50 protein-coding genes (2 of these 50 cut by a window edge) are annotated in these 57,671 nt (G+C 63.7%); 22 read left to right on the plus strand and 28 right to left on the minus strand.

Annotated elements, in window-relative coordinates:
* The 7 genes from ONR57_RS10600 to ONR57_RS10630 form a co-directional block, all read right to left on the minus strand.
* Positions 1–1,160: the 5' portion of an FAD-binding oxidoreductase gene (locus tag ONR57_RS10600; protein WP_265123305.1), read on the minus strand. It extends 139 nt beyond the left edge of the window; the window shows 1,160 of its 1,299 coding nt (coding positions 1–1,160); its start codon is at positions 1,158–1,160; its stop codon lies beyond the left edge, outside the window.
* A gap of 5 nt (positions 1,161–1,165) precedes the next feature.
* Positions 1,166–1,540, minus strand: coding sequence for a hotdog domain-containing protein (locus tag ONR57_RS10605; protein ID WP_265123306.1), 375 nt, complete (start codon positions 1,538–1,540; stop codon positions 1,166–1,168).
* Positions 1,537–3,201 carry an NAD(P)/FAD-dependent oxidoreductase gene (locus ONR57_RS10610; RefSeq protein WP_265123384.1) on the minus strand — a complete coding sequence of 555 codons (1,665 nt, stop codon included), beginning with the start codon at positions 3,199–3,201 and terminating at the stop codon, positions 1,537–1,539. The genes ONR57_RS10605 and ONR57_RS10610 overlap by 4 nt, the downstream gene beginning before the upstream one ends.
* A 111-nt stretch (positions 3,202–3,312) precedes the next feature.
* Positions 3,313–4,770 carry an aldehyde dehydrogenase gene (locus ONR57_RS10615; RefSeq protein WP_265123307.1) on the minus strand — a complete coding sequence of 486 codons (1,458 nt, stop codon included), beginning with the start codon at positions 4,768–4,770 and terminating at the stop codon, positions 3,313–3,315.
* A gap of 44 nt (positions 4,771–4,814) precedes the next feature.
* Positions 4,815–5,909 carry a Zn-dependent alcohol dehydrogenase gene (locus ONR57_RS10620; protein ID WP_265123385.1) on the minus strand — a complete coding sequence of 365 codons (1,095 nt, stop codon included), beginning with the start codon at positions 5,907–5,909 and terminating at the stop codon, positions 4,815–4,817.
* 14 nt (positions 5,910–5,923) lie between these two features.
* Entirely contained in the window at positions 5,924–6,718 is a 795-nt protein-coding gene (locus tag ONR57_RS10625; protein WP_265123309.1) for an enoyl-CoA hydratase/isomerase family protein, read from the minus strand.
* Between the two features lie 10 nt (positions 6,719–6,728).
* Complete coding sequence (locus tag ONR57_RS10630; RefSeq protein WP_265123310.1) at positions 6,729–8,336, minus strand: class I adenylate-forming enzyme family protein; 1,608 nt, start codon at positions 8,334–8,336, stop codon at positions 6,729–6,731.
* A gap of 246 nt (positions 8,337–8,582) precedes the next feature.
* Here ONR57_RS10630 and ONR57_RS10635 point away from each other — a divergent pair, with 246 nt between their 5' ends.
* Positions 8,583–9,284 (plus strand): TetR/AcrR family transcriptional regulator, encoded by a 702-nt coding sequence (locus ONR57_RS10635; RefSeq protein ID WP_265123311.1) that lies wholly within the window; start codon positions 8,583–8,585, stop codon positions 9,282–9,284.
* 76 nt (positions 9,285–9,360) lie between these two features.
* Here the strand turns inward: ONR57_RS10635 and ONR57_RS10640 are convergent, their stop codons facing one another.
* The 3 genes from ONR57_RS10640 to ONR57_RS10650 are packed head-to-tail and all read right to left on the minus strand — an operon-like array spanning position 9,361 to position 12,150.
* On the minus strand, positions 9,361–10,134 hold the full coding sequence (locus tag ONR57_RS10640; RefSeq protein WP_265123312.1) for a gamma-glutamyl-gamma-aminobutyrate hydrolase family protein: 774 nt from the start codon (positions 10,132–10,134) through the stop codon (positions 9,361–9,363).
* A complete protein-coding gene (locus tag ONR57_RS10645) occupies positions 10,131–11,486 on the minus strand; it encodes a glutamine synthetase family protein (protein ID WP_265123313.1) in 1,356 nt (451 codons plus the stop codon). Before ONR57_RS10645 ends, ONR57_RS10640 begins: the two co-directional genes overlap by 4 nt.
* A complete protein-coding gene (locus ONR57_RS10650; RefSeq protein ID WP_265123314.1) occupies positions 11,479–12,150 on the minus strand; it encodes a hypothetical protein in 672 nt (223 codons plus the stop codon). The genes ONR57_RS10645 and ONR57_RS10650 overlap by 8 nt, the downstream gene beginning before the upstream one ends.
* Positions 12,151–12,305: 155 nt before the next feature.
* Here ONR57_RS10650 and ONR57_RS10655 point away from each other — a divergent pair, with 155 nt between their 5' ends.
* The 3 genes from ONR57_RS10655 (at position 12,306) to ONR57_RS10665 (ending at position 17,749) form a co-directional block, all read left to right on the plus strand.
* Positions 12,306–13,271, plus strand: coding sequence for an alpha/beta hydrolase (locus ONR57_RS10655; protein ID WP_265123315.1), 966 nt, complete (start codon positions 12,306–12,308; stop codon positions 13,269–13,271).
* A 68-nt stretch (positions 13,272–13,339) separates the two neighbouring features.
* Complete coding sequence (locus ONR57_RS10660) at positions 13,340–15,814, plus strand: AAA family ATPase (protein WP_265123316.1); 2,475 nt, start codon at positions 13,340–13,342, stop codon at positions 15,812–15,814.
* Between the two features lie 186 nt (positions 15,815–16,000).
* A complete protein-coding gene (locus tag ONR57_RS10665; RefSeq protein ID WP_265123318.1) occupies positions 16,001–17,749 on the plus strand; it encodes a nitroreductase family deazaflavin-dependent oxidoreductase in 1,749 nt (582 codons plus the stop codon).
* Here ONR57_RS10665 and ONR57_RS10670 read toward each other — a convergent pair.
* Positions 17,739–18,308 carry a TetR/AcrR family transcriptional regulator gene (locus tag ONR57_RS10670; protein ID WP_265123319.1) on the minus strand — a complete coding sequence of 190 codons (570 nt, stop codon included), beginning with the start codon at positions 18,306–18,308 and terminating at the stop codon, positions 17,739–17,741. The genes ONR57_RS10665 and ONR57_RS10670 overlap by 11 nt on opposite strands.
* 206 nt (positions 18,309–18,514) lie before the next feature.
* Between ONR57_RS10670 and ONR57_RS10675 the strand changes: the two genes are divergently transcribed.
* A complete protein-coding gene (locus ONR57_RS10675) occupies positions 18,515–19,036 on the plus strand; it encodes a helix-turn-helix domain-containing protein (protein WP_265123320.1) in 522 nt (173 codons plus the stop codon).
* A complete protein-coding gene (locus tag ONR57_RS10680) occupies positions 19,030–19,473 on the plus strand; it encodes an RES family NAD+ phosphorylase (RefSeq protein WP_265123321.1) in 444 nt (147 codons plus the stop codon). The genes ONR57_RS10675 and ONR57_RS10680 overlap by 7 nt, the downstream gene beginning before the upstream one ends.
* A gap of 167 nt (positions 19,474–19,640) precedes the next feature.
* Here ONR57_RS10680 and ONR57_RS10685 read toward each other — a convergent pair whose 3' ends face one another.
* Genes ONR57_RS10685 through ONR57_RS10700 form a run of 4 tightly spaced genes read right to left on the minus strand, consistent with a single transcriptional unit; the run spans position 19,641 to position 23,760 of the window.
* A complete protein-coding gene (locus ONR57_RS10685) occupies positions 19,641–20,627 on the minus strand; it encodes a tripartite tricarboxylate transporter substrate binding protein (RefSeq protein ID WP_265123322.1) in 987 nt (328 codons plus the stop codon).
* 5 nt (positions 20,628–20,632) lie between these two features.
* Entirely contained in the window at positions 20,633–22,168 is a 1,536-nt protein-coding gene (locus ONR57_RS10690; RefSeq protein ID WP_265123323.1) for a tripartite tricarboxylate transporter permease, read from the minus strand.
* 15 nt (positions 22,169–22,183) lie between these two features.
* Entirely contained in the window at positions 22,184–22,738 is a 555-nt protein-coding gene (locus ONR57_RS10695; protein WP_265123324.1) for a tripartite tricarboxylate transporter TctB family protein, read from the minus strand.
* Entirely contained in the window at positions 22,735–23,760 is a 1,026-nt protein-coding gene (locus ONR57_RS10700; protein ID WP_265123325.1) for a tripartite tricarboxylate transporter substrate binding protein, read from the minus strand. Before ONR57_RS10700 ends, ONR57_RS10695 begins: the two co-directional genes overlap by 4 nt.
* A gap of 168 nt (positions 23,761–23,928) precedes the next feature.
* Here ONR57_RS10700 and ONR57_RS10705 point away from each other — a divergent pair, with 168 nt between their 5' ends.
* From ONR57_RS10705 to ONR57_RS10720, 4 genes are all read left to right on the plus strand, one after another.
* On the plus strand, positions 23,929–25,587 hold the full coding sequence (locus ONR57_RS10705; protein ID WP_265123326.1) for an ATP-binding protein: 1,659 nt from the start codon (positions 23,929–23,931) through the stop codon (positions 25,585–25,587).
* Positions 25,584–26,252 carry a response regulator gene (locus ONR57_RS10710; RefSeq protein WP_265123327.1) on the plus strand — a complete coding sequence of 223 codons (669 nt, stop codon included), beginning with the start codon at positions 25,584–25,586 and terminating at the stop codon, positions 26,250–26,252. The genes ONR57_RS10705 and ONR57_RS10710 overlap by 4 nt, the downstream gene beginning before the upstream one ends.
* Positions 26,253–26,316: 64 nt before the next feature.
* Complete coding sequence (locus ONR57_RS10715; protein ID WP_265123328.1) at positions 26,317–26,979, plus strand: NAD(P)H-binding protein; 663 nt, start codon at positions 26,317–26,319, stop codon at positions 26,977–26,979.
* 19 nt (positions 26,980–26,998) lie between these two features.
* The gene (locus ONR57_RS10720) at positions 26,999–27,925 is read left to right on the plus strand and encodes an LLM class F420-dependent oxidoreductase (protein WP_265123330.1); all 927 of its coding nucleotides are present in this window, start codon (positions 26,999–27,001) and stop codon (positions 27,923–27,925) included.
* A 91-nt stretch (positions 27,926–28,016) separates the two neighbouring features.
* On the opposite strand, the gene ONR57_RS10725 is transcribed toward ONR57_RS10720, so the two are convergent.
* The 9 genes from ONR57_RS10725 to ONR57_RS10765 all read right to left on the minus strand — a co-directional run bounded on the left by ONR57_RS10725 (position 28,017) and on the right by ONR57_RS10765 (position 38,310).
* Complete coding sequence (locus tag ONR57_RS10725; protein ID WP_265123332.1) at positions 28,017–29,153, minus strand: aromatic ring-hydroxylating dioxygenase subunit alpha; 1,137 nt, start codon at positions 29,151–29,153, stop codon at positions 28,017–28,019.
* A 20-nt stretch (positions 29,154–29,173) separates the two neighbouring features.
* Positions 29,174–30,055, minus strand: a complete 882-nt coding sequence (locus tag ONR57_RS10730) for a bifunctional methylenetetrahydrofolate dehydrogenase/methenyltetrahydrofolate cyclohydrolase (protein ID WP_265123335.1) — start codon at positions 30,053–30,055, stop codon at positions 29,174–29,176.
* 39 nt (positions 30,056–30,094) lie between these two features.
* Positions 30,095–32,533 (minus strand): FAD-dependent oxidoreductase, encoded by a 2,439-nt coding sequence (locus tag ONR57_RS10735; RefSeq protein ID WP_265123336.1) that lies wholly within the window; start codon positions 32,531–32,533, stop codon positions 30,095–30,097.
* A gap of 129 nt (positions 32,534–32,662) precedes the next feature.
* A complete protein-coding gene (locus ONR57_RS10740; RefSeq protein WP_265123337.1) occupies positions 32,663–34,039 on the minus strand; it encodes a folylpolyglutamate synthase/dihydrofolate synthase family protein in 1,377 nt (458 codons plus the stop codon).
* The gene (locus ONR57_RS10745; RefSeq protein ID WP_265123338.1) at positions 34,036–34,947 is read right to left on the minus strand and encodes a methylenetetrahydrofolate reductase; all 912 of its coding nucleotides are present in this window, start codon (positions 34,945–34,947) and stop codon (positions 34,036–34,038) included. Before ONR57_RS10745 ends, ONR57_RS10740 begins: the two co-directional genes overlap by 4 nt.
* The gene (folP, locus tag ONR57_RS10750; protein WP_374116432.1) at positions 34,944–35,777 is read right to left on the minus strand and encodes a dihydropteroate synthase; all 834 of its coding nucleotides are present in this window, start codon (positions 35,775–35,777) and stop codon (positions 34,944–34,946) included. Before folP ends, ONR57_RS10745 begins: the two co-directional genes overlap by 4 nt.
* Positions 35,778–35,812: 35 nt before the next feature.
* Entirely contained in the window at positions 35,813–36,739 is a 927-nt protein-coding gene (locus tag ONR57_RS10755) for a bifunctional methylenetetrahydrofolate dehydrogenase/methenyltetrahydrofolate cyclohydrolase (RefSeq protein ID WP_265123340.1), read from the minus strand.
* Between the two features lie 33 nt (positions 36,740–36,772).
* Positions 36,773–37,963, minus strand: a complete 1,191-nt coding sequence (locus ONR57_RS10760) for an NAD(P)/FAD-dependent oxidoreductase (protein WP_265123341.1) — start codon at positions 37,961–37,963, stop codon at positions 36,773–36,775.
* On the minus strand, positions 37,960–38,310 hold the full coding sequence (locus ONR57_RS10765; protein WP_265123342.1) for a bifunctional 3-phenylpropionate/cinnamic acid dioxygenase ferredoxin subunit: 351 nt from the start codon (positions 38,308–38,310) through the stop codon (positions 37,960–37,962). Before ONR57_RS10765 ends, ONR57_RS10760 begins: the two co-directional genes overlap by 4 nt.
* Before the next feature lie 150 nt (positions 38,311–38,460).
* Between ONR57_RS10765 and ONR57_RS10770 the strand changes: the two genes are divergently transcribed.
* From ONR57_RS10770 to ONR57_RS10800, 7 genes are all read left to right on the plus strand, one after another.
* Complete coding sequence (locus tag ONR57_RS10770) at positions 38,461–39,318, plus strand: IclR family transcriptional regulator (protein WP_265123344.1); 858 nt, start codon at positions 38,461–38,463, stop codon at positions 39,316–39,318.
* 110 nt (positions 39,319–39,428) lie between these two features.
* Positions 39,429–41,171: a BCCT family transporter gene (locus tag ONR57_RS10775; RefSeq protein ID WP_265123345.1), complete on the plus strand. Its 1,743-nt coding sequence runs from the start codon at positions 39,429–39,431 to the stop codon at positions 41,169–41,171.
* Positions 41,172–41,201: 30 nt separating this feature from the next.
* Positions 41,202–42,620, plus strand: a complete 1,419-nt coding sequence (gene nhaA / locus ONR57_RS10780; protein ID WP_265123346.1) for a Na+/H+ antiporter NhaA — start codon at positions 41,202–41,204, stop codon at positions 42,618–42,620.
* An 84-nt stretch (positions 42,621–42,704) separates the two neighbouring features.
* Entirely contained in the window at positions 42,705–44,699 is a 1,995-nt protein-coding gene (locus ONR57_RS10785) for an SDR family oxidoreductase (protein WP_265123347.1), read from the plus strand.
* Positions 44,700–44,747: 48 nt separating this feature from the next.
* Complete coding sequence (locus tag ONR57_RS10790; protein ID WP_265123349.1) at positions 44,748–45,971, plus strand: alpha/beta hydrolase; 1,224 nt, start codon at positions 44,748–44,750, stop codon at positions 45,969–45,971.
* A gap of 65 nt (positions 45,972–46,036) precedes the next feature.
* Complete coding sequence (locus tag ONR57_RS10795; RefSeq protein ID WP_265123350.1) at positions 46,037–46,219, plus strand: PLD nuclease N-terminal domain-containing protein; 183 nt, start codon at positions 46,037–46,039, stop codon at positions 46,217–46,219.
* Between the two features lie 26 nt (positions 46,220–46,245).
* Positions 46,246–47,145, plus strand: a complete 900-nt coding sequence (locus ONR57_RS10800) for a LysR family transcriptional regulator (protein WP_265123351.1) — start codon at positions 46,246–46,248, stop codon at positions 47,143–47,145.
* A gap of 6 nt (positions 47,146–47,151) precedes the next feature.
* Here ONR57_RS10800 and ONR57_RS10805 read toward each other — a convergent pair whose 3' ends face one another.
* Positions 47,152–47,904, minus strand: a complete 753-nt coding sequence (locus tag ONR57_RS10805) for an SDR family oxidoreductase (protein ID WP_265123353.1) — start codon at positions 47,902–47,904, stop codon at positions 47,152–47,154.
* A gap of 164 nt (positions 47,905–48,068) precedes the next feature.
* Between ONR57_RS10805 and ONR57_RS10810 the strand changes: the two genes are divergently transcribed.
* The 3 genes from ONR57_RS10810 (at position 48,069) to tnpB (ending at position 52,245) form a co-directional block, all read left to right on the plus strand.
* The gene (locus ONR57_RS10810; protein WP_265123354.1) at positions 48,069–49,028 is read left to right on the plus strand and encodes a DUF1648 domain-containing protein; all 960 of its coding nucleotides are present in this window, start codon (positions 48,069–48,071) and stop codon (positions 49,026–49,028) included.
* A 137-nt stretch (positions 49,029–49,165) separates the two neighbouring features.
* Positions 49,166–49,753 (plus strand): IS607 family transposase, encoded by a 588-nt coding sequence (locus ONR57_RS10815; protein ID WP_265123355.1) that lies wholly within the window; start codon positions 49,166–49,168, stop codon positions 49,751–49,753.
* Positions 49,753–52,245: an IS607 family element RNA-guided endonuclease TnpB gene (gene tnpB / locus ONR57_RS10820; protein ID WP_265123356.1), complete on the plus strand. Its 2,493-nt coding sequence runs from the start codon at positions 49,753–49,755 to the stop codon at positions 52,243–52,245. The genes ONR57_RS10815 and tnpB overlap by 1 nt, the downstream gene beginning before the upstream one ends.
* 5 nt (positions 52,246–52,250) lie before the next feature.
* On the opposite strand, the gene ONR57_RS10825 is transcribed toward tnpB, so the two are convergent.
* On the minus strand, positions 52,251–52,487 hold the full coding sequence (locus ONR57_RS10825; protein ID WP_265123357.1) for a zinc ribbon domain-containing protein: 237 nt from the start codon (positions 52,485–52,487) through the stop codon (positions 52,251–52,253).
* A gap of 134 nt (positions 52,488–52,621) precedes the next feature.
* On the opposite strand from ONR57_RS10825, the gene ONR57_RS10830 reads away from it, so the two are divergent.
* Complete coding sequence (locus ONR57_RS10830) at positions 52,622–54,406, plus strand: Na+/H+ antiporter NhaC family protein (protein WP_265123359.1); 1,785 nt, start codon at positions 52,622–52,624, stop codon at positions 54,404–54,406.
* A 189-nt stretch (positions 54,407–54,595) separates the two neighbouring features.
* On the opposite strand, the gene ONR57_RS10835 is transcribed toward ONR57_RS10830, so the two are convergent.
* Positions 54,596–55,126, minus strand: a complete 531-nt coding sequence (locus ONR57_RS10835; protein WP_265123360.1) for a DUF664 domain-containing protein — start codon at positions 55,124–55,126, stop codon at positions 54,596–54,598.
* Positions 55,127–55,269: 143 nt separating this feature from the next.
* Here ONR57_RS10835 and ONR57_RS10840 point away from each other — a divergent pair, with 143 nt between their 5' ends.
* A complete protein-coding gene (locus ONR57_RS10840; RefSeq protein WP_265123361.1) occupies positions 55,270–55,746 on the plus strand; it encodes an SRPBCC family protein in 477 nt (158 codons plus the stop codon).
* Between the two features lie 7 nt (positions 55,747–55,753).
* Here the strand turns inward: ONR57_RS10840 and ONR57_RS10845 are convergent, their stop codons facing one another.
* Positions 55,754–57,671: the 3' portion of an aconitate hydratase gene (locus tag ONR57_RS10845; protein WP_265123362.1), read on the minus strand. It continues 80 nt past the right edge of the window; the window shows 1,918 of its 1,998 coding nt (coding positions 81–1,998); the start codon falls outside the window, past its right edge — the gene reads right to left on this strand; it ends in the stop codon at positions 55,754–55,756.

Raw genomic sequence — 57,671 nt, forward strand, 5'->3', positions numbered from 1 at the left:
CCGCCGATCCGGTCGGCCAGCAGATGGCCCACGTACTGCGCCTGGGCGAACCCGTGGCCATTGCAGGCGAGCGAGTAGAGCACATTGTCGGAGGCCTCCCCGGCGACGGGAAGCCACGTGGAGCTCATGCCGATCCAGCCGCCCCATGCCTGCTGCGGCTTGACGTCGCGCAAGCCCGGGAAGCGCTCGCGGAATCCGCGGACGAGGTCATCGGCAACGTTTTGCGCGGGAGTGCGGTCCGGCAGTGGGTTTCGCCCGGTCTGAATACGGCGGGTGCCGAACACGATGGTGCCCCGTGGGGTGACGCGGTAGCTTTCGATGATCATGTGCAGAGTGACCATCGGGGCGCGGCTGGTCCAGCCGATTTCGTCGAGTCGCTCGGGTGCCACCGGCTCGGTCTCGACCAGGGAGGTCCAGACGGGGGTCGCGAGGTTCTTCGGCGCGATGGAAAGGTCCGCGCTGTAAGCGTTGGTGGTCAGAATCGCCTTGCGGGCCCGAACCTTGCCGCCGGGGGTTTCGACGATGACCCCTCCGGCGGTGTCGGTGACGTCGCGGGCGGGGGTGTGCTCGTAGACGCGCACACCGGCCCCGATCGTCGCGGCCCGCAGGCCGAGGACGAACTCACCCGGATTGAGCGTGCCACCGACCCCCTCGCGCACTCCGCCCAGGAATCCGTCCGGAAGCCCCGCCGCACGCCCCTCGACGAACTCGGCCGCCGATCCGGCCTCAGTCATGGCCTTTGCGTTGCGGCGCGCCCTCCGCAGTTGCCCTTTGGAGACGGCGGCCATCACAATCCCGGCCCGCTGGTAGCCGCACTCGATTCCGTGATGGGTGATGGCATCCTCGGCGAAGTGCACCGCGTTCTCCGCGTACCGGTACAGGTTGCGCAGCCGCTCGGGTTTAAGCAGGAGTGCGAGCATCTGCGGATCGGCGGCGATCGAGTTCGTGATGTATCCGGCGTTGCGGGAGGTGGCGCCCCAGCCGAGTGTCTGCGCCTCGAGGAGCACCACGTCGACGCCCTTCTCGGCGAGGCGGAGCGCCGCCGACATGCCGCCCCCGCCACCGCCGATCACGACCACGTCGCAGTCGATGTCAGCGCTAAGGGGCTGTTCGATGATCGCGGGGGGCTTGGCCCAACCGGTCTCGTGGATCAGCTTCATCGCCGCTACTCCGCATCCTCTGTAGGGATGACCGCGGTGCCACGAGCGCGCACCGCGACCAGTGGTGTTTCAAGAGTTCGCGACCGGCCGGAGTCGTCTGCTGCACGGCAGATCACGCGGAGCTCGAAGTCGACTGTCCGGCTCCGATTGCCCTTCCTCACCAAACGGGCCTCGGCCTCAACGACATCGCCTCCGCGCACCGGGGCGAGGAATTCGACGGATGAGTAGCCGGCGAACAGCCCCTCGTGACCGTCGGTCTCGATCGAAAGGTTCGTGCCGACGTCACCAAAGAGTTTCAGGGCGTAGGCGCCGTCGACCAGGTTGCCGGCATAGTGCGCGTCGGAGAAGGCGACATAGCGCCGGTGGACTGCCTTGCTCATGAGATTTCCTTATGGATGGGGCCGAGGTTGCGGGACTGCGCTTCGCCGTCGATCTCGACGCCGGGGTAACCCCGCTTGGCGATCTCGGTGCACATGCGGCGGTATTTGCCCACTCCGCCTACGTAGCCCAAGAAGGTATTTGGCTTGCCCTCGACGTTCGAGCCGCGGTACCAGGAGTCGGTGGTGGCGTACAGGGTGCCGGCGACGGTCTCCTCGGTGATGTCCACCCAGTCGTTCTGGCCCTCGGCGGTGGCCTCGACGAGCGTCGCACCGGAGTCGCGGGCGTGCTCGATGAGGTCGGCGATCCAGTCCACCGCCTGCTCGATAGTCATCACCACGTTGCTGGCGAGAGCGGGGCTCTGCGGGCCCCCCACCATGAAGAAGTTGGGGAAATCCGCGGTCATGAGCCCGAGGTAGGTGCGGACGCCGTTGTGCCAAGCGTCCTGCAGCTTCTTGCCGGACGCGCCGGTGATATTGAGCCCGTACAACGGACCGGTGAAGGCATCGAAACCGATGGCGAGTACCACGGCGTCCACCCCGTACGTTCCCTTCGATGTGACGATCGCGTTCGCGGTCATCGTCTCGATCGGCTCGTCGCGCAGTGACACCAGCGATACGTTTGGCCGATTGAAGGTCTCGTAGTAGTCCGTTCCGAAGCAGCTGCGCTTCGCGCCCATCGGGTGGTACTTGGGTACAAGCAGCTCGGCTGTAGCCGGATCCTTGACGATCTCGCGAATCTTGTTGTGGATGAATTCCGACGCGGTCCGGTTTGCCTCGGCGTCAGTGAGCAGATCGACGAACTCGGCACCGACACCATTAAAGCCACTACGTTTGTAGGCCTCCTCATAACGCCGCTGACGCTCCTCATCCGACACGTCGAAGGCCTTATCGGCCACGGGACGCTCGGGGATGCCGCCGAGAGAGTGACGGCACTCCTCACGGATTGCCGGATAGTCGTCCTTGATGCACTGGATCTGCTCCGGGGGAAGCTCGGAGTTGCGCGCTGGCATCACGTAGTTCGGGGTGCGCTGGAAAACGGTGAGCTCATCGGCGACCTCCGCGATCAGCGGGATAGCTTGCACGCCTGACGATCCTGTGCCGATCACGGCGACGCGCTTGCCAGCGAGGTCGTCAAGCGCGATATTCCAGCGGCTCGTCGACACCTGCAAGCCGGTGAAGTTCGCGAGGCCCGGCACGTCGAAGTCTTTGGGGGTGGACAGGCCGCCGGCACCGGAGATCAGGTAACGGGAGCGACGCGTCTCACCATTGTCGAGTCGCACCTCCCACAGCCGATCGGCCGCGTTCCACGTCGCACCGACCACTCGGGTATTCAAGGTGAAGTACTTGCGCAGATCGAAGCGGTCAGCGACGTGGTTGATGTAACTGAGGATTTCGGCCTGCGGCGCAAATCGCTCGCTCCACGTCCATTCCTGCTGAAGTGCGTCGTCGAACGAGTACGAGTAGTAGATGCTCTCGACGTCGCAGCGGGCGCCCGGATAAGTGTTCCAGAACCACGTGCCGCCGACGCTCGGCCCGGCCTCGAAGCCCGCGAAGGTCCACCCCGCGGTTGTGAGCCGGTGTGCGAGGTAGAGACCGGAGAAGCCGGCGCCGACGCCGATGACATCGACGACTTCGGCAGCTGAGGTGGAGGGAGAGCTCATGATGGTGTCGCTTTCGTTAAGTGGATCATACGACTGGATCATTTGACTTACTTTAAGTACAGCAGTGGTGCTGATCACAGTCAAGGGGTGGCGCGGAAGTAGTCGCTGTCGCTACATGGGAAGGTCGGGGGAATCGATGCCGACGACGCGGTCGCCGCAGAAGACCCGGACGGACTCGCCGGGGGCGTGACCGCCGATTCCAGAAGTGCCCCAGAAACTCTGTGCGGAACCATCCGCAAGATCGGCGACCTTGGCACCGTTGACGCGCACCTCGCCCGACAGCACCCGGGATCCGACCTCGATGGCGCGGTCAAGGTCGCTGCCGAACACGTACGCATCCAGACCTGACGGGTGCGCGTTGGCCACGCGCAGGGCGTCCTCATCGGACTCCACCGCGTGCAGGCTGACGATTGGACCGAACAGCTCGGCGGTCGCCACCGCCGCGTCGGCTCCCGCGGCAACGGTGGGCGACAGGAAGAATCCGTCGAGTGCGGGAAGCTTTGCGGGCTGATGGATCGTCGCGCCGTCGGTCCACAGTCTGTCGATTCGGCTCTGCAGCGTGGCGAAATGCGGTGCGTTCGAGATGGGCCCCAGCTGCGAATTCTCGTCGAGCGAGTGCCCGATCTCGATGCGGGCAATGCGATCCAGGAGGGCCTCCAGGAGCGGCTCGACGAGGCTCTTGTGCGCCAGCACCTTTCCGGGCCCCTCACACCACTGACCGTTCAGTTTGGTCATTCCTTCGAGGATCCCGTCGGCCGCCACGTCGATGTCCGCGTCGTCCAGTACGAGGGCCGGGTTGTTGCCGCCGAGCTCGAGTTGGAGCACCTTGAAGTCCTCCGCGGCCGCACGGGCGATCGCTCGCCCGGCGTTGGGGCCCCCGGTGAACGAAACGATTTTTACGCGGTGATCACCGGTGATCGCGGCGCCCACGTCACCCGCGCCGTGGACGAGTTGGAGCGCACCGTCGGGCAGCCCGGCCTTGACGAAGCACTCGACAATGATCTGTGCGCTGCTCGGTGCGTGCTCTGACGGTTTCAGAATGACGGGGCAACCGGCGGCAAGCGCGCTCGCCATCTTCGCGGCGGGGATGAAACTGGGGCCGTTCCACGGAGTCAGGATCGCGGCAGGACCCCACGGAACCTTGTACAGCCGCACGTCTCGGCCACCAGCCGCCAACGCTGTGCGCCGCGGAATGGCGCGCACCTCGGCCGCCGAGGAGCGAAGTCGGTGCGGGAGGAACTGCGCGATCATTCGCGCCTTCGCGATCGGAACGCCGCTGGTGAGGGCGTCAGTGAAGGCGATGTCCTCGATCCGGGACTCGATGATGTCGGCGGCACGCTCGATGATCGCTGCGCGTTCCTCGCTCGCAGCGTCGTCCCAGCGGTCGAAGCCGTAGGACCGCTCGGCATGGCGCAGGGCACGCTCCACATCGTCGGGACTGGTGGTGACGGCTCGGTGAACGGGTTGGCCCGTGTTGGGGTCGAGATTCCACGCGTCCGGGATCGTCCGGCACTCGGACCACTCGTCAGCGATGTAGTTGATCGGCTGGGGAAGTTGCGGACTCGGCATCTGGAGCCTCCTTCGATGCTCAGGTATAGATGGATTTGGTGTGATCACACGGTGAGGTCGGCGACGATGCGGGTCACCTCGCCTGACTTCATCGCCTCGAAACCCTCGTTGACCTCGCGGAACGGGATCACGTCGCTGACCATCTCGTCGAGCAGCAGCCGGCCCTGGAGGTAAAGGCGCGCGAACTGGGTGATGTCCTCGTGCGCTTGGCCCGAGCCCATGTAGGAGCCGATGAGGCGCTTCTCGCCGAAGAAGAAGTCCGACGCTGGGAGAGAAAGCTCGGTGCCGTCGGGTGCGATGCCGACCAGGCACGCGGTACCCTTAGCACGCAGGACGGACATCGCGGTAGCCGCGGTACGCGCGGAACCGACGGCCTCGAACGAGTAGTCCACGCCGTCACCGAGCATCTCCCGGATCTCGGCAGCGACATCGGCCGCGCCATTCACGACGTGGGTGGCACCGTACTTGCGGGCCGCCGCGAGCCGGGCATCGTCGAGATCGACGGCAACGATTGCCGAGGCACCTGCGAGCCGCGCTCCTTGAATGATGGCCGATCCCACTCCGCCGCAGCCGATTACGGCCACGGTGGCCCCGGGACGTACGTGCGCGCCGCGGAACACGGCCCCGACGCCGGTGATAATGCAGCACGAGAGCAGGCACCCGACGTGCAGACCCACCTCTTCGGGCATCTTCACCAGCGAGTTCTCACGCATCAAGGTGTGGCGGGAAAACGCGCCGACGTCGCCGAGCCGCTCAACGGACTCGCCTCCGGGCAGCTGGAAAGCAGGGCGCGGCCGCTGCCGGATCTGCGAGACGCGCTGGCACTGCGTCGAGTGTCCGGCCTGGCAGTTGCGGCACAACCCGCACGACGGTGTGAGGGCGCCGACGACGCGGTCACCCGGGCGCAACGAGGTCACGGCGGAGCCGACTGACTCGACGATCCCGGCCAATTCATGCCCGACCACCACGGGCAGGCCGGCCTGCACGGTGCCGGTCATATAGTGCAGGTCGCTGTGGCAGAGGCCCACGTTGGACACCGCGATGCGGACCTCGCTGGGCTCGGGGTTGTCGACCTGGATCTCGGTGAACTCGAGCGGCTCGTTCAGCGTGGTGAGAAGTGCTGCTTCGGTGGTGATCATCATCGTCTCCGATCTCAGTTGCATTGCACGGGCGCTGACGGCGCCACGTTCTTCGCTGCAGTGTCTTTCGAGGTCAAGAAGCCCTCGACGCCCTCGGTGAAGGCGCCGGACTCCCACGCCTGGCGGGCGGCGTGATCTTCGCGGGCGAACGCGGCCTCGATGTCGTCGGAGCGCGGCCGCAGCAGACCTAGATGCAGCGCGGTGATTCGGGGATCGGAGTTCCACTGTCTGACCACTTCGACCGCACGGTCCACCAGTGCTTCCGGGGCCACGACCTCGTCGAGCAGTCCGATTCGCAGAGCCTCATGCGCGCCGATCCGCTCGGAGCCCAGGATGATTCGCATCGCGTGATTCCGTACCAGGCGGCCCATCAGGAAGCTCGAGGCGTTGGAGATGATGATCCCGCGGTGGTTCTCCGGCTGGTAGTACTCGGCAGCGGGGGTACCGATCCGCGAGTCGCAGCACAGTGTGATCTCGGAGGCGCCGCCGACTGCGATCCCATTCAGGGCAGCGATCACCGGGACCTTCGTCTCGAGAATGGCTCGGGTGATGTCGTGGAAGGTGGCGAAGGCCTCGCAAATCTCGTCGTACGTGGTCGGTACCGTCTGCAGGTCCTCTCCGGCGGAGAAGGCGCGACCCGTGCCCGTAAGCACGATTCCGCGGACGAGATCGCCTGTCCCGAAGCGGCGGATGGTTTGAGCGAGTAGCACCCGCGTGGCCACGTTCATCACGTTCAGCTTCGCGGGGCGGTTCAGCGTGAGTACTGCGACATCGTTGTCGACGTGCACGTTTAGGTAGTTGTCGGTCATCTCAGGTTCCTCAGCCTCGTGGCGGTTGCAGGTCGTGGGTGATGCCGGGATGCTCGGCGGCGCGGGCCTTGAGTGCCGGCTTTGACACACGCTCGGACGGGGTTCTCGGGAAGTCGGCGACGAACTCCACGTAGCGCGGAACCTTGAAGCGCGCCAGCTGTTTTCCCGCGCCGGTGATGATTCGGGCCGCGGTGGCGCGGCTCTCCTCGACCCCAGGAGCCAGCTGAAGGAAGGCCTTGACCTCCTCACCGAACAGCTCGTCCGGGACACCGACCACTGCCGCCGCGACGACGGTGTCGTCGCGCTCGAGAACTCGTTCAACCTCGGCGCTCGCGATGTTCTCCCCGCCGCGACGGACCATGTCCTTGAGTCGCCCTACCAAGCGGTAGCTGCCTGCGTCGCGGACCGCGACATCGCCGGTATGCAGCCAGCCGTCGCGCAGGACCTGGGCGGTGTCTTCAGGCCGGTTCCAGTAGCCGAGCATCATCGGGCTGCCCGAAGTGATCAGCTCGCCGGACTCTCCCTCGGCGACTTCCCGCCCTTGCGGATCAACCACCCGGACCTTCTTGGTGGGAACCGGCTGCCCCAGCCGGCCGCTGCCGACGTCGGCCATGTTCGCAGGGAGGCTGACCAGGTCGACCCCGCTTTCGGTCATCCCGAAGATCTCCCGCCACGGCGCACCCCAGCGCTGTTCGAGCTGCGCATGCAGCGCGGCGGGGATCGCCGAGCAGAGCACGAGGCGCAGGTCGTTGTCGCGGTCCTGCTCAGTCGGCGGCTGCTTGTACAGCAGCGTCGGCATTGAGCCGAGCACATAGCAAAACGTGGCGCGATGCCGCCGGACGTCCGCCATGAATCCCGACGCGGAGAACCGGGGCAGCACCACCAGCGGCGCGCCGATCGTCAGGCACAGTGACGTGTTCCATTGCGGGTCCATGTAGGAAAACGGCTGCGAGGTCAAGACCACGTCGTCAGCTCCGAGACCCGCCGCGCCCGCACAGATCCACCCCAGCCTTACCCAATAGTCGTGTGTCAGCATGCACGCCTTCGGGAATCCGGTGGTCCCCGAGGTGTACTGAAGGTTCGCGAGTGTGTCGCCGGAGATGGCAACCTCCGGCCGGTCCGCCGGATAGTGCGCGAGCGCGCGACGCGACGCGACTTCCACGATCCGGATACCGGCGAGATCGCCGTTCGCGGTGCGCACCTCGTCGACAAGCCGGGTATGAGCGGCGTCCGTAAAGATCACCCGGGCACCGGAGTCACGGAGCACAAATTCAAGGTCCGCACACTGATATGACGAGTTCACCGGCACCGCGACACCGCCTGCCTTGAGGATCGCGAGCCACGCGATCGGCCACTGCACCACGTTGGGCAGCATGATCGCGACCCGGTCACCGGCGCGGACCCCATCCTCTCCGACCAGACGGTGCGCCAGGCGTGAGGTCCATTCGTCGACCTCACCGAACGTCCATGACCCTTCGGCGAACCGGAGGAACTCGCGCCCAGGGTTGCTGACGGCCTGTCTCGCCAGCAGGCCAACGAGAGTGTCGATCGGCGGGTCCATAGCCACGTGATCAAATGCGATCACGCCTTCCTGGCGAACTTCTTCGACTTCGGTCATGTCTTCCTCTACGAGGTGTCTGGGGCCCGTACGCAGCGCCGCGCAGCAGGAGCGCAGCCAAAGAACCGGACTTTGCATGTGATTGCGGTCATAACGCTAGCACTTTCTTGGTCATTTGCTCAAGACATATGACTAAGATAGTGCAGTGAAACCTAGAGGACTGACCGTTCTCACCTCTCGGGCAGGCTGATACGATCAACATTGACTTGATCAACTGTCTGTCAATGGTTCGACTGGAGGACGCCCATGGCGCGCATACCCGCTGCCGAACGCCGCGCCGAGCTTGTGGCGGCGGCTGTGCGCGTGATCGCCGTCCATGGCGTGGACGGCGCCACCACTCGCCGTATCGCCCAGGAGGCCAATGCTCCGCTCGCCACCCTGCACTACTGTTTCGCCGCGAAGGAGGAGCTGTTTGCAGAGGTTTTCGAGTACGTTTCTGGCCAGTATCGAGAAGTGTTGACGCGCAATGCCGTCCACAGCGACGTGTCAACCAGTGCGCGCGCGCTGTTACGAGGGTTGCTTGAGTGGTACCTCGAAAACCGGGACTTCGGGGCGAGCATCATCGAGTTGGTCAGCTGGGCCCAGCGTCAGGAGGGCGCGCAGGCCGAAATGGTCTACAACGAGGCCTTCGCGACTATGCGGACGATACTTGAGACCGCCAAAACCGCTGCGGACCGGTCACTCGACTCAGACACAATCGACGCACTGACCTACATCGTGTCCGCGTTGTCGGACGGATTCGCGCTTAACTGGCTGGTGTTTACTGACCGGGCAGCCGCGGAACGACAGATCGAGCTGACTGTCGGAGTGCTCGACGCTTGGATGGCCGCAAACCTCGGCACCGTTGCCGCCCCTGCGGCCGATTCTGCTCCTCACGCCCCTGAATCCCCGGAAGCTTCGTCCGAGCGAAACCTGCGATCTCTCGTCTCCTGGGTGGGCGTCGACTAATACCGTGCTGCCCCATAAGTAACTGTAGGCCGCCACCCTTCGGTGCGCGGCCTACCGTCTTTCCCGGTCAGATCAGTCAGATCAGCCGACTGGCCTCGGTAACGATCCAGCTCAACGTCGGATCGTCGCGCTCCATCCACTCAGGATGCCACTGGACACCGAGCACCGGGGACCCCGGCAGCTCGACTGCTTCGACGACGCCGTCGGCCGCGCGCCCGGTAACCACCAGGCCCGTGCCACAGCGGTCGACTGCCTGGTGGTGCCACGAGTTGGTAACCGTGCTTGCGCCGAAGAGGCGTTCCGCGATCGAACCGGGCTCAAAAGCCACCTTGTGGTCGTCGGCACCGTCGGTGAGCGGCGGTGCCGCCGACAGGTGCTCGACGGAGCCAGGCGGCAGGTCTGGCACCAGCGTGCCGCCCAGCGCGACGTTCAAGACCTGCAGGCCCCGGCACACCCCCAGCACCGGAATGTTCCGGTCGAGCGCAGCCCGCACGAGTGCAATCTCGAACGCGTCTCGCTCGGTGTCGTGGACCATCGGATCATCCCGCGGGTCCACATCACGGACCACCGACGTCTCGCCACCCCAGCACGCGGGATGGACATCCTGACCGCCAGTGATGACCACGCCGGACAGCCAGTGGCACAACGCGTCAGGGTCGGCGTCGTAAGGCAGGTTCACCGGAACGCCACCGGCCCGTGCGATCCGCTCCGAAAAGTCGGACATGAAGGTGTCAGCGAATAGATGCCCGTAGCGTTTGTCCAGACCATCGACGAGCCCCAGCCGGACCCGGCGGCCAGTTGTGCCGATCAGCGGCCGGACGGTGCCCGGCGTCACGTTGCCCGCGGTCACGGGAACTCGAAGTATCGGGCCGACTCCCACTCGGAGAGCTCGGCGAACGGATCGCCGCCGGTGGTGTGGAACTGCATCCACTCCCAGCGCCGGGTGCCGACCCAGTAGTCGACGAACTCATCGCCGAGCTGCTCGCGCAGGATCAGGTCCGTCTCGAGCGCGGTGGCTGCCTTGGTGATCGTATCCGGCAGCCGCTCGAGGTCGGGCACACACCACGCCAGGTCGCTGACTGGCTCGGGTGGCTCGATTTCGCCGTCGAGGCCGGCGATCACACCGGCGAGAATCGCCGCTACCGCGAGGTACAGGTTCGCGTCGGCGCCGGGAACGCGGTACTCGAGGCGTGAGTACGCCGGGTGCCCGCACACTGCACGCACCGCGGTGCTCTTGTTGCTGATGCCCCACGTGACGGTGGTCGGCGGGCCGCTCAAATCGACCAGGCGGCGGTACGAAGTGATCTGCGGAAGCACGATCGACGTCGCGCCGCGCATCGTCGCGAGCAGCCCACCGACCGCATGCCGCATCGCATCTGATGGCCCGTCAGGGGCGTAGAACGCGTTGACCCCGTCGCGCTGCAGGGACAGATTGACGTGCGAGGCCTGTCCGTACCCTGCCGTCGGCTTCGCCATGAAGGTGACGGTGTGTCCGCGCTCGAAGGCTACCTCGCGCATCACCTGCCGGGCGCGAGCCCATGCATCGCACACCGAGATCGGGTCCGCAGGGACCAGGTTGAGTTCAACCTGTCCTGCCGCGTCTTCGTCGCTCCACGCCTCCCATTCGATGCCGATCTCGTCGAGCCGACGCGCGACCGCCGACATGTAGTCGTTCCAGTCCTTCGACTTAGCAAGGTGATAGGCGGTGCCTGCGGAACCACCAAGCGGCGTCAGGTCACGATATCCCTTGGCCCGGGCCTCGTGAATCGACTCCTGAAATAAGGTCGCCTCGATCTCGACTGCGACAGTGGCTGTGTAACCGCGTGATGCGAGTCGATCGACCAGCTTCCGGGCAAGGTTGCGGGGACAGGTCCCCACCGGGGTGCCGTCCGCCTGCCAGTAGTCACCGATCACCGACTGCAGCCCCGGTTCCCACTGCACCAGCGTCGACATGTCGGGCCGGAACTGCAGATCCGCGAGGTGGCCACGCCAGTCGGGGTAGGCGAATCCAAAGGTCGGCGCGTTCCCGAGGTCGAGGCCGAACAGCAGATCAGCGAAGGCGAAGCCCGAGCCAGCGCTCGCGGCGAATTTTTTGGGAGCGACGTTCTTTCCGAGGAAGCAGCCCTCGTGATTAGTGGCCTCGAGCCGGACCGTGTGGATGGCGGTCTCGAAATCCGTTGTAGTAGTGCTATTTTCAAACATCGTAGCGAGCCTTCCAGGATGCAGCGACCAGCACCGACAGCTGCGAGAGTGTGCCCCGCACTCCGACCTGACCGGTGGACAGGGCAGCGATCAGGTCGTCGGTGCCCGTGAAGATTCCGGCCAACAGGTCCGGTGGGCCGGCGATCACATAGTGCGTCTCGCCGTCGCCGATCACCTGCTGGGCCAACCCGTCGGGGCCGTCTGCAATTGCAACGAGCACGTCGGGAACTCCCGGTATCGTGCGAGCTGCGGCCCAGAATCTTTCCGCAGCGACCTGCCAGTCTGGCAGCGGCGGTGACAGCAGAGCCAGCACCGCTGTGGCGAGATGATCAGCACCAGCGCCGACTGGCTCCCCGACGAGGGCGAGCCGACCGTTCAGGTCGACGGTCAGGGTGAGGTCGGGCTCTACAAATACACCGCTCGACACCGCGATAACACCGTTCGCGATGCTAATTGTCGCAGCTTGCGGGGTGTCGTGGGAGCGGACAGCGACGGTTCCTTCCACTCCCTCCAGGCCGGAGTCTGCACTGTTCGCGCGGACGGAGTCCCGAATCGTCCGGCCGAGCAGCCGGACGATTGGACTCGCATCGTCCTCGATCCGAACGCCGACCCCGCCGGGCGCGTCAGCCTCGCATGTCGCGGGACCGATCGTCGTTTCGGTCATCCTTCTATCCTTTCGATTTCGGCGAGATCGTGTGCGCGGTACACCGTGAGCAGATCCCGGAATGGAACGGGAATTATGTGGTCATTCGTCTTGGTCATGTGACTATGATGGTGAGGCACAGATCACTTCTTGTCAACGACTCGTGAGGTCCTGAGATGAACGACGACGCTCCCGCTTGGCGAAACCTGCTGGACGACAACGCGAAAGCCGTGGCCCAGATGATCAACCGGGTTCTGCGGAAACCCATACACGAGTTGGGGGCCGAGCAGGCTCGCGCACTCCTGAACACAGGCACGACCACCGAACCCATCACCCCGCTGGACCATGTCGAACAACTGACCGTGCCGACCCGGGCTGGCTCGATCCCGGCTCGCCTCTACCGCGCGGACGGCGCCCGCGCCGACAGCGTCAGTCCTTGTCTCGTCTACCTGCATGGTGGTGGTTTCGTCCTGGGCACCCTGGACGGAGCCGACGAGCTGTGCCGAGCGATCGCCGCTGGATCCGGCTGGACGGTCGTGTCCCTGGACTACCGTCTTGCTCCTGAGAACCCCTACCCGGCAGCACTGGAAGACTGCCTCGACGCCTACGCTTGGCTGCTCAGGACTGCACAGACGCTCGGGATCGATCCCGCACAGATCGCAGTTGGGGGCGACTCCGCAGGTGGCAATCTCGCCGCCGCCCTGTGCCTGCACCGGCGCGACGAAGACAGCCCCCTGCCTGTGACGCAGGTGCTCGCCTACCCCGCCGTCGACGGAACGTTCGTCGCGCGCTCATGGTCGGAATTCGCCGACGCGCCGCTGCTGAGCACTGCGGATGCGCGCTGGCTCTGGGATCAATATGTTGGCCCAGGGCACCGCACGGACGATCACCTCGCGGCGCCCATGCGCGCCGAGTCGCTGCGCGGCCTGCCGCCTGCCCTGATTCTGACGGCGGCGGTCGATCCCATCCGAGACGACGCCGAGGCGTACGCGGCACGCCTGCGGCACGACGGCGTCGACGTCTCGCTGACCAGGTACGCCGGCGTCTTCCACGGCTTCCTCACCGAGGTCGGTGTATTCGCGCAGACGAAGCAGGCGATCGACGAGGTGTGCGCGCATCTGCGTGCGGTGGCGAATGCTTAACGACCGTTCAATCCCGGCGACTCTGCCAGTGGCGTTCGGCTCGACCTGCTTTGAAAGTAGAATCGAGCATGACCGCCCGTGATCGGGAGAAAGAGACTCGCCGCGGCCTGCAGGATGGCGGTGATGACATGACGCTGCGCAGCCCCCGGGGTGGCTACTCGCCATCAACTGCGACTCGCCGCAAACTCGGGCCGCCGACTGCCACGACGAAGTTCCGGCCGCCGACAGCGCGCCGGACTCTTGTCGACCGCAGCAGGCTTCTTCACAGTCCCGGCGACCAGTGGCGCCGGCTCATCCTGATCCATGCGCCCGCCGGCTTCGGCAAGACCACGCTGGCAACCCAGTGGTGCCGCACCCTCGAAGCCCGGGGCGCTGTATGGACCTGGTTAAGCGTCGATCCGGATGACAACAATCCTGTGTGGTTCCTCGCCCACCTGATTGAAGCCATACAGAAGGTGAAGCCGGCGCTGGCGATCGGCCTGGCAGAAATCCTCGAGGAGAACGGCGAAGAGGCCGAGCGGTACGTTCTGACTTCCCTCATCAACCAGATCCACGAGAACGGTGAACACCTCGCTGTCGTCCTCGACGACTGGCACGCGGTGACCTCGCCGCAGACAGTCTCCGCTGTCGAGTATCTCCTCGATTACGGTTGTCACCATCTGACGCTGATCGTGACGAGCCGGTCCCGGTCTGGTCTTCCACTTGGACGCATGCGCATGCACGACGAACTCATCGAGATCAGCGCCAGCGAGCTCCGTTTCAGTGTGGACGAAACTCAGAAGTTCCTGGCGGCCGCGGGTGCTGCGGAGTTGTCCGATAGGGACGCTGAGTCCCTATGTTCCACCACTGATGGCTGGGTTGCTGCGCTACAGCTCGCGTCGCTTTCACTGCGCGATAAGGGCGACGCCGCAGAGTTGATCAGCCATCTTTCGGGTCACCATCGCGCGATCGCGGGCTACCTGACTGAGAACGTACTCAGCAACCTAGATCGCCGCATTCTCGATTTCATGCTGGCGATTTCGATCACAGACCGGATTTGCGGCTCCCTCGCAGGAGCGTTGAGCGGCATCGCACACGGTCAGCTTTTGCTGGAGGACCTCGAGCGGAAAGATTTGTTTTTGTACGCCCTCGATGAGGAGCGGCGCTGGTTCCGCTTCCATCATCTTTTCGCGGATTTCTTGCGGCGACGCCTTGAGCGTGACTATCCAGGACGAACCACTGAATTGCATCGGCGGGCCCAGGCGTGGTTTTCGGAGAATGGGATGCTCCGTGAGGCTGTCCACCACGCACTCGCTGCAGGCGATGAAAACCACGCCGTTTCACTGGTGGAGCGATTCGGGACGGACATCATCGAACATTCACAAATGGCGACTTTACTCGGCCTTGTAAACAAGCTTCCGGCAGGTCCCGTTGCAGCGAGCCCGCGGTTGCAAATCGACCTCGCGTGGGCACACGTGCTTTTGCACCACCCCATTAAGCCGCTGGGCTCCGTATTTGACACCTTTGACGCAGCTCTTGCAAACCAACCCCTATCGAACGACGAACGGGAGGCCCTCAGCCTCGAAGCTGCGCTCGTGAAAGACATCGAAGCGGCATTCGCCGACCGCATGCCGGAGCTTGGTGAGAGTGCCGAGCGCTGCCTGGAAAAGGCAGAAAAGCTGCGGCCGTTTGTTGTCGCTGCAGCCGCAAATGTCGCGACGTTCAGAGCCTTCTACAGGTGTGACTTCACTGGCGCACGCAAGTGGCAGGATTGGGTGCAGCCGTATTTCCGGCAGATGACGGGACCATTTAGTGAGGTGTACGGGCATTGCCTCGCCGGGATGGCCGCGCAGGAACAACTCGATATCAACGCGGCTGAGTGGCATTTCCGGACCGCGCTGCGGGTTGCGCTACAGGGTCAAGGCGGCGCGACTTCCCACGCGGCGCGACTTGCGGGTGCGGTTCTTGGGGACCTTCTCTATGAGAAGGGCGAGATCGAAGAAGCCGAGAAGCTGCTCGATGACAGCTACAAGCTCGGCCCAGAAGGCGGCCTTGTGCATTTCATGCTTGCGACGTACGGCACCGGGGCGCGTATCAAGCTGCTGCACAACGATGTTGATGCTGCGCAGCGTTGCCTCGACGAGGGCGCACGGATTGCGCAAACGCTGTCCCTGCCGAGGTTAGCGGCGCGTATTGAGAACGAGGAAGTTCGGGCGCGTCTGCATGTGGGGGAGTTGCCCGCGCCAGCTGATGGTAGTGCGAATGACTCCGAGATCGCCGTTCTCACCGGGGAACTCGCACTCGACTCGGCACTCCGGAAAGCCATACAGGTGGGCTCACCTGAACAACGCGACGCGGCGTGCCGACGGGCTGCAGCGCTGGTCCGCGAACTCGAGAAAGCGCAGCGTCCACGCGCACTTCTCAAAGCTCAGCTTCTGCACGCGACATGCCTGCAGGCAGTCGGCCAGACCGCCGAAGCTGACGCTGTACTAGCTCCCGCTGCTCGGCAGTGCACTGAATTGGGGCTTGTACAGCTCCTTAGGGACGACGGGCCACCGAGCTAATAGTTCCGGCTCACTGACAGCGCCGGAAACGCTCCAGCAACAGCCCGATCTCAGCCTTCCGGCGCTAAATGCAACGATCCGTATTGGCGCTCGGCGTCACATCAACGGTCTTAGCGGGACACCTTGCGAGTACACCATTCGGTCTACTATGCTCCAGTAAACCAACCGGTATACCTGGAGGCTCGTATGGCACAGCGCCGTGCTGACACCAATTCCACCACCGCGAGCGTCGCCGTACTCGGCCACTCGCTGAGCGACCCGCTCCCGCTGCCATGTGGCCAAGTACTCTCCAACCGGCTGATGAAAGCCGCTCTCAGCGAAGGGCTGGCCAATTCGGCACACGATCCCGACCCTCGCCTCGAGCGTCTATACACCCGCTGGGGCACAGGCGGTTTCGGTCTTCTTGTCACCGGAAACGTCATGGTTGACCGCGCCCAATTGGGTGAACCTGGAAACGTCGTTGTCGACAGCCGAACCGACATTGACGCGCTCGCCCGGTGGGCGAAATCCGCACAAGATGGCGGCACTACGGTGTGGATGCAGATTAATCATCCCGGCCGCCAGGCTAATCCCCTTGCCTCGAACAGCCGCCCTGTGGCACCGTCGGCAATCGCACCAAACTTGCCAGGCGTACCGGTACCCCGCGCTTTGACGCACACTGAAATTGAAGACATCATCGAACGCTTCGCGCGCGTGGCACACATAGCCGAAACCGCCGGTTTCAACGGCGTCCAGATACACGGTGCACACGGATACCTCGTGTCCCAGTTCCTGTCGCCGCTGGCCAACCAGCGCGACGACGAGTGGGGCGGTGACACCACGCGGCGCATGCGCTTCGCGCTTGAGATTGTCCGGCATATCCGGGCCGCGGTCAGCCCGGGATTTGCTGTCGGGATCAAGCTGAATTCCGCAGATTTTCAGCGCGGCGGGTTCACCGAAGAGGAATCGAGGCTCGTCACCGAGCGGCTCGCCGCCGAAGGTACCGACCTGATCGAGATCAGCGGTGGCAGTTACGAATCCCCCGCGATGATGGGACGCCCGAGGACCGTCGCTGAAAGCACGCGGGCACGCGAAGCATACTTCCTGGAATACGCGCGCACAGTTCGCGATGTGACCGTTGGTGTGCCACTTGCCGTCACGGGCGGCTTCCGGACATTCGCGGGCATGAACGCGGCAATCAGCAGCGGAGACTGCGACGTCGTGGGCATCGGCCGTCCCGCCGCGGTCCTGCCTGACGCTGCTGCGCTTCTGCTGGAGCAGCGCAGCGACCGCCTCGACTCCCCACAAGTCACGCTTGGTGTACCCCGACGGCTCGCAACAGGGCCGTTGAAGGCTCTCGATGGCGCACTCGATCTCCAGTGGCACACCGATCAGTTACACCGACTCGGCGCGGGCTCGGATAGCGATCCGAACCGCGCAAAGTGGCGCACGGTCGTGACAATGGTGCAGCGCAATGGACTCGACGCGTTCCGTTCACGGCGTTCTGCAGCTCCGGTTGGGACCGCACGAGATAAGACGCTGCGCAAATTCAAGTTCGAGCGTGCCGTCGGGCGATACGTGGCAAACCCCGCCGTCCGCGTACTCAACAACCTCGGACTGCGTACCTCATTGGCCACCGAGATTGAAACTACTGGCCGAAAAACTGGCGCGCTACGCCGAGTGCCCGTCTCCGCAGTCTTCGATAGGGACGGGGCATGGGTCATCTCTCAGCACGGAAAGCGCTCGGGGTGGGGGCTCAACATCACGGCGAATCCAGCGGTCCGAATTCGGCAAGGCAACCGGTGGCGCACCGGCGTCGCAAAATTCCAGCCAGATGATGACGTCCGTGCGCGCGCACGAACATTCGGGCCTAAAGCGCTCGCGAACATTACGGCCGCTGGTTTTCAGGCGCTGCAGAGCACACCGATCTCGGTACGAATCACGTTTACTGATTAGCGGGCAGTTGCTGCTCGATCAGCGTGGCGATCTGACGGCTGGTGCGCTCAAGCGGTGCTGTCGATTGTGCGGCGAGCGACATTATGACCGCCCCCTCAACCGCCGCGATGATCGTGGTGGCGAGTGCCTGTGCGTCCGCGTTCGGCACGCCTTCCTGCTCCAGGCGGGTGGTGAGGATTTCCTCCCACTCGTGAAAGGCGTCCCCCGCCGCGTCCGCCGCGGCGGGGGCTTCCGAGCGGCCAAGTGTCGCGGCCACGATAGGGCAGCCCGCCGTGAACCCGCTTTCTGACAGCACGTGTTTCCAGGTGTCGATGAAGGCACCGAACGCCTCGTCGACAGTGCGCTTGCCGACGAAAGATCTGATGAGGTCAGCTGTCGCGGCACCCGCAGAACCGACTGCGTTCGTGACGAGTTCCGCCTTCCCACCGGGAAAGTTGAGGTAGATCGTACGCCGCGATCGGCCGCTGTGCTCGATGAGTTCCGCAAGCCCGGTCCCCGCGACGCCGTGGCGGCGCACCAGGTCGATGGCGGCGGCGATAAGGCTTTCACGTGCCTGCACTTGATCTCCTTCCGCCCGATCACAGCTGACCGACACGTCAAGTATACCGATCGTTCTACTATCTGTGCACTCAGCCTTCGCTCACGCTCTCGCACCATGGCGCACCCGTGTGCGAAACTGTGCCGATAGGTAGTGGAGGTGTGATCCGATGTCGGCAATTAAGGATGTGCTTGCCCGGTACAACGTGGGTTTGACGGAGCAAGTTTTTGGCGGGCGAGCTGGACGCAGCGCTGCGCTCGCTTCAGCATCCTGGCTCCGCGCCGCTCTCCGCTCACGAACTGGACTACCTCAGCAAGCAAGCTGGTGCGGGTACCGATGAGGTGCTGGCGCAATGGGATCCCGTGGACGAGCAGCATCGGCACACCGTCGCCGTCGCCAGCTCTATTAAGGATCTCGTTGCCAGTTCCCTGAGCCGGACGCAGGCAGCGCAGCAGCTAGGGGTCGACCCGTCGGGGATTTCACGCCGCATCCACGAGGATGCCCTGTGGTCGTTCAAAGTGGGTTCACGGCTCCGCATTCCAAGTTGGCAGTTCGCTGGGAACGCCTTACTTCCAGGGCTGGCTGAGATCGTTGCGGCGATCCCGGATGATGCGCACCCCCTCGATATCGCCGCGATGATGACCAGCCCGCACGAATTTATCGATGGCCACACGCCAGCGCAGTGGCTTGCTGCTGGCCGCGACCCGGGCGCCATCGTCAGCATGATTGAAGACTTCGATCGGTGGTAAAACCGAAGGTTCCTCGTGAACCGAATACGCCGCTCGCCCGCAACGACGGTGACATCGTCGAGTACGCCGATCCAGTGTGGAGAATCCACCGAACCCGCGGTGCACATGTCCTGCTGTGGAACATGTTTCGCGCATTCGGTCCGGTAGCGAGCTCGCGCTACGATCCGCACCCGCCGCAACGCGGAATTCACCCTGGTTTCGGCATCATGTACACCGCATGCAGTGTGCGCACCGCGGTGGCGGAGGTATTTCAGACCACCCGCAGGGTCAACACCATGACCGGTGCGCCCTGCTTGACTTCGTGGACGCCGGTCCGGCCGCTGAAGCTACTTGATACGCGCTCACGGCGGCCCTGCGGTCGACTTGCCGGGCTTGGTCTCGTGCCATTCACCAACAGTGGGAAGACCTTGATGGACTGTGGGCGCCGTCCACAATGACAGGTGAGTCGATGCCGGTGCTGTACGACGGGACCGCAGCAGCGATCCCGTCCGCATCTGATTTTCGAGGCCTCTGTCGCATCCGCTGGTGTGGTCACTGATTGAACGAGCCGCCAAAACACTCGGCTACGGTGCGTACTAAGCGATAACGCCGCGTCCCATCACCGTCACTCCACCGTGACCGGAAACCGCGCCAGCAGCTCCTGAATGCGCACGATTTCAGCTGCGATTCGCTCCTCGAACTCGGCACCGGCGATGAAGTCACCAGTCCACATCGTCTCACTGACCAGTGCGTTCCAATAGTCGGCACCGTTGAGTGCTGAAAACATATCCACGAGTGCCGCGCGCTGAGTTTCCGAGATACGCGGTGCCATAAGCCCGCGCCAGTTGTGAAATTCGACGTCGTAGCCGTGCTCGCGGAGTGTTGAGGCGTCAAGACCAGGGAGGCGCTCCGCACCCGTCACCGCAAGGATATGCACCTCGCCGGCCCGGATCTCGTAGAGGTGCTCGGCTACACCGGTGAACGCGACATCCACCTCACCTGACACCAGCGCACCGAGCATGTCGCCGCCGCCCTCGTAAGCACGGTATTTGACATGCGCCGTGTCCATCCCGATGGCGTCCAGGAAAAGCATCGCAGCGAGATAGTCGGGGCCGCCTGGCTGTGAGCCGCCCCCGATATCGAGAGCTTCCGGGTTATCGCGGAGCGCTCCGGCGAGTTCGTCGATCGTCTGATAATCCGAGTCACGGCGAACGAGAATCGCGCCGGGTTCTTCAACAAGCTGCGCGATAGGGGTGAGCTTCTCGAGGAGGTCTTCCTGACCAGCAACCACGATATTCGAAATGGTGGCGAGGCCGGCTTGCAGGAGCATCGATGCGTCTCCCTCCGCCAGGCGAACTCGGTGGATCGCCGCAAGCCCGCCATCCCCGGGGATGTTGATCACCGAAGCCTGCTCCGCTAATTTCTCCTGCTCAAGTCCAATGGCGGTCAGCCTGGCCGTCTGGTCGAAGCCGCCGCCGGGCGGAGTGGGCACGACGAACCGCAGCGACGACGGCTCCGTCCCGCCGCCGACGGCGCAGCCAGCGATGAGGGTCGTCAGCGCGACCATCATGATGACTAGCTGCCCTGGCAGGGAACGGAGCCGTCTTCCCACGTGCGTCAGATCCTTTCAGACACCTTTACTTCCGTATTCTCCCCTTCGAGCTCGTCCTGGTGGCTGCGGCGCTTGCGGAAGGCGCCAATCACCGCCGGGAGGAGTGACATTACCGCGAGAGCCAGCAAGATCGCGGGGATGGGCTTCGTTGCGAATACTGTCCAGTCACCGCCAGAGATCTGCAAAGCCTGGCGCATCGACCGCTCCATCAGGCCACCGAGAATGAGCCCGAGGATCAGCGGTGCTGCCGGGAAGCCGTTCGCGCGCATCAAGAAACCGATGGCACCGAAGGCGATGAGCAGCCACAGGTCGAACGTAGAGAAGCTCAGTCCGTACACGCCGACGACGCAGAAAACCACGACCAGTGGAAGCAACAGCGTTTTCGGAGTGTCCAGGATTTTTGCGAACAGCGGGATCAGCGGCAGGTTGAGCACGAGCAGCACGACGGTGCCGATGTACATGCTCGCGATCACGCCCCAGAACACCTCTGGGCGGTCTGTCATCATCATCGGACCGGGCTGAACATCCAAAACAAGCAGCGCGCCCAGCAGGATTGCGGTGGTCCCGGATCCGGGGACGCCCAGCGTCATCATGGGGACGAAGGAGCCTACCGCTGCGGCGTTGTTCGCCGCCTCGGGTGCCGCGACACCTTTGACGTTTCCTTTGCCGAATGTCTTGCCGTCTTTCGCGATCTTCTTCTCAAATGAATACGAAAGGAAGGACGCGACCGTCGCCCCCGCACCGGGGAGAACACCCGTGAAAAAGCCGAGTACGGAGCTGCGCGCAACCGGCGGCGTGATCGCTTTCGCTTCCTTACGGGTAAGGCGCAGTGACGTGACTTTACGCGATTCGCCTTCTTTGCCCCGTTTGGTAAGTAGCACGAGAACTTCAGCGAGAGCGAATATTCCGAGTGCGACGATGAGGAAGTCGATCCCCTCGAGCAGGTCAGGAAGCCCAAAAGTGAAGCGCTGGTTTGCGGTTTGAGTGTCGATGCCGACTAGCGCGATCATCACGCCCACGACCGCCGCAATTAAGCCCTTGGTGATGTTCTTGCCCGCGAGCGTAACGACTGCGGTGAGGCCGAGAACCATTAGTGCGAAGTACTCCGCGGGACCGAAGCTGACAGCGACACTGGCCAGTGCTGGCGCGATCGCCATCAGTCCGATAATGCCGATTGTGCCACCAACGAATGAGGAGATCGCAGCAATCGCCAGCGCCTTCCCCGCTTTCCCTTGCTTCGCCATCGGGTAGCCATCGAACGATGTCGCCACGGTGCCCGCGACGCCTGGCGCGTTCAGCAAGATCGACGACGTTGAGCCACCGAATATCGCGCCATAGTAGACGCCCGCGAGCATGATGATGGCGGTGGTCGGCTCCATACCGAACGCCACCGGGATCATCAGTGCAATCGCACTCATCGGCCCCAGTCCGGGCAGCGTGCCGATAATCGTGCCGGCGAGGACGCCGATGAACACAAACAGCAGGTTTTGCGGGGTGAAAGCGACGCTGAACCCCTGCATCAACAGGTCGAACGTATCCATGAGTATGTCCTGTTCTCAGAAGGGCAGCGGAATAAGCCCGTTTGGCAGCGCCACCCCTAGACCCGCGGTGATGCTGAAGTAGAGAATGAGCGGAACCGTGATGCTCACGATCGCGGTGACGAGGTGCCGCTTGTAGCCGAGATACCAGGTGACACCGAAGATATATGCGGCGGTCGCGAGGATAAATCCCAGCCGTTCGAACGCGAACGCGTACACGCACATTGACGCGACGAAGATGGCGACCTCGTAAGCGGGGTTCCCGGTGCGACCGAGCCGCGGACTCTGTGGGTCCTCAGCCTCGGCGGCGACCGCTTGGGTTGCCGCTACTCGAGCGTCCACGACCGCGGGGACTGCGGCCTGGGCGAGCGATTTTGGTTCACCGCGCTGGAAGAACAGGACTACCGCGAGGAGCAGCAGTACGAGCCCAAGGCCTTTCGGCAGCGTCGCTGGCTGAACTGGCACGTCCACTGCCGTGAACTCGGAGATCTGGGTGGCGAGGAAAAGATAGATCAGCGCAACCACACCGATCGCGATGCCGAGGGTGCGCTGGCCGAACGTGAACGTTTTCATGATGTCGCACTCCCCCGGGCCAAGCCGACCTCCTCGAGAATTTCCGCGAATTCCGCGTTGGTTTCGTCGAGGAACGCCTGAAAGTCCTCGGCACCGAGATATGAGTCAACCCAGCCGAGGCGCGCCGACTCGGTCTGCCACGATTCGAGTTCGACAAGCTGGCTGAACAGGTTTTCGTAGTAGTCGACCTGGCTGTCCGTGAGGTCACCGGGCGCCATCACCCCGCGCCAAATATCGAATGTGAAGTCGTAGCCCAGCTCAGTGAGCGTAGGTACATCAGGCATCGACTCGATCCGCTCCGGAGCAGATACCGCAAGCGCCTTGACCTTGCCGCTTTCGATCAGTCCCGTTGCTTCGCCGCCACCGGTGACCGCCATCGAAACGTGCCCGCCAAGCAGCGCAGTCATCGCCTCGCCACCACCGTCGAACGCGACATAGTTGAGATCTGACGGCTCCGCCCCCACTGCGAGCGCGGCGCCAGCAACCGCGACGTGGTCCATGCTGCCCGGCGATGATCCACCAGCTACAGGAAATGACCCCGGCCGGGTGCGCAACTGCTCGGCCACCTCTTCGAATGACTCGATCGGCGAGTTTCCGGGGACGACGTACACCATGTAGTCCGTCGCGAGTCGCGCGATCGGCGTGAATTCTGTGTAGTCGTTCTGCGCCTGCCCAGTCATCGGGACGAGCAGCATCGGCGGGCTTGTCACGAAGAGCTTGTGCGGGTCACCGGAGTTGGCGGCGATGTATGCCCAGCCGATCGCCCCGCCCGCGCCAGGTTTGTTGATGACCCGGAACTGCTTGTCATTGAGCCCGGCTTCGTCAAGCAGCCGGGTACTGGTTCGCGCCAGCGTGTCCCAGCCTCCGCCCGTCGCAGCGGGAGCGATCATCTCGATCGGGCGCGAAGGCGACCATGCCCCGTCTTCGGCCACATCCGTCCCTGTGCATGCTGTCGCCGAGAATCCTGTGATCAGCGCGAATGCAGCTATCGCACATTTGGGAAAGGCCAGGCGTGTCTTCATCTCGAACTCCCAACATTTCTTGTGATGTGCTTCACAGGAAATCGCAGTGATGGGCATCACGTGAATGTTGTGTAAGTAGTTCAGGACACTGTTCGTAACGAAAATTGTGGTCGTATTGTTCACGCGAGATGCTCGCCTGCGACAGCTGAAGTGTGAGACTCTCGGCTCGTGCGCCCCAGGCTTACGCTCGCCGGGCAGTTCCTCGCCCTCCAGCTGACGATCATCGTGATCGTGCTGATCGTTGTCACTGGGGTCGCGCTCGCACAGTTCGACGCTGCGTTCCGGCACACGGAATCCCAGCGGATGAGTGCGATAGCGGAGACCGGCGCCGCGACCGAAACCATCCGGATCGGCCTCAGCGACCCTGGTCAGCGCGGTCTGCTTGCGCCCGCTGGGGAGAGTCTCCGCAGCCTCTCGGGAGCGGACTTCGTCATCATCGCAGACCGCGGGTTGCGCATCTTTGCATCGCCCGATCCGAGCGACCTCGAGCGCGAGCTCAGCGTCGGGCCAAGTCCAGTGCTGTCTGGTCGCTCCTGGTCCGGACCGATCGAACACAACGGCGCTCCGTACATCGCCGCACACGTGCCGGTAATTGCGAACGGCACTGTCGTGGGGCTGGTCGCTGCCGGGCGGGCGCTGCCCACGGTGGGGCAGCGACTGCTCGCCGCGGCACCCGGCATCCTGACTTACCTTGCTATCGCCGCAGCAATTGGGCTTGCCGGTTCGCTGCTGCTCGCTCGCCGGGTGAAACGTCAGACGCTCGGCCTCGAACCCGACGCGATCACCCGCCTCGTCAGACACCGCGAAGCCATGCTCCATGGAATCAAAGAGGGCGTACTGGGGCTTGACGCGTCCGGGCGCGTGACACTCATCAGCGAGTCCGCGCAGGCGTTACTCGGGCTTCCCGCAGATGCGACGGGACGCCACCTCGCAGAACTTGGGCTCGACGCGGACCTGCTTGCTGCACTCACGTCCGACAACGCGCATGGCGAACAGGTCGTCGCCGTGCGTGACCGGGTAATCATCCTGAATCAGATGCCGCTCAGTCAGACACGCGCCGCCGCGGGCTCGGTGACAACGATGCGTGACCGCACCGACCTGCTCGCGCTGCAAAGCGAACTCGCGGTATCGAAGACAACAACGGATGCATTGCGCGCCCAGGCACACGAGTTCAGCAATCAGCTCCACGTCATTTCGGGCCTCCTCGAACTCGAGGAGTACGACGAACTCGGATCCTACGTACGCCAGGTGGGCGGCACCCGCGCCCAGCTGACCGAAAGTATCCGCACGCTCATTGCGGATCCGGCAGTTGCGGCCCTACTCATTGCGAAGACAAGTCTCGCGACTGAGCAGGGAAGCACGTTGCGGGTGTCAGAGGCGTCCAGGCTGGCGCACCTTCCCGACCGCCTCACCGCGGATGTGGTGACGGTCGTTGGCAATCTCATCGACAATGCGCTCGAAGCGCTCGCACAGCTCAGCACGACCGGTTCCCCGCAAACTCCCGAGTCCAGCCAGCAAGCTAGCATCGTCGAGGTCACTCTCGTGGAGGACTCCGGAGTCGTGGTGATTCAGGTGCGCGACACCGGCCCGGGCGTGCCTGAACATGAGCGCGCACGAATATTTGAGCGCGGATACTCCACGAAAGACCCGCATGGCCGCTCACGCGGGTATGGTCTCGCGCTGACACAGGTGATTTGCGCGCGCCGCGGAGGCACCGTCCATGTTCGCAGCGGTCCGGAGAAATGGGGCGCCGAGTTCGTCGCGACCCTGCCCCGTATCGCCGACGACGACCGCCCAGCCCTACCGGAGGATGGTGACAGCGCGTGATCCGCGTTCTCGTTGTGGACGACGATTTCATGGTGGCGCGGGTGCACCGCGGAATGGTGGAGCGCGTTCCGGGCTTCAGCGTGGTGGGCGTGGCCCACACCGGCACCGCTGCGCTTTCCATGGTGGACGAGCTCAAGCCCGACCTCGTCCTGCTCGATGTGTACATGCCAGACCTCAGCGGAATCGAGGTATTGCGGCGCCTCCGCGGCGGTGATAATCCGGTCGACGTATTGCTGATAACTGCCGCCCGCGACGCTGAAACCATTCGTACTGCCTTGCGCGGCGGGGTGGCGCACTACATCATCAAGCCCTTCGAGTGGTCGACCCTGCGCGAGCGTCTGCTGCATTATCAGCAACAGCACAAGGATTTGCAGCACATCGGGACGGCAGACCAGGCGGACATCGACCGGGTTTTCGGCGCTCCCAGCGCGCCCGACGCGGTGCCGAAAGGCATGAGTGTGCAGACCGCTGAGCTGGTGCGTGACGCGCTGCGAACCGCCGATGACGGCCTGTCTGCAACTGATTGCGCGGAAAGCACTGGACTTTCCCGCGTGAGCGCGCGGCGGTATCTCGAGTATTTCGCGGAGACAGGTGCCGCCGAAGTCCGCTTGAAATACGGCACCGCGGGCCGGCCCGAGCGGCGCTACCACTGGATCAGCGATTGATTCACCGGCGTTTTCGCGGGGTCACTAGTGTGGAGGGCGGACCGTCAATGAAAGGTGGACCGGCATGCAACGTGTGGTTATCGCTGGAGGCCACGGTCAGATCGCTCTGCATTTGACCCGAATCCTGCACGCTCGCGGAATCAGTGCGGTCGGGCTTATCCGAAACCCTGACCACGCTGATGACGTACGTGAAGCGGGTGGTGAACCAGTCGTGGCAGATCTCGAATCTGCGGCCGTTGAGGAAATTGCGAGTGTACTGCGCGGAGCGGACGCAGCGGTCTTCGCTGCGGGCGCGGGCCCAGGCAGCGGAGTCGCCCGGAAAGAAACCGTTGACCACGCAGCGTCTGTGCTAATGGCTGACGCTGCGGAATCTGCGGGTGTCAGGCGGTTTATCCAGATCTCCTCGTTCGGTGCTGGCGAGCCCATTCCAGATGGCATGGACGAGGTGTTCGCGGCCTACTTGCGCGCGAAATCAGCAGCAGAAGCCGACCTGGTCCGCCGTGATCTCGATTGGACGATCGTGCGGCCCGGTCGCCTCACAAATAACCCTGCAACGGGCCTGGTGCGGCTTGAAGAGCCGACCATGCCCAAAGGTGATGTGACACGTGAAGACGTGGCCGCGGTGATCGCCGCGCTGCTGCCCGCCGCCGGGACCGCGCACACAGTGCTGCTACTGACCGAGGGGGACACCGCGGTGTCCGACGCCGTGGCGCGCGTTAATCATTGATCTGTGGAAGCCTAGAGCCATGGCGCTTGACTTCCGTGTGTTCACCGAGCCCCAGCAGGGCGCTTCGTACGATGATCTACTCGCAGTCGCAAAGGCCGCAGAGGACCTGGGCTACGACGCATTTTTCCGTTCTGATCACTATCTGAAAATGGGCGGCGCGTCGGGCCTGCCCGGCCCGACCGATGCGTGGACCACACTCGCCGGCCTGGCGCGAGAAACGTCGCGAATTCGTCTTGGCACGCTCGTGACATCTGCGACGTTTCGGCATCCCAGTGTCCTTGGGATTCAGGTCGCGCAGGTGGACCAGATGTCTGGGGGCCGGGTCGAGCTTGGGATCGGTACGGGATGGTTTGCGGATGAACACCGGGCATTCGGAATACCGTTCCCGGCGAAGCGTTTTGGCATTCTGGAAGAACAGCTCGCGCTGATTACGGGGATGTGGGAAACCCCGGTTGGTGAAACGTTCACCTTCCGGGGCGAGCACTACGAACTCGAGAATTGTCCCGCGTTGCCGAAGCCGGTGCAGTCACAGATCCCGGTGATTGTCGGCGGCACCGGCCCGAAGCGGACACCAGCGCTGGCGGCGCAATTCGCGCACGAGTTCAATGCCGCTTTCCCTGCGCTGGACAGCATCCGGCACCGATTCACCGTGGTCCGAGACGCGTGCGAGACGCTCGGCCGCAGCCCTGACGATCTCGTGTACTCGGCGGCGTTGGTCGTGTGCGTCGGTCGTGACGAGGCGGAATTCCGCCGCCGCGCCGAGGCAATCGGCCGGGAGCCTGACGAGTTGCGGGAGCACGGGGTCGCCGGGACGCCAGATGAGGCAGCGGATGTTCTCGGCCGGGTGGCAGCGCAGGGATGTGACCGGGTGTATCTGCAGGTCCTCGACCTCGCCGACCTCGACCACCTGGACGTAGTCGCGAAAGACGTTATCGGCCAGCTCTGACCATCCCCCGGATGCAACTGTGGGTGTCAACTGAAACCCGGGAGAATCCGGGTTTTTGGTTGACACCCACAGATGGATTTGGGCTGGGCCGTCAGGGGTTGCGCGTAAGCGACGAGAGCACCCAGTTGTGGAATTCAGCAAGGTGGTGTTCGCTCGGCACGAGCACGCCACCCTCGGCGTACACCCGCGAGTTAGTCGCAGCTTGGCAGCGCTCGCAGGCGTCGAAGTCTTGCTGGTTGACCCGATGGAACAGTTCGACTGACTTCGAAAGATCCTTACCGCTTGCGATGACCTCTGGCAGGTAGAGCCAGTCACACTCGACGATGGTGTGGTCAGGGGCGAGCGGGAACATGCGGTGGATGATCACGTGGTCCGGCACGAGGTTGATGAAGACCTGGGGACGAACCGTGACGGCATAGTAGCGGCGGTCCTGCTCCTCCGACACTCCCGGGATCCGGTCAAGCCCTTCCGATCCGTCGACGGTGAAGCCCTTGACTTCCTCCCCGAAGAGCGCGCCGTGGCCGACGAAATACTGCGCGGCGAACCCGTCAGCGAATTCTGGCAGGACTTCGGTGAGCTCCGGGTGAATGGTCGCGCAGTGGTAGCACTCCAGGAAGTTCTCAATGATGAGTTTCCAGTTTGCCTTCACGTCATACGTGATGCGCTTGCCCAACTCGAGATTTTCCACTCCGTAGTGCTCGACTGCTTCCACGTCTCCGAGCCGGTTGCGCACGTCGCTGATGACGGTGTCCTCGAATGACGGTGGTTCATCTGCGAGGCACACCCACACGTAACCAAGCCATTCGCGCACATGCACCTTCCGGAGCCCGTACTCGGTCCGGTCAACGTCGGGCATCTTGGTCAGGTTCGGCGCGGCGATGAGCTTGCCCTCAAAGTCGTAGGTCCACGCGTGGTACGGACACTGGAACGAACGCTTCGCTTCGCCGGATTCCTCGGTGCACAGTTTCGCCCCGCGGTGGCGACAGATGTTGAAGAACGCGCGGGGCTCGCCGCGGCGCGAGCGGGTGATCAGGATGCTTTCGCGGCCCACCTGCACGGTGCGGAAAGCGCCTGGCTTCGCTATGTCGGCTGAGCTGACAGCGCAGAACCACATCTGCTCAAAGATGTGCGCCTGCTCTTGGGCAAACAGCTCGGGGTCGGAGTAGGCAGAGCCCGGGAGGGTCGGGAGCAGGCTCTGCGGCAGGGTCTTGTTATCGGTGACAGTCATGCTATTGCTCCTTGCGGAAGTTACACGGACAGGGCTGAGGCAAATACGGGTTCGCTGGCAGCTGCTCGTTCAGCCGACTCGACGACGTTTGTTAGCAGCATCGCTCGCGTCATCGGTCCCACCCCACCAGGCATCGGCGCGATAAAACCAGCCACCTGGCCAGCGTCGGGGTGTACGTCGCCCTCCAGGCCGTTGGCCGTCCGTGTGATACCCACGTCGAGCACAGCAGCTCCCGGCTTGATCATGTCGGGCGTGATCATGTGGCGACGGCCCGCCGCCGCGACGACGATATCGGCACCCCGCACTTCGCTCTCTAGGTCGGTGGTGCCGGTGTGACACAGGGTGACGGTCGCGTTCTCGCTCCGTCTGGTCAGAAGCAGACCAAGTGGTCTGCCGACTGTCACACCCCGGCCGATGACGCATACCCGCGCACCGGCAATTCGAACTCCATAGCGGCGGAGCAGTTCGACGATGCCCCGTGGCGTGCAGGGAAGTGGGCCGGGCATGCCGAGAGCCAGCCGTCCGAGGCTGACCGGGGCCAGGCCGTCGGCATCCTTCGGCGCCGAAATATGCTCCAGCACTTCGTTGCCGTCTAGCCCCCCAGGCAGTGGAAGCTGCACGATGAATCCGTGGCAGCTCGGATCCTCGTTCATGCTGGCGACGGCCGCAAGCACATCCTCGCGGGTGGCGTCCGCCGGAAGGTCAGCACGCAGGGACGCGATACCGACGTCGGCGCAGTCACGGTGTTTTCCCGTGACGTAGGCGGTGCTGCCTGGGTCATTGCCGACCAGCACCGTCCCTAACCCCGGGCGAACCCCGCGCTCGACAAGTGCAGCCACGCGTAGCTTTAAGTCTTCGCGTATGGCTTCTGCGGTCGCCTTGCCGTCGAGGAGCTGGGCCATAGCTCTCCCTCTCATGATCGTGGTCGGACTGATCGAGTGTCAGCCGCGGAGGCGGGTCATCTTCGGATCAAAGAGCGGCTCTGCAGTCACGACAGCGGAGATGCGCTTGCCGAAGTAGCCGATCTCAACTTCGGTGCCGGGCGAGGCGACCTCAAGCGGTAGCCAGGCGTATGCGATGCCCTTACCGATCGTGTAGCCGTATGCGGCGCTGGTGACGTAACCGACCGCGCGGTCACCGGCGAAGACCGGTTCTTTGCCCGCCACGACATCTTCCGGGTTGTCGATCGTCAGGCAGGCGAGCGTGCGAGTCTGGTTCTCCTTGCGGCGAAGCAGCGCGTCGCGGCCGATGAAGTCACCTTTGTCAAGCTTCACCGCGAAGCCCACACCGGCCTCGTACGGGTCGTGCTCAAATGTCATGTCCGTGCCGAAGGAGCGGTAACCCTTCTCCAGGCGAAGGCTATTGAACGCTCCGCGGCCCGCAGCGATGATGCCGTGGTCCTGGCCCGCCTGCCAAATGGTGTCCCACAGGCGCAGACCCAGGTCGGCTGTGGTGTAGAGCTCCCAGCCAAGCTCACCAACGTAGGACAGACGCATCGCGGTGACCGGTACGTTGCCGACGTTGATCTCGGCGGCGCGGAAATACTTCAGCCCGGTGTTGGTGAGGTCGGCGTCTGTAAGCTGGCTAAGTACCTCGCGGGCCTTCGGGCCCCACAGGCCGATGCAGCAGGTGCCCGGCGTGATGTCGGTGACCGCGACCGACCCGTCCTGCGGCAGGAAGCGCTCGAACCAGTCGGTGTCGAGGGCACCGTTGGCACCAACCTGGTACCGGTTCTTGCCGAGACGCGCGATGGTGACATCACTGCGGATACCACCGTCGGCGTTAAGCAGCAGGGTGTACGTGACCGAACCGATGGATTTGTCGATGTTGCCGGTCGTCAGTCGCTGGAGGAACGCGGTAGCGCCAGAGCCCGTGACCATGAGACGTTTCAGCGCGGTCATGTCGTACATGGCGACACCCTCGCGGGTCGCCTGCGCCTCGGCACCGGCTATCGGCGACCAGTACCGCGCGGCCCAGTCGTTCGGCTGCGGAACCTGGTAATGCTCCAGCAGGCCCTTGTTCGCGTCGTACCAGTGCGGGCGCTCCCAGCCGGTAGCCGGCAGGAAGAATGCGTCGAGTTCCTGCTGACGCAGGTAGAACGGCGAGGTGCGGATCGCGCGCGGCGAATCCATCGGCTGGAGCGGGTGGAGAATGTCGTAGACCTCGACGAAGTTCTGGCAATCGCGCTCAAGCACATACTCGGGGACGAGCTGGAAGTCCTCGAAGCGGTTCACGTCGCACTCGTGCAGGTCGAAGCTCTCGCAGTAGCCGTTGGCCAGCCACTCCGCCATAGCGCGTCCGACACCCGCTGAGTGCGTCACCCACACGGCCTCGGCAACCCAGAAGCCTGAGACGTCCTTCGACTCGCCAAGCAATGGCATACCGTCGGTCGTGAAGGAGAAGACGCCGTTGATGCCTTCCTCAATCTTCGCCTCCGCGGTCTGCGGGAGCAGCAGATTCGTCTCCTCCCAAGCTGGCTCGAAGTCCTCGGGGGTGAACTCGAGCACGGACGGCATCACCTCGGCCTCCTCAACGGGGAGCAGGTCGTGTGCATCGATCGGCATCGGACGGTGGCCGTAGTAACCGACGGCGAGCTGATCGTAACGATCGCGGTAGTAGAGGTCCGCGTCCTGGTGACGCAGGACTGGGCGCACCGCTTCCTCGGTTTGACCGGCCAGCGCCGGGACGGTTCCCGTCCATGCCAACTGGTGTGCAAGCGGGGTGAGGGGCAGGTACACGCCGGCTAGCGCCGCGACCTTGGGCCCCCAGATACCGGCGCAGCAAACAACGATGTCTGCGGGAATCTCACCGTGGTTGGTGACGACTCCGACGACCTTTCCATCCTCAACCGTGATGTCGGTGACCTCGTGCCGCGGAAGCAGTCGCACTCCGCGGCTCTTCGCGCGCTCAATCTGGGCTTCGACGGCCGCGAGGGCCTTAGCCAGGCCGTCGGTCGGGCAGTGGAGCCCGCCCAGAATCCGGTCGCGGTCGAGCAGCGGGTGCAGTTCGACGCACCGGTCAGCGTCCACTACCTCGGCCTCAACACCCCACGAGGTGAGCCAGCCGTGGCGGCGATGGACCTCCGCCATGCGCTCCGGTGTCGTAGCGACCTCGAGACCGCCAACCTGGATGAAGCACGATTCGCCCTGGTGCTCGAGCGCGACGAACTTCTCGACGGTGTACCGCGCGAGGTCAGTCATCGCCTTAGAGCCGTTGGCCTGGAACACCACGCCTGGAGCGTGGGAGGTGGATCCACCAGTGGCAGGGAAGTCACCCTGATCCACAACAACGATGTCCGTCCAGCCCAGGGCCGACAGCTCATCAGCGATTGCTGCCCCCACGACTCCGGCGCCGATTATTACTGTCCGTCGCCCCACCATTGCAGTCCTCCTGTTGCGCATATTGCACGTCGTTGCGTTAACGGCAACAATGCCGTGTCTTAGAGTTCGGCGTCAAGAGGAAAATCGGGGATTTCCGAAGAGTTCTCGAACGACACCGCAGCGAGCCCTTTACGGGCTCAGATCTGTACTTTCGGCAGACGGCGCCGGCGCTGGCACCACCCGCATCGCATCGCCGACCGTGACCACAGATCCGGTGACGAGAACGAGGGCACTTTGCACGCAACCATGGCGGGCTGGTGCGGCAAACCTCTTCGCCAGCCCTATCGCCGTCTCCACGGTCGGTGCCAGATGGACACGCTGCGCCCCGAAGACCTGCCGCGCGAACCACGCGAGGTCTGCGGGGGAAAGGCTCCGCGGGCTTGAGTTGCGGGTACACACGATGACGTCGACAGCGGGCTCGAGCGCTCGCAGCATTCCCTCCACGTGCTTATCAGCCATGGCAGCGACGACAGCGAACGTCCGGCACGGCGAACCTTCACGAAGCGTCGCGGCCAATGCACGGGCGCCGTGCGGGTTATGTGCCGCGTCCAGAATCACGGTGGGGGTACCAGGACGCACGTCAAATCTGCCCGGCGATGTCACGCGCGCAAGCGCGGACCTGACCGCGTGGGTATCGAGCGCGTGACCCAGCACAAGCTCGGCTGCGGCGACCGCGCATGCCGCATTCTCGGCCTGGTGCTGGCCACGCAATGTCAGCAGCACATCGCTGTAAGTATCGTGCAGTCCGCGAACGGTGATGCGCTGGCCATTATCGACAACCTGACGCTCGTGCAGGAAAAAATCCTCTTCCGCGACGAAAATCCTGGCGCCGACCGCGGCAGCGCGGGCTTTGAGCACACGTGCTACCTCCGGGGACTGGCGCGCGCTCACCGCCACTCCGCCAGGTTTGATGATGCCTGCCTTCTCGCTGGCGATAGCAGCGGTCGTCGTGCCGAGGTACTCGGTGTGGTCAAGTGCGACGGGAAGTATGAGAGCAACATCGGCGTCGATGACGTTAGTCGCGTCCCATTGTCCACCCATGCCGACCTCGACAACAGCAACGTCAATGGCGGCCTCCCGGAATGCTTGGTAGGCCATCGCGACTGTCATTTCGAAAAACGAAAGTTTATCCGGTAATGCCGCATCTAGTTGCCGAGCCGACTCCGTTACCGCGGTGTACGCGGACACAAAACCGGGCACATCGATGACCTGTTCACCGATGGTTATGCGCTCCGTGATACTCGTCAGATGCGGGCTTGTGAACCGTCCCGTGTGCGCACCTGATTCGGCCAGGATCGCCTCGACCAGCCGTGCTGTGCTCGTCTTGCCGTTGGTGCCGGTGAGATGCACACAGCGGTAATCGCGCTGCGGCACTCCTAAGAGTTCCATCGCCTTAGTAATGCGGTCCAGCGATGGTTCCGCTGCCACGTGCGGCCCTCGGGCGAAAAGCTGCCGCTCGACGTACGCGATAGAGAGAACGTCGTTGGCTGCCCGCTGGTTGCTCATACCGTGTCCAAACCTGGAGTTGAGTTACTGAAACCGCGCGCATGGCGGTCGTCGTCGTGACGCCCCAGTTGGGCGAGCTGGTCGCGGCGCCAGCACTCAGTTTCTGCCACTTGATTGAAGGTGAATAAGTGCAGACCACTGACTCCTGCATCCGAGCGCCCGATCGTCGCGGCGGTGCGGCCCAGGAAACGTATCGGATCGTACGCTCCAGGCGTCGCGATGCGGGCGAAAAGGCCACCGTTTTTCGTGAGGAAGCTGGCTGACTCACCCACACCGATTTTCGCGGCCATTCCGGCGAGTTTCGCGCGCGAGACCGCACCTGGCAGACCGATCAGTATCGGAAGGTGGATACCGCGGTTGCGGACACGGTTCACCCAGGCAGCCAGTACGCGTGGATCGAACGTCATGTTGCTCACGATCTGGGTGGCATACCTGCGCTTATCCCACATCGCCTGAATCGTCATGTCGTCGTGAATACTCGGATGCGACTCTGGATAGCCAGTGATTCCAACCTCGGAAAACGGATGGCCCGACAGCGCAAGGTCTTCGAGTAGCTGCAGAGCGCTGTGGTAGACACCGGTCTGCGAGGCGGCATCGCCCGCCGGTACGAACACCTTCTCAATGCCCGCACAGTGCAGCCGTGCGGTGATGTCCGCCAGTTCAGCCGGGTGTGCGATCATGCGCGCCGCAAGATGAGGAATGACGTCGAAACCCCGCGCAGCGAGTTGCTCGGATACGCGGAACGTTGCTTCGAGACCTTTTTTCGGTGACGCGGTCACCGTGACGGTGGCTCCAGCCGGCAAGCTAGCCGCCACTTCGTCGACCACCGCAGCGGCCGGATAGATCTCATAGCGGACGTGACTGAGGAGTGTCCGAACCACGTCAGAGCGCGACCGCCGGCGCATCATCGGCCCCCGTCGGCGTGCAGGCGCTCGGCCACACGAACGGCGGCGGCGGCGGGCGCTACCGCGTGCACGCGCACACCCCAGGCACCCGCCGCGGCGGCGAGTGCAGCGACCGCGTTCGAGGCCTCGTCGCGGTCAATCGGGCTGGCCGGATTACGTGCGCCGTAATCGACACATTCAGCCAAGAATCGCTTGCGAGACGCCCCAATAAGGAGGGGAAACCCCAATCGGCGCAGGTCCGGCAGGGCGGCAAGCAGCGACCAGCTCTGCTCAGCTGTCTTCGCGAATCCCAGGCCCGGATCCAGCACGATGTTCTCAGCCAGCACTCCGGCCGCGAGTGCTGCGTCAACACGTCTCGCAAGTTCATCGCACACATCCGCGACGACGTCGTCATACACGGCATGCCGCTGCATGACCGCCGCATGGGCACGCCAGTGCATCAACACACAGGTGGTCCCCGAATCCGCGAGGAGCGGCAGCATGGAGGGGTCTGCAAGCCCGCCCGAAACGTCGTTGACGATGTCGGCACCAGCTTCAAGTGCACTTGCGGCGACGTCCGCACGCATGGTGTCCACGGAGACCGTAATACCGGCCTCGCTGAGCGCACCGATCACCGGGATCACCCGGCGCATCTCCTCCTCTGCATCTACCCGAACAGCGCCAGGACGGGTGGACTCGCCACCCACGTCGATGACGTCAGCACCCTGCCTGGCGAGCCCGAGGCCCTTTGCGATCGCTGCGTCACTTGCCACGCACCAGCCACCGTCGGAGAACGAATCTGGTGTCACGTTAAGAATGCCGAGCACCTTGCACCGGCTCAGCCCAGGGGATATGTGAGGCGGGGCCGTGTACCCGACAAGCGGGGCCGTCAACGGAGGACCTCGCCTAATGCGACCGGGCTTCGGTGCGCACCGTCTGAAGCGGGAATCGCCGCGGCGGCCGCCGGCCGGCTCGACTCAGCGATTTCAACGATGTTTGTCAGCAACATGGCGCGCGTCATGGGGCCTACACCACCAGTTGCGGGGCTCACCTTGCCTGCTACTGCGTCGACCTCAGGGTGAACGTCACCGAGAATTCCCTCGATGGTGCGTGTAACCCCCACCGAAAGCACCGTTGCACCAGGCCGGACCCAGCCCGGCTTGACGAGATGCGCGACTCCTGCCGCGGCGACGACGACATCCGAGGCCAGAGTGTGCGCTGCAATGTCGACGGTGGCCTCGTGGCACAGCGTGACTGTGGCGTGCTCGGTTGGACGGGTGAGCATGAGCCCAAGCGGCCGCCCCACCGTTAGGCCACAGCCGATCACGCAGAACCGCTGGCCAGTTATCGCGACGTCGTGCTGGCGAAGGAGTTCGATGATGCCGCGCGGCGTGCACGGGAGCGGGCCGGGGATGCCCAGGACAAGCTTCCCGAGGTTGGCAGGGTGCAGACCGTCGGCATCTTTCGCGGGGTCTACCAGTTGCAGTACCCGGTGCGTATCGATGTGCGCAGGCAGCGGCAGCTGAACGATGAAGCCCGTGCACGCCGGGTCTTCGTTGAGGTAGCGGACAGCGGCCTCAATCTCAGCCTGCGAAGCCGACGCGGGGAGCTCGAGGCGCTTCGACTCAATACCCACGGCTGCGCAGTCACGATGCTTACCAGCGACGTAAGAGCGGCTGCCTGGGTCGTCTCCGACCAGGATCGTGCCCAGACCGGGCCGTATACCTTCAGCTTTCAGGGCCGCAACACGGCCGGCAAGCTGCGCCTTGAGGTCAGCGGCGACCTTACGTCCATCAATCCTGTTAGCGGTGGCCATCGGTTCGCCTTTCCACAACGTGAGGGGCCCGAATCAGGCGTGTGCGGTCGAGTTGAGCTGTCGGCGCCACCGTCCGAAGGCACGTGCCTGGTTCAGGCCTACGACGCCAACGGGGGCGTCACCGCGCCGGTACACAGCCAGCAGATTGCGGTCCTCAAACGAGCCCTGCTCGATGGTCACCGAATCGGCTTCTGCGGCGTGGCCGGCGAACTGTATCCGGACTCCGTATTGGTCTGACCAGAAGTACGGGACATTGACCCGGCGGTCTTCCTCGTTCACGGTTCCGTGGTCGCCACCGCGCAAGAGGGCTGCGACAGCGATCGCGGGGCGCTCCATTGCTCCTGACCAATGCTCCACGCGGTGCGCTCGCCCGAGGCGAAGGTCGTACCACGCGGCACAATCGCCGACCGCGACAACGCCTGGGACGCTGGAACGTCCCTGGTGGTCACATAAGACGCCATTTCCCAGCGCCACGCCGGAGCCTGATAGCCATTCGGTATTCGGAATGGCGCCAATACCCGCAACGACGACGTCAGCGGGCAGCAGCGTGCCGTCGGCGAGTTCCACACCTTCGACGCGCTCATGTCCGGTGAGCCGGTTCACGCCCGCAGAGCAGCGGAGTGACACGCCGTGTGCGCGGTGCAGTTCGCTGACGATGGCACCAATCTCGCACCCAAGTGGACCCGAAAGGGGTGAGGCCATCGCCTCGACGACGGTCACGTCGAGGCCGAGCGCTTTCGCCGTTGCAGCGACCTCCCCGCCGATGAACCCCGCACCGATGATGACGAGCTTGGCCCCGGGGAGCAGGTCCGCGCGCAGCGCGATGGCGTCGTCAATTGTGCGCAGCACATGGACTCCAGCCATCCCCGCGTTCGCGGCGGGGGCGGGAAGTTTGCGTGCGCGAGCCCCGGTCGCGATGACGATGCCATCGCTGACAACCCGTGTCCCGTCGGCGAGGACAATCTCACGTGCGCTGGTATCCAGCGAAACCGCTGGCGAACCGAGCAGCCATCGTGCCTGAAGGTCGTCCTCAGCGGACTCGAGGTGAAGGACGTCGTCGCCGATTTTCCCGGAAAGAAACTCCTTCGACAGTGGCGGCCGGTCGTACGGCCCGCGCAGCTCGTCACCGATCACGGTGAGCTCGCCGTCAAATCCCTGCGCACGAAGCGCCTGAGCAGCGTAAAGCCCCGCAAGCGAGGCACCGACAATCGTGACCGACTTCATGAGTTCGGCCCAAAGGTAACGCCGGGCGGGAGGTTGGGCTCTGCTTGCGACAATTCGACCCAGATGTGGTCGTCGTCGATGCGCACGGTGTGGGTGCGAACCGGGAGCTTGGCTGGCGGCGCGTCGACCTTACCAGTGCGAAGGTCGAACTTCGAGGCGTGCAGCGGGCACTCGATTTCGCAGCCCTCGAGCCAGCCATCGGCGAGCGATGCGTCCTGGTGCGTGCATGTGTCATCGAGGGCGAAGATTTCACCGCCCTCGGTGTGAAAGACCGCGATGGGTGGCTCCACGTCAACGCGGAGTGCTTCTCCTGGTGGGAGTGCGGACAGGGGACAGACTCGAATCATGGATGCCACCTTGGTGCGTATGACACAACAGCAATCGTATTGCGCAACAGTTTGCGCAGCGGCAGCCCGCCGTGTCAAGAGGTGGGGGCTCAACGGCTTTCGCCACGCCGCAGGACGGCACTCAAGGACGCCAACAGGTACCGTTGCGTCATGGGCAACGAGGCGCAAGAAATCACAGGCAGGGCGGGCAAACGGGCCGCCGACAGCCCGGGAGGGGTGCAATCCGTCGACCGGGCGATCGGAATTCTCGAGATCCTCGCCCGTGAAGGCGAGGCGGGAGTGACCGAGGTTGCCAACGAAATCGGCGTGCACAAATCAACGGCATTTCGGCTGCTCGCCGCACTCGAGGAGCGCGACCTGGTGGAACAGGGCGCGGACCGGGGCAAATACCGCCTCGCGTTCGGCATCCTCCGGTTAGCGAGCGCGATCCCCAACCGCATCGACATGGCACAGCAGTCGCAGGCGATCGTCGAGGCGCTCGCGGCTCAGCTCGACGAGACAATCAACCTCGCGGTAGTCCGGGAACACTATGCGGTTAACGTGCAGCAAGCACGCAGCTCCGCAGCGGTCGCCAGTCAGAACTGGGTCGGCCAGCTCACACCACTGCACGCGACCTCGAGCGGAAAAATTCTTCTCGCATACATGAGCGCCGAGCAGCGGGACTCGATTCTCGACAAAACCGGACTTCCTTCGCTGACCAAGCACACCACGACCTCACGGCAAGCCCTCCTCGAGGAGCTGGCTCTCGTGCGGAAATCAGGCTTCGCCACAGCACTAGAGGAGCTCGAGGCCGGGCTTAACGCTGCGGCAGTGCCCGTTCGGGATCACACCGGCGCCGTGGTCGGCGCTTTGAGCGCGTCCGGGCCTGCATTCCGCTTCGACATGGAGCGGATCTCGGCCACGGAAGCGGACCTGCGCCTCGCAGGCGAGCGAATCAGCCACCGCATGGGCTGGTTAGGCAGCGCCGCACCCACCGGCGATGGCCTGACGGGCGAGGCGACGATGTAAACGCGCCAAGTCGCAATTGTTTCATTTAGCGCATTCTGTTGCGGATTGCGCAACATAGCTCTACGGTCGAAGAACCCTGGCACGTGAAACCACTGAAGGGATTCTTCTTAATGACGACCACCCCGGAGAAACCGCAGCGTTTGGACCGGCTGGAACGCTGGACTGAGGCGCCCATTGTGGACGACGCTGGCGTTTCGGAACCTCCCGCGGACGAGCCGGACTTCCTGCAGGAACCGCCCCCGCGCCCGCCGTTCGGCAGGCTGATACCGGCACCGCGCGTCTTCTATCCGTCGGCCGGCCTACTGATATTTTTCGTCGCAATCACCGCGTTCTTCCCCGAGCAGGTGGGCGATCTGATCGGGCGCGCGAACACCAATGTGGTCCAGGAACTTGCCTGGTGGTACATCGCCGTGGTTGCGGGGTTTATCTTCTTCTGCATCTGGATCGCCGCCTCGCATATGGGCAGCATTGTTCTCGGTAAGGACGGCGATGCGCCGGAGTTCTCCCGGGTCTCCTGGTTCGCGATGCTCTTCGCCGCTGGTATGGGAATTGGCCTCGTGTTCTGGGGCGTTGCCGAGCCACTGAGCCACTTCGCCGCTACCCCACCCGGCATGCCCAGTGCAGATGCCGCCGATCGCGCCCGGTCCGCAATGAACACCACCTTCCTCCATTGGGGTCTGCACGCCTGGGCTATTTACGCCGTGGTTGGCCTTGCTGTTGCCTACTCGGTGCACCGTTGCGGCAACCCGATATCGCTGCGCTGGACGCTGCGGCCACTCCTTGGCGATCGAGTTAAGGGCTTCTGGGGTGATGTCATCGACGTCATCGCTGTTCTCGGCACGCTGTTCGGTATCGCCACGTCGCTCGGACTCGGCGTCAGCCAGATCGGCGCCGGACTCGGCTATCTCCGAGTGATCGACCAGCCCACCACCTGGCTGCTGGCTGTGCTCATCATCTGCATCACCGCCATCGCTGTCGTCTCCGTCGTGACCGGCATCGACAAGGGGATGAAGTGGCTGTCAAACATCAACATGGGGCTGGCAGCCGTCCTCCTCTCCATCATCCTGGTGCTCGGGCCAACAGTCTTCATCCTGAGCGACCTGACCACCCAGATCGGCTCCTACGTCCAGAACTTCTTCCAGCTTTCGTTCAACGGGATGCCGTTTGAGCAAGACGGCAAGGAGTGGCTGGGCTGGTGGACAACGTTCTATTGGGGATGGTGGATGAGCTGGGCACCCTTCGTTGGCGTCTTCATCGCCCGGATCTCCAAGGGCCGCACGGTCCGGGAGTTCATCGTGGGCGTCCTTCTCGTGCCTACCCTGCTGACGTTCACCTGGTTCTCTGTGCTCGGTGGCACGGCCCTTTATCAGGAGACCTTCGGCAACGGAGGCCTGATCACCGCAGACGGCTCAGTTGACCCGTCGACCGCACTCTTCGAGCTACTCAGCATCGCCGCTCCTTCGATCGCCGTGCTGCTGAGTGTTGTGGCCATTGCTCTCGTCGTGATCTTCTTCGTCACCAGCGCAGATTCTGGTTCGCTGGTGGTCGCGATGCTCGCCTCTGGAGGTGATCCCAATCCTCCGGCCTGGGTGCGCGCCTTCTGGGCGTCACTCATGGGCGCCATCGCTGCCGCACTCCTGATCGCCGGCTCTGCCGTCGCTGGCGACGGCAATCCACTCGCCGCACTTCAGACGATGGCTATTCTCCTCGCGCTCCCCTTCAGCATCGTGATGGTGCTGATGTGCGCCGCCACCGCCAAGACACTGCTGTCCGAGGACCGCTACCGGCTGCGCAAGCAACGCGCATGGCTCGCCGAACAGGTCGCGCAGGAAATCGACAACAGCCGGGGCTGACGCCCCCTTCACCTCAGTTGGAGATCTGCCGTGTCCGTCTACGAAAAGGATCCGGGGGAATACCTGCATACCGTCGGGTTACGGGAGCGCCGAACCCTCGCAGACATCCTTCGAACCGAAACTGTCGGTGGCTTCGCACTGCTTTTCGCAGCCACTGTTGCGTTACTGCTGGCGAATAGTCCCCTCACCGACGTTTACGCCGCGATCAGGGACTTCCACTTCGGCCCTGAGTTCTTGCACCTCCACCTATCGGCCGCGGACTGGGCGAAGGATGGTCTGCTGACTATCTTCTTCTTCGTAGCGGGCGTCGAGCTGAAGCGTGAGTTCGTCGATGGCGAACTGCGCGACCCGAAGGCGGCGGCACTGCCGATCGCCGCCGCGGTGGGCGGAATGGTCGTGCCCGCCCTCATTTACGTGGGCTTCAATGCGGGCGGGCGCGGCGACCTCGGCGGCTGGGCAATCCCGATGGCTACCGATATCGCGTTCGCACTCGGAGTGCTCGCGGTGCTTGGCACCGCTCTGCCCACTGCACTGCGGGCGTTCCTGCTCACATTGGCGGTGGTCGACGACCTGCTCGCGATCATCATCATCGCGATCTTCTACACGTCGTCGCTCAACTTGTGGGCACTTGCTGGGGCGATCGCGGGGCTCGCGCTATTCCGCTACCTGCTGCGCCGCGGCATCACCGGCTGGTACATCTACGTACCGCTTGCGGCGATCATCTGGGCGCTGGCGCATACCAGCGGAATACACGCAACTATCGCCGGAGTAGCGATGGGTCTTCTGCTGCGCTGCAAGAGACTGCCGGGCGAGAGGCATTCCCAGGGCGAGCACGTCGAGCACCTCGTACGCCCGATATCGGCCGGATTGGCAGCACCATTGTTTGCGTTCTTTGCGGCCGGTGTGGCGGTCTCTGGTGAAGCGCTCCGCGACATCTCCACACGGCCGGAGACACTCGGCGTGGTGCTGGGCCTGTTCGCGGGCAAGGCGATCGGCGTCTTTCTGGGCGCCTGGCTCACCGTCAAACTGACGAAGGCAGAGCTGAGTCCGGAACTGAAGTGGCCCGACGTGTTCGCGGTCGCAGCACTTGCGGGCATTGGCTTCACCGTGTCGCTGCTCATCGGCGAGCTTTCGTTTGCCGGTAACGAACTCGCGGAGCCAGTAAAGGCGTCCGTGCTGGTAGGTACCGCCATAGCGATGCTGTTCTCCGCGATGCTGCTTCGAATGCGTTCTCGACACTACCGGCAGGTCTACACCGGAGAAACGGCCGACCTCGACCAGGACGGCATTCCCGATATCTTCGAGAAGAACGACCCCGCCTACCACCTGCACATGGCCGAGATTTACGAGCGCAAGGCGGTCGAACACCGCACTCGTGCCACGCAAATCCTCAGCACCACGAGGGTGCGCGACTCGGCTGAGCCGCCGCCCGCGGGACCCGGCCAATAGCCGAAGCCGCCCGGGACTATTGCCGAGACACGATGTCTCACCTATGTTGGTGAGACAACACGGATCGCACCAACGGAGACTGCGATGACCAACTATCTCGTCACGGGCGGCACCGGCTTCATCGGGCGCAGGCTAATCGCGCGGCTGCTCGACCGGCCGAATGCCCACGTCCACGTCCTCGTCCGCGGCCATTCCGTCGATCGCCTCACCGAGCTGCGCGCGCATTGGCCGCAGTCCGGCCACATCACCCCCGTACTGGGCGATCTCACGAACCCGGGGCTCGGGGTCGAGCATCCCGAGAAACTGCCCCGGTTCGACCACGTCTTTCACCTCGGCGCTGTGTACGACATGACCGCACCGGAGGAGAGGAACCGCGCAGCGAACGTCGATGGGACGCGGCACGCACTCGCTTTTGCCAAACTCAACAACACTCGGTGCTTCCACCACGTCTCGTCGATCGCGGTTGCGGGTGACCACCAGGGCACCTTCCGGGAAAGCGATTTCGAGGTCGGCCAATCGTTTCCCTCGTCCTACCATGCGACGAAGTTCGAATCCGAGCGACTTGTTCGCGGGCAAACTTCGGTACCCTACCGCGTGTACCGGCCAGCTGTCGTCGTGGGTGACTCGCGTACCGGCGAGATGGACAAGATTGACGGCCCGTATTACCTCTTCCCCATCTTCGCGCGGCTCGCCCGGCTGCCCGCCATCCTCCCCATCGCAGCACCACGGGTCGGTGTCACCAGCGTTGTCCCCGTCGACTATGTCGCGTCCGCAATCGATCACCTCGCCCACCTTGACGATGCCGCCGGAACCACATATCACCTAGGTGCGAGGCATCCGCAATCAACCACCGAGGTCTTCAACGCGTTCGCGAAAGCCGCTGGAGCACCACGCATTCGGCTGGGTGCGCCGGGGCCGGTGAACAACGCCGCTGCCCGTGTGCTGCGCAACACCAGCAAGCGTCTCGCACGTTCGGGCCGGCATTCCCGCAGCAGCGAACTCCTTACAACGGTCTTGACGGAAATCGGAGTGCCGCCAGAAGTCGTTCCCCATCTGTTTTCGAACGTCCGGTTCGACACCAAAGCCACGCGCGAACGGCTCAGGGGCAGGGGAGTTGTCGCACCAGATCTGTACACCTATGCACCGGCGCTCTACGCGTACTGGGCAGCGAATCTCGACCCTGACCGCGCCCGCGCCCGCCACCGCGACCGGCTTGCGGGACGAACGATCTTGATCACGGGCGCTTCTTCCGGCATCGGGCGGGCGACCGCGCTCCGTGCCGCACGCCGAGGTGCCACTGTCGTCCTGGTCGCGCGCCGGGCCGACGAACTGGAGGCACTGCGCCACACCATCGAGGCTGAGGGCGGCGCGGCCGCCGCATACCCCTGTGATCTTACTGACGGTGACGCGATCGAAGACCTCGCCAAACAGGTACTGCACGAGCACGGCGCTATCGACATGCTGGTGAACAACGCGGGCCGTTCGATCCGCCGTTCCGTCCAGTTGTCGACCGATCGTTTTCACGACTACGAGCGCACGATGGCGCTGAACTACTTTGCGGCCGTCCGGCTCACGCTGGCGCTGCTGCCCGCCATGATCGAACGGCGATTCGGGCGCATCGTCAACGTGACAACGCAAGGGCTAGAGGGACATCCACCGCGGTACTCGGCCTATCTCGCGTCGAAAGCCGCGCTGGAAGAATTCGGGCGGATCGCGGGCAGAGATCTTCTCGCGGACGGCATCAGCTTCACTTCGGTGCGGATGCCGCTGGTGGCCACCGACATGATCGCGCCCAGCGAAGCGGCGAACCGGCAGATCCCCCGGCTCGCTCCTGAACAGGCCGCAAGCCTCATTGTGCGCGCGCTGGAAAAGGGCGGCGATACCATTAGCGTCCCCGCCGGGCAGCTACTGCAGTTCGCCCAGTCGATCGCACCACGCACCAGCCTCGCAGTCAGCCACCTGGCGTCCTTTCAGGCGACACCGGAAACCGCACCCGAGGCCAGCGATAGGCTTCCGCAGCACGACCCGCTGCGGTCTGTCACAGGCGCAATGACCCGGCTTGTGTGGCGAGCGCTCTAGCGCCCGCCCACCTGGCCAGCATTCGAGAGCCGGAGGTTCGACGTTACCGTGGCATCAGTTCTGCTCCTCACCCTAGGCGCACTGTCCCTTGTGCTGGCGGTCAATTCGTACTGGCCGCGCACCACCGGCCGGGGAATCGCGGTGAGCTGGCCGCTCGCGTGGCTCGTCACCGAACTCGCGCTTCACTTTGCGAGCGTGTTCGTGATAGCCGGTGCGCTACTCGTGTGGAACGGCGCACTAGGCTCTCCCACTGGTTTGGCGGGCGCGCTCCTGCTTGTCGCCGGGACGGCGCTGATTCTCATCCCGGGCATTCGCGCAATCATCATGCCCGTCACAGTGGTTCCACCCCTGCCAGGGCGATTCGTCGAAGAGCGCCACCGTTATCCACGGTCCCATGTGCTTCTGCCATTCCTTGCCTGGTGGCGACGTGACCTCGTCCGGCACCACGGCATCACCTATCACCGCGCCGGAAAGCTGCGGCTGAAGCTCGACGTCACCATGCCAAAGAAGGAATACGCTGCGCCACGGCCCGCGATCATCAACGTCCACGGCGGCGGCTGGACCACAGGGTCACGCAAAGAGCAAGGGATGCCGCTGCTCGGGCACCTCGCTGCGAACGGGTGGGTCGGCGTCAACATCGACTACCGCCTCAGCCCGCGAGCCACCTGGCCCGACCACATCGTCGATGTGAAACGCGCGATCGCCTATATCCGGGACCACGCAGCCGACTTTGGCATCGACCCAGAATTCATCGCCATCACTGGCGGTTCCGCTGGCGGGCACCTCAGCGCCCTCGCCGCCCTCACTGCGAACGATCCCGCTCTGCAGCCAGGATTCGAAGACGCCGATACGTCCATCGCGGCCTGCGTTCCCTTCTACGGCGTCTACGACTTCATCGACGACGAACGCGTGCTGTCCCGCGGCGTCCGCTGGCTCGTGCAGCGGATCGTTTTCAAGAAGCGGCGGTCAGCGGATCCAGAGCCATTCCGGGCAGCGTCGCCAGTCCACCGGATCACAACCGGTGCCCCACCGTTTTTCGTTGTGCACGGCGTGAACGACTCCCTCATCACCGTGGACGAAGCCCGCCGGTTCGTCCGTAAACTCAGCACTACCTCCACACAGCCGGTGTACTACGCGGAACTGCCCGGCGGACAGCATGCTTTCGACATGATTCCGTCGGTGCGCACGATCCGGATCCTCGACTCAGTGCATCTGTTCCTCGACAACCTGTGGCGCATTCACGTGGAGAACAGGGACCACCGCGCGGCATAGTTTGCCTGGCCCACGTCTCCGTGGTGTGATCACGTGGTTCACGCGAGGGAGGAAAAGGAGGGCGCGTGCCGTATTTGGTGCTGATCGTGACCGCTGTGTGGATCATTTGCCTGATAGACGTGATCACCACCGACGACTATCGGGTACGCAACATGCCGAAACCGGCCTGGATTCTCCTCGTGGCGATCCTGCCACTCGCAGGCGGTGTCGCCTGGCTGCTTGCGGGACGACCGACACGCGACCGGTGAAAGCCGCCCTGCACTACGATGAGCCTATGACGCTGGACCTGCGCCGTGTCGCGGCATTTGTTGCAATTGCCAAGGAGCTCAACGTAACTCGGGCCGCTGAGCGTCTGCACGTTACTCAGCAGGCGCTCAGCGCATCACTCAATGAACTCGAACGTCACCTCGGCGTCCGCCTCATCGATCGCACGCCGAGGCAGCTTCGGCTGACACCTGCTGGCGCGGTGCTCCTTGCGGAGGCGGTGCCACTCCTGGCGTCGGCCGCGGCCGTCGAGCGCAAAGTCGCGACGGCTGGCAGCGATGCGAGCGGCAGACTCGTCCTCGCCCATTCCCCGGCGATCGCCGCCGAAGAGATTTACCGGCTGCTCGCGGATTTCCGCACAGCCCAACCAGACGCGACGGTTGTCCTGGAGAAGTTCTATCCGCGCGAACTCAGCAGCATCCTCACGAGCGGCCGCGCCAACATCGCACTTGTGCGGGTAGCTCCCCGCCTGGGTGGCGATACCGCTGCGTTCGCTACGACGCCTGTCAGTTTTGATCGCCTTCGTGTGGCTGTGAACGCCGAACATCCTCTTGCATCAAAGAGTTACATAGCCCTGCCCGATCTGGCCCAGTACGAGATCGTCGTGTGGGCAAGCCCTGGCACCTCCGGATACACGTCGTTTCTGACGTCGCTGTGCCGGTCATCCGGGTTCGAACCGAACGTCGCTGTGTCGCCGAACCAGGGCCTGCCACCGGTGACGTCCGTAGCGGGCAATAAGCGCGTCGCTTTCGTCACAGATCCCGCCGGGATGGCCCTCGATGGTGCGGTCCGCGTCATCACTCTCGAGCCACCGGTGTACGCGCCCCTCGAGGCGGTGTGGCTGCGCGCGGGCCTTTCTCAGTGGGCCCAGCGATTTCTTGACACCGTACGCACCGCCCGCCACGAATAGCCTGGCCTATCGCGTGGTGTAACCACCGTTGGCGAAAATAGTCTGGCCGGTGATCCACCACCCGTCCGTTGCGAGGAAACGGATTATCGGCACGATGTCTTCGATGTGGGTGAGTTGGTTGCCCATAGCCTGTGACTTGTGGAAAGCCACACGTTCGGGGGTCTCCTGACCGTAGAAGAACGGTGTGTCCATAGGCCCAGGGGCCACATTCACCACAGAGATGCCCTGCGGTGCAAACTCTTTTGCGGCTGCTCGGCAGAAGTGCTCGACCGGGGCCTTCCCGCCGGCGTACGTCGAGTAGCCATCGGTGAATGCCGCCAACAGCGACGTCAAGACTGTGATGATCTTGCCACCCTCGCTGAGCCTCGAACCAGCTTCCTTAATAAAGAAGAACGCCGACTTCGAATTGACATCGAACATCGAGTCGTATTCGGCCTCAGTCGTTTCCGCGATCGGTTTACGCAGAACGCGGCCGACCGTGTTCACCGCGATGTCCACACCGCCGAAGGTTTCGATCGCCTCGTCGAAAAGCTTCGTGACATTCGCTGGCCGAGTCAGATCGCCCGCCACGAGCAGTGACTTCGCCCCTGCCGCCTCTACCTGCGCCGCCGTCTCAGCGGCGGCGTCGGCGGTTTCAGCGTTGTGATGATGGATGACAACGGCTCGCGCACCATCGTTCGCGAAGGTCGTGCTCACCAGTCGCCCCAGGTTTTTCGCGCCACCTGCAACGAGAACAACTTTTCCTTCCGCTGTAGTCACAGCATCCCCTCTCTCCTTGCTTCCAGGATCAGCTCAACCGTACGAGCGGTGCGGTAACCTGCGGAAACAGAAAGTTTTTGTTGCGGTACAAGCGGCCTCAGCAGTGCCAGACGCTAGATTCTTCTCAGAACAACGACGGCTTGTGGCACTACGGAGGCCCTTACATGAAATCACCGCGTATCGACCCGGTCGGGCTAGCCGGTGGTGTGGTGCTGCCGCTGCTCGCGAGCGGACTGATACTCGCCTTAGCGGCAGTGTGGGAGCCGCGCCTCCCAGACCCGATCGCGCAGCATTGGGGTGTGGGCGGCGCACCCAACCAGTTCGGTGACTTGTGGCCGAACACGTGGAGGATGGCGGTGCTGGTTGTCGCGGTCGGTGGCGGCTGTGGCTTCGTCGCGATGCTGTCACGATCGCTGCTTATGCTGCGGCAGATCTTGCTCGTCATCGGACTGACCATGACTGGTGCCCTCGCTGCACTGTGGATCAGCGCCCTCGCCGCGCAGCTGGACCTCACCGATGCCGCCGATACGCGGCTGGCCGAGTGGCCGCCGGCACTGTTCGGCGTCCTGGGGTTCGTGACGGGCTTTGTCCTCGCGCGGCGGCTCACAGATGGCCGGTTGCGCACCGCCGCCACCGAACGTCCGCCCGCGAATCTGCCCCGGCGAGCGGTGGTACCTCTTTCGGAAACGGTGACCTCCCCGATGTGGCTGCAGATCGTGCTCGTTGTCCCGCTCGCCGCGCTGGCGGTGCTACTGACGGTTGCGAGCCGGACGGCATGGCCGCTGCTGCTCATCGGGTCTGTGGGGCTCTTGGTGTTCACCATGCTGCGCGCGCGGATCGACGTTGACGGCACCGGACTGCGCGCAACAGTCACCGGCATGACCGCGTTCGCCCTCACGATCACTGAGATTGCCAAAGCGGAGGTGACGACGGTGTCGCCCGGCAAACAGTACGGCGGATACGGGCTACGCATGCGCGGAAAGGGGCATTACGGCCTCATTCTTCGCCGCGGCCCCGCGGTTGCCGTGACAACCGCCGCGGGCCAGGTATTCACGCTCACGACGCCACGCGCGGAGGAAATCGCCGGGGTGCTGAACACGGCCGCGGATCAATCACGTCCTTGAGCTAAGTCGCGAGCGCGTACCGCAACGCAGGTGACGACGAAAGGGGTTGCTAACTGTTACGGATCGAGTGGTCGATAGTGGTCTTTAACGCGCTTGAGCGATCAAATTTGTCAGTGGTGTGCGGTACAACCGAACACATGAACTTAGCGACGTGGGCACAGCGCAACAGTGTTGCGCGTGTGACCGCGTACCGCTGGTTTCACTCCGGCTCGCTCCCCGTCCCGGCCCGCAAGGTCCGCGGCCTGATCCTGGTCGACGATCCCACCACCAATACGCAATCGCATGGCCGGACAGCGGTGTATGCGCGGGTATCGTCAGCGGATCAAAAGGCCGGCCTCGATCGTCAGGTCGCACGAATCATCGCCGGGGCTGCGAGTGGGCAGATCGGTGTCGACAAGGTCGTCATTGAGGTCGGATCAGCGCTGAACGGGCACCGCCGAAAGTTCCTCGCCTTGCTGCGCGACCCGACTGTCACGCGGATCGTGGTCGAACACCGCGACCGGTTCTGCCGGTTCGGATCGGAGTACGTCCAAGCCGCGCTCGCAGCGAACGGCCGCGAGCTGGTCGTGGTCGATTCGTCCGAGGTTGACGACGACCTTGTGCGGGATATGACCGAAATTCTGACGTCGATGTGCGCTCGCCTGTACGGCAAACGCGCTGCCGCTCACCGCGCCAAGCGTGCGGTCGCGGCGACTGCTGACGACACTTCCCGACGGGTGGCGTGATGGCGGAGAAGTTCGAGGTTCCCGAAGGGTGGGTGTTGCAGGCGTATCAGTACGCGCTCGACCCAACCGATGCGCAGGCCGCTGCGTTGGAGTCACACGCCGGTGGGGCCAGGTTCGCGTACAACACGATGCTGCGAGCAGTGAAAGCGAACCTGTCCCAACGTGAGGCGGAGAAGTCGTACGGGATCACCGACGCTGATCTGACCCCGAGCATGGTGTGGTCGTTCCAGTCGCTGCGCAACGACTTCAACCGCCGCAAACACCGGGTAGCGGTCCGCGAGGACGGCACCCCGTGGTGGGCAGAGAACTCGAAGGAGGCATACGCCAACGCGTGCAAGAACCTCGCGGAAGCGCTGAAGAACTGGGACGAGTCCCGCAAAGGCACCCGTAAAGGCCCGAGGGCTGGGTTCCCGTCCTTCAAGTCGAAGCGTTCGACCAGGGCTTTCGCGTTCACCACCGGCACGATCCGCGTCGAACCGGACCGGCATCACGTAACACTGCCGAGGCTCGGGACGCTGCGGGTGCACGAGTCGACCCGTAAACTCGCCCGCCGCCTCGAACACCGCACAGCCCGGATCTTGAAAGCTACGGTGCGGTTCGAACGTGGGCGGTGGCTGGTGAGTTTCGCCTGCGTGGTTGAGCGTGCCGCCAGCCGTCCGGCTCACGTCAAACGCCTGGCACCGGTGGTCGGGGTCGATGTTGGTGTGAAAGACCTGATCGTCGTGGCCACACCAGACGGGCGGGAGGTTCTACGTGTGCAGGCTCCGAAAGAGTTCACACACGCGTCCCGGAAACTGCGGGCGTTGCAACGAAAAGCAGCGCGCCAACAAGGCCTGTGGGACGCGGTAACCGAAACCAGGCGGGAGCCGTCGAACGCCTGGCGACGCACACAGCAGGCGATCGCGGACCAGCATGTGCGGGTGGTGAACCTGCGCCGGGACCGCCTCCACAAACTGACCACGCTGCTGGCGCAGTCGTTCGACGTGATCGGCACCGAGACGCTCGCGGTGAAGAACATGATGGCCGCCGGTGGTGCCCGCAAGAAAGGCTTAAATCGTTCGATCGCTGACGCGGGTCTGGGTGCGTTCTCCCGCCAGCTCGACTACAAAACCACCTGGTACAGCTCGGCACTAGTCAAGGCGGACCGGTGGTATCCCAGCTCGAAGACGTGTTCTGGTTGCGGTTCAGTGAAAGCCAAACTGAGCTTGTCAGACCGTTTGTACGTCTGCGACAACGAGCACTGCGGGTTGAACATCACCGGTATCGACCGTGATCTTAACGCCGCGATCAACCTCGCGCGGTATGCGCGGGCGGAGCAGAGTGCCTGCTTCGACAATGGTGGAGCCGACCGTAAGCCGACCGCTTCGGCGGCGCTGGTGGCTGTGAAACCTGAATCCAGCGATGGAAGCGCCTCACCCAAAAGCGACGAGATGCTGAATACAGAGGCGGTGCACGATCTCGCGCAATGCCTCAGCAAGGCTGGATCGGCGGCGGATTCGGTACTGCGCGCGGCGAGTTCACTTGCGGGCGTATCGTTTAGCGCACGCGTTGCGCTCGTGCGTGATGCACTAGTCTCGGATCTCCCTGCCAGATTCCCAGAGTTCCGCGCGGTCATCGAAGGTGCACTGGCGGAGCCCGAATTTACTGGCTGGATGATCATGCCGGTGACCGAAGCGGTCGCGGTCGCCGGCGAGGATGAGTTCGAGTCCGCGCTTGACCTGCTCGCCGCCCTCACTCCCAGGCTCACAGCCGAAACGGCGGTTCGCCGGTTCCTCAATGCCGACCTAGAGCGCGCCCTCGCAGTCATGCGCGGGTGGACGCAGCATCCCGATGAGCATGTGCGGCGTCTCGCGAGCGAGGGCACCCGGCCAAGGCTGCCGTGGGCGCCGCGAATCCCCGCCCTCGTCGCAGATCCCCGGCCCGCTCTCGGGATACTCGATGCGCTCTACCGTGACAGCTCCGAGTACGTCCGGCGGTCTGTGGCGAATCACCTCAACGATGTCAGCAAAGACAACCCTGACGTGGCGGTGCAGGTGGCCAAGCGCTGGTTTGCCCAGCCTGAGGCCACCACTCGGACCGTCGTGCGGCACGCGTTGCGCACTCTCGTCAAAGCCGGTAACGGCGATGCGCTCGAACTGCTCGGATACTCGCCGCACACACCTCTGACAGTCAGCAATCTCTCCGTGAGCACTCCCGCTGTCACATTCGGTGGCGCCCTCGATTTCGCCTTCAGCATCACGAACGACAGCACCGGGCCCGCGTCAATCGCGGTTGACTACGTCATCCATCACGTAAAAAACAACGGAGCACGCACCCCCAAAGTGTTCAAGCTCGCGACACGCACGCTAGCACCAGCGGAAACATGGCACGTCAGCCGCACTCATTCGATCCGCCCCATTTCGACCCGCCGGTACTACCCAGGCGTGCACCTCATCGAAATCCAAGTCAACGGGGTGTCACGGGGCTCGCGCGCGTTCATCCTCCGTATGTGAGCGGGCTACCCCCCGCAGCACCCACCGCCGCAGCAGCCACCACCCGGGGATGGTGCCGCTGCAACTGGAGCCGAGCTTTGGCCGGCGCGTGTCGTTGCGAACGTCGACAACAGTTTGACGGTGTCGTCGTGACCGGCCGGGCAAGCTGCGTCGTCGGAGGCGTCCGCCATCGGCCGGTTCACTTCAAACGTCGTGCCGCATTCGCGGCACCGAAAGTCGTAGCGTGGCACGGCTACAAGCATATGTGTTTCTATCGCGGTCTTGAAATACAGCTAGAAGTCCGAATACTCCCCTCGTTCAGCAGCCACTGACTTCAGTGCCCGCAATTTGGCGGACCTCAGCGCATGACGAATGCGCGTCAGACATCATGAGTGTCATGACTCAGCTCCCGGACTCGGCGGTCCCACCGTCGCACCCGGAACCGCAGCCACCAGCAGCGGAACCGAAGCGCCGTCGCGGCACCACAATCCTGGTCTCCGCGGTGGTTGCGATCCTCGCTGGGATCCTGCTCAGCCAAACCGTGACGACGGTGGCAACACCTGACGGAGGCGCAGCCGCAGAGGCAGGCCGCTGGTGGTCGCTGCTTCCGCCCCTTTTGGCTATTGGGCTAGCACTGGTGACGCGACAGATACTGCCCGCACTCTTCGTTGGAATCTGGCTTGGCGCCTGGCTTGTCCAGGGGCTGACCGCGCCGGCGATTGCGACCTCGCTACTGGACTCGGCGGGTGTGTACGTCGTCGACGCGATCGCTGAACCCGACCATGTCATGATCATTACGTTCACGCTGATGATCGGCGGACTGGTCGGCATCCTCCGCAAGAATGGCGGCACGGATGGCATCGTGCGAATTGTGACGAGGTGGGCGTCCACACCGCGTCGCGGACAGGTCGCAACGAGCACACTCGGCGTCGCAGTGTTCTTCGACGATTACGCGAACACCCTGGTCGTCGGTAACACGATGCGCCCGATTACAGACCGTCTGCGTGTCTCCCGCGAGAAGCTCGCGTACCTCGTGGACTCCACTGCGGCACCGATAGCGACGCTCGCCTTGCTCTCCACGTGGATTGGTTTCCAGGTCGTGCTGATCGACGATGCGATCGCAGACACTGACCTCACCGTCAACGGCTTCGCGGTGTTCGTCGAGTCGCTCAAGTACGCGTTCTATCCACTGCTTGCTATTGGGCTCGTCTTCGCGGTTTCACTTACTGGACGCGACTTCGGGCCGATGCTGCATGCGGAACGCCGCGCTCGTACGACGGGCGAGGTTTCCCGGAAGGACGCTGCGGTAGGCCTTCGCCCAGTGGAAGACGAGCTGACACCGCCCGATGCGGCGCCGCGCCGCTTGCTCAATGCCGTGGTGCCGATTGTCGTGCTGGTTGCGGTGACCATCGGCGGACTGTTCGCGACCGGCGAGGGCAATTCACCGATCGAGATTGTCGGCGATGCCGACCCATTCTCGTCGCTGCTGTGGGGAGCACTGCTGGCGATCATCGTCGCGGCGGTGATGAGCGTGGGCCAGGGAATTCTGACACTCGACGAGGTGATCATGGCGTGGTTCGCGGGCGTAAAATCCGTGCTCTACGTGATCATCATCCTCACTCTCGCCTGGGCTCTTTCGCAGCTGACCAGCGAGTTGGGGACCGCCGAGTTCGTCGCGGGCGCGCTGGGCGACACCATGCCGCTGTTCCTCCTGCCCGCGGTCCTCTTCGTGATCGCGGCGGCGATTTCCTTCTCGACCGGCACGAGCTGGGGCACGATGGGCATTCTCACACCGCTGGCAGTTCCGGTGGCGTGGGCAGTGCTTGACGCTCAGGGCCTGGCCGCGGCCGAGGGACACCCGATTCTCTTCGCGTCAGTCTCGACGATCCTCGCAGGTGCGGTGTGGGGCGACCATTGCTCGCCGATCTCTGACACGACGGTGATTTCCTCGCTAGCGTCCCAATGTGACGTGATTGACCATGTGCGGACGCAGCTGCCGTACGCACTGTTCGCCGGCGGAGTGGCGCTCGTTTCTGGCCTGCTCCCCGTCGGCCTCGGGCTGCCGTGGTGGGCAGCCTTGCTCCTCAGCGCGATTGTTGTGGTAGCTGGGCTGATCGTCGTGGGACGGCGCTCAGACGTGGCGCGGCCGGAACCGTCAGCGGCCACCGAATATTCGCGATAGGAGGGTGCCCCGCTCGGACGCTTCTTTGGGATGCCCGCTGCATCGCTGCGCGGCGGGCACGTTCCGCATCACGTCGTCGACATGCATGCCGCACCCTGACCACGTCGTTTTGCCGCAGCTGCGGCACTCAACTGGATAGCACATAGCCAACTCCCTTCGCGATAATACCCCCTGGGGTATATGCGGAGTCTACGCGACTCCGGCGCGCTGCGCCATCCCCTTCACATACGCCGCCTGCCCGAGGTGCTGCAGGCAGTCACCCTCAACGCTCACGAGCCGCACTGCAACGGTCACGGGCGGATCCCACGAACGGTCGACAACTCGTTCGAGTTCACCGGCCGTGAGCGTGTCCAGGTACGCAATCGTTGCCGCGTGCACTGCTGCGTGATAGTCAGCAAGCATCCGCGCACCAGCCCTCACCTTGCCGACGTCGGTGCTGGTCTGCCCATAGCCGATGTCGCCAGGATCGAAAGGCAGGTCAAATTTCTCTGCCCACCCCTCGCTGACGTATCGCTGTGGCGCGTCCGCTAGTCCCGCGATGTGATCATCCTGGACACGCGAGAGGTGCCACAGCAGCCAGGAAATCGAGTTAGCCTGCGCATCTGGCCGGTAGGTGGCCACCGCGTCACTGAGATCACTGGTCACATCCTCAACCAATTCCCGAATGCGGCCGAAAGCATCTGTCAGGAGAGTGCGCACCGCTGCTGCGTCTGACGTCATCGGATTCTCCACCTTTCTACAGATATCTAGTGAAATGCCAATACTGGCGAATAATTCGGTGAGGAAGGCTGCACGACCATCGTCGCACTACATTTGGACGCAAGCAGCCACTTGCCGCATCGCCAGCCGGACAAGGAGACACCATGAGCGCCGACACGTTCACCGTGACCCGGACAACCACCGTCAGCGCGCCACCCAACGCGGTTTACGCACTGCTCGCCGATTTCAGAGAATGGCCCAAATGGTCGCCCTGGGAGGAACTCGACCCTAATATGCAGCGCGAATACGCTGGCGCTGATTCCGGTGAGGGCGCGGAATACGCGTGGTCCGGCAACAAGAAGGCGGGAAAAGGACACATGCGAATCGTCGAAGCGACCGAGCCTGCAACTGTTCGCATCCTCCTGACGTTTGAGAAGCCCTTCAAGGCGGAGAACACGACAAACTTTACGATCAGCGAGCACCCCAGCGGCAGCCATGTCGACTGGACCATGACTGGAAACAAAACCATCTTTACTAAGGTCATGGCACTTTTCGGGGGCATGGACAAGATGATCGGCAAGGACTTCGAAAAGGGTCTCGCCAAGCTCAAAGCGACGGCCGAGCAGGAACACCTCGGCTAACCCACGTTCAGTCCACTTTCTCCGCTGTGCCCGCTTCTTCCGCGAGCGCAGGAATCAGGCCACCCGCGAGAATCCCATCCACTTGCCGCTTCGACAATCGGTGCCGCACAGAGATCTCCACCTCTTCGCCGCTCGCTTTTTCGACCCGAACCGAGAGTTCCCGCCCGTCCTTCAATGCGCCGCGTAAATCGTCGATGACAACGACATCATCCGCCTCGATCCGCGAATAATCGTCCGCGTCCGCGAATTCCAGCGGCACGATCCCGAAGTTCGCAAGATTCTGCCAGTGAATGCGCGCAAACGACTGTGCGATTACCGCGCGCAAACCGAGATGCCGCGGTGTGATTGCCGCGTGCTCGCGAGACGAGCCCTGTCCATAGTTGTCGCCACCGACAATGACATGCCCCTCCTCGCCAGCGGTTTCCGCAGCCCGCTGTGGATAGGACTCGTCCACCTGAGTAAACGTGAACTCAGCCAGTTTGGGGATGTTCGAACGAAACGGCAGTGCTCGCGCACCTGCAGGCGAGATCTCGTCCGTTGAGATGTTGTCGCCCACTTTAAGGAGCACCGGCGCGCGTAACCGCTCGGGAAGCGCCGGGAAATCTGGGAGCGCGCTGATGTTCTTTCCTCGTACGGGTGTTACCTTCAGCGCCTCTTCGAGTTCGAGCGGCGCCACGAGCATCTCGGTGTTCACTGCGGCCCGTTCGGGCAAATCGAGCTTCGGGTAGTCCATCTCGGCTTCCCGCGCCCAGTCACGTGGATCGGTGATCTTGCCGCTCAGCGCAGAAGCCGCGGCAGTTTCCGGCGAGCAAAGCCACACCGAATCTTCTTTGGTTCCGGAGCGCCCCGGAAAATTGCGCGGAAACGTACGCAGCGAGTTGCGTCCGACAGCCGGTGCCTGGCCCATTCCAATGCAGCCCATACACCCTGACTGGTGAATACGGGCACCAGCGATGATCAGTTCGGCGGTCGCCCCCATTCGCGTCAGATCAGTGAGAATCTCTCGCGACGACGGGTTGATGTCGAAACTGACCGCTGCGTCGATCTGGCGGCCCGCCACCATCGCCGCGGCGATCGCGAAGTCACGCAAACCGGGATTGGCCGAGGAACCGATGACAACCTGGCTTACCGGTTCACCTGCGACTTCCCGTACGGAAACGACATTGCCGGGCGACGAAGGCTTCGCGATGAGCGGCTCTATCGTCGTCAGGTCGATGTGCTCGTGCACGTCATACGTCGCGCCCTCGTCGGGCAGCAACTCCACATAGTCGGACTCCCGGTCTTCCATCCGAAGAAACTCACGAACGGCCTCATCCGCCGGGAAAACAGTCGTTGTGGCACCAAGTTCCGCGCCCATGTTGGCGATGACGTGCCGGTCCATCGCGCTGAGGCTGGCCAAGCCCGGGCCGTAATACTCAATGATGCGATTGAGGCCGCCTTTGACGCTGTGCCGGCGCAGCATCTCGAGGATCACATCTTTCGCCGAGCACCAGGGCGGCAGTTCTCCGGTTAGTTCGACGCCCCAAATTTCGGGCATACGCAGATACAGCGGCTCACCCGCGATAGCGAGCGCCACTTCGAGGCCGCCCACGCCGATGGCCAACATGCCCAGCGACCCGGCCGCGGGTGTATGCGAATCGGACCCGACGAGGGTTTTACCCGGCACGCCAAAGCGCTGCATGTGCGTTGGGTGTGAGACGCCATTGCCCGCCTTCGAGAACCACAAACCAAAACGCTGCGCGGACGTGCGCAGAAATTCGTGGTCTTCAGCGTTTTTCTCGTCCGCCTGGATGAGGTTGTGGTCGACGTATTGAACGCTCACCTCGGTTCGCGCACGCTCCAGGCTAAGCGCCTCGAGTTCCTGCATCACGAGCGTGCCGGTAGCGTCCTGCGTGAGCGTCTGATCGATGTGCAGCGCTATTTCC

The sequence above is a fragment of the Hoyosella sp. YIM 151337 genome, from assembly GCF_026041215.1.
Taxonomy (GTDB): Bacteria; Actinomycetota; Actinomycetes; order Mycobacteriales; family Mycobacteriaceae; genus Hoyosella.

Bases quoted from the DNA above. Each gene is read 5' to 3' on its own strand.
- ONR57_RS10655 (WP_265123315.1), top strand. From the start codon at position 12,306: ATGAACGACGACGCTCCCGCTTGGCGAAACCTGCTGGACGACAACGCG.
- ONR57_RS10645 (WP_265123313.1), bottom strand. From the start codon at position 11,486: ATGTTTGAAAATAGCACTACTACAACGGATTTCGAGACCGCCATCCAC.
- ONR57_RS10785 (WP_265123347.1), top strand. From the start codon at position 42,705: ATGACCAACTATCTCGTCACGGGCGGCACCGGCTTCATCGGGCGCAGG.
- ONR57_RS10745 (WP_265123338.1), bottom strand. From the start codon at position 34,947: ATGATGCGCCGGCGGTCGCGCTCTGACGTGGTTCGGACACTCCTCAGT.
- ONR57_RS10650 (WP_265123314.1), bottom strand. From the start codon at position 12,150: ATGACCGAAACGACGATCGGTCCCGCGACATGCGAGGCTGACGCGCCC.
- ONR57_RS10825 (WP_265123357.1), bottom strand. From the start codon at position 52,487: ATGCTTGTAGCCGTGCCACGCTACGACTTTCGGTGCCGCGAATGCGGC.
- ONR57_RS10615 (WP_265123307.1), bottom strand. From the start codon at position 4,770: ATGCCGAGTCCGCAACTTCCCCAGCCGATCAACTACATCGCTGACGAG.
- ONR57_RS10730 (WP_265123335.1), bottom strand. From the start codon at position 30,055: ATGGCCCAGCTCCTCGACGGCAAGGCGACCGCAGAAGCCATACGCGAA.
- ONR57_RS10755 (WP_265123340.1), bottom strand. From the start codon at position 36,739: ATGGCCACCGCTAACAGGATTGATGGACGTAAGGTCGCCGCTGACCTC.
- ONR57_RS10630 (WP_265123310.1), bottom strand. From the start codon at position 8,336: ATGACCGAAGTCGAAGAAGTTCGCCAGGAAGGCGTGATCGCATTTGAT.
- ONR57_RS10775 (WP_265123345.1), top strand. From the start codon at position 39,429: ATGACGACCACCCCGGAGAAACCGCAGCGTTTGGACCGGCTGGAACGC.
- ONR57_RS10695 (WP_265123324.1), bottom strand. From the start codon at position 22,738: ATGAAAACGTTCACGTTCGGCCAGCGCACCCTCGGCATCGCGATCGGT.
- ONR57_RS10725 (WP_265123332.1), bottom strand. From the start codon at position 29,153: ATGACTGTCACCGATAACAAGACCCTGCCGCAGAGCCTGCTCCCGACC.
- ONR57_RS10690 (WP_265123323.1), bottom strand. From the start codon at position 22,168: ATGGATACGTTCGACCTGTTGATGCAGGGGTTCAGCGTCGCTTTCACC.
- tnpB (WP_265123356.1), top strand. From the start codon at position 49,753: ATGGCGGAGAAGTTCGAGGTTCCCGAAGGGTGGGTGTTGCAGGCGTAT.
- ONR57_RS10735 (WP_265123336.1), bottom strand. From the start codon at position 32,533: ATGGTGGGGCGACGGACAGTAATAATCGGCGCCGGAGTCGTGGGGGCA.
- ONR57_RS10830 (WP_265123359.1), top strand. From the start codon at position 52,622: ATGACTCAGCTCCCGGACTCGGCGGTCCCACCGTCGCACCCGGAACCG.
- ONR57_RS10605 (WP_265123306.1), bottom strand. From the start codon at position 1,540: ATGAGCAAGGCAGTCCACCGGCGCTATGTCGCCTTCTCCGACGCGCAC.
- ONR57_RS10625 (WP_265123309.1), bottom strand. From the start codon at position 6,718: ATGACCGACAACTACCTAAACGTGCACGTCGACAACGATGTCGCAGTA.
- ONR57_RS10740 (WP_265123337.1), bottom strand. From the start codon at position 34,039: ATGAGCAACCAGCGGGCAGCCAACGACGTTCTCTCTATCGCGTACGTC.
- ONR57_RS10715 (WP_265123328.1), top strand. From the start codon at position 26,317: ATGCAACGTGTGGTTATCGCTGGAGGCCACGGTCAGATCGCTCTGCAT.
- ONR57_RS10665 (WP_265123318.1), top strand. From the start codon at position 16,001: ATGGCACAGCGCCGTGCTGACACCAATTCCACCACCGCGAGCGTCGCC.
- ONR57_RS10765 (WP_265123342.1), bottom strand. From the start codon at position 38,310: ATGATTCGAGTCTGTCCCCTGTCCGCACTCCCACCAGGAGAAGCACTC.
- ONR57_RS10720 (WP_265123330.1), top strand. From the start codon at position 26,999: ATGGCGCTTGACTTCCGTGTGTTCACCGAGCCCCAGCAGGGCGCTTCG.
- ONR57_RS10810 (WP_265123354.1), top strand. From the start codon at position 48,069: ATGAAATCACCGCGTATCGACCCGGTCGGGCTAGCCGGTGGTGTGGTG.
- ONR57_RS10635 (WP_265123311.1), top strand. From the start codon at position 8,583: ATGGCGCGCATACCCGCTGCCGAACGCCGCGCCGAGCTTGTGGCGGCG.
- ONR57_RS10700 (WP_265123325.1), bottom strand. From the start codon at position 23,760: ATGAAGACACGCCTGGCCTTTCCCAAATGTGCGATAGCTGCATTCGCG.
- ONR57_RS10770 (WP_265123344.1), top strand. From the start codon at position 38,461: ATGGGCAACGAGGCGCAAGAAATCACAGGCAGGGCGGGCAAACGGGCC.
- ONR57_RS10840 (WP_265123361.1), top strand. From the start codon at position 55,270: ATGAGCGCCGACACGTTCACCGTGACCCGGACAACCACCGTCAGCGCG.
- ONR57_RS10620 (WP_265123385.1), bottom strand. From the start codon at position 5,909: ATGATCACCACCGAAGCAGCACTTCTCACCACGCTGAACGAGCCGCTC.
- ONR57_RS10760 (WP_265123341.1), bottom strand. From the start codon at position 37,963: ATGAAGTCGGTCACGATTGTCGGTGCCTCGCTTGCGGGGCTTTACGCT.
- ONR57_RS10660 (WP_265123316.1), top strand. From the start codon at position 13,340: ATGACCGCCCGTGATCGGGAGAAAGAGACTCGCCGCGGCCTGCAGGAT.
- ONR57_RS10815 (WP_265123355.1), top strand. From the start codon at position 49,166: ATGAACTTAGCGACGTGGGCACAGCGCAACAGTGTTGCGCGTGTGACC.
- ONR57_RS10610 (WP_265123384.1), bottom strand. From the start codon at position 3,201: ATGAGCTCTCCCTCCACCTCAGCTGCCGAAGTCGTCGATGTCATCGGC.
- ONR57_RS10835 (WP_265123360.1), bottom strand. From the start codon at position 55,126: ATGACGTCAGACGCAGCAGCGGTGCGCACTCTCCTGACAGATGCTTTC.
- ONR57_RS10800 (WP_265123351.1), top strand. From the start codon at position 46,246: ATGACGCTGGACCTGCGCCGTGTCGCGGCATTTGTTGCAATTGCCAAG.